This window comes from Candidatus Endolissoclinum faulkneri L5 (genome assembly GCF_000510265.1).
GTDB classification, from domain to species: Bacteria; Pseudomonadota; Alphaproteobacteria; order Thalassobaculales; family Thalassobaculaceae; genus Thalassobaculum; species Thalassobaculum faulkneri_A.
The window spans coordinates 980,414-1,038,084 of sequence record NZ_CP006745.1; the positions used below are offsets into that span (position 1 = coordinate 980,414).

Annotated in this window: 31 protein-coding genes and 1 tRNA gene (1 of these 32 cut by a window edge); 12 read left to right on the top strand and 20 right to left on the bottom strand. The window is 33.8% G+C overall.

The window, feature by feature from the left end:
- The 3 genes from obgE to rplU form a co-directional block, all read right to left on the bottom strand.
- Window positions 1–284 carry the 5' portion of a GTPase ObgE gene (obgE, locus tag P856_RS02885; protein ID WP_025300672.1) on the bottom strand. 772 nt of this gene lie to the left of the window's left edge, so only the first 284 of its 1,056 coding nucleotides appear in the window; its start codon is at window positions 282–284; its stop codon lies off the left edge, out of view.
- A gap of 118 nt (window positions 285–402) precedes the next feature.
- Window positions 403–657, bottom strand: coding sequence for a 50S ribosomal protein L27 (gene rpmA, locus P856_RS02890; RefSeq protein WP_025300673.1), 255 nt, complete (start codon window positions 655–657; stop codon window positions 403–405).
- Between the two features lie 23 nt (window positions 658–680).
- On the bottom strand, window positions 681–998 hold the full coding sequence (rplU, locus tag P856_RS02895; protein ID WP_025300674.1) for a 50S ribosomal protein L21: 318 nt from the start codon (window positions 996–998) through the stop codon (window positions 681–683).
- Window positions 999–1,841: 843 nt separating this feature from the next.
- On the opposite strand from rplU, the gene P856_RS02900 reads away from it, so the two are divergent.
- Both P856_RS02900 and guaA read left to right on the top strand, forming a co-directional pair.
- Window positions 1,842–1,931: transfer RNA gene (locus tag P856_RS02900), tRNA-Ser, on the top strand.
- Window positions 1,932–2,976: 1,045 nt separating this feature from the next.
- Window positions 2,977–4,524 carry a glutamine-hydrolyzing GMP synthase gene (gene guaA, locus P856_RS02905; protein WP_025300675.1) on the top strand — a complete coding sequence of 516 codons (1,548 nt, stop codon included), beginning with the start codon at window positions 2,977–2,979 and terminating at the stop codon, window positions 4,522–4,524.
- A gap of 583 nt (window positions 4,525–5,107) precedes the next feature.
- On the opposite strand, the gene P856_RS02910 is transcribed toward guaA, so the two are convergent.
- Complete coding sequence (locus tag P856_RS02910; RefSeq protein ID WP_025300676.1) at window positions 5,108–5,323, bottom strand: DUF3126 family protein; 216 nt, start codon at window positions 5,321–5,323, stop codon at window positions 5,108–5,110.
- 1,131 nt (window positions 5,324–6,454) lie between these two features.
- On the opposite strand from P856_RS02910, the gene metZ reads away from it, so the two are divergent.
- The 3 genes from metZ (at window position 6,455) to P856_RS02925 (ending at window position 11,287) form a co-directional block, all read left to right on the top strand.
- Entirely contained in the window at window positions 6,455–7,645 is a 1,191-nt protein-coding gene (gene metZ, locus P856_RS02915) for an O-succinylhomoserine sulfhydrylase (RefSeq protein WP_025300677.1), read from the top strand.
- A 2,104-nt stretch (window positions 7,646–9,749) separates the two neighbouring features.
- Window positions 9,750–10,523: an MlaE family ABC transporter permease gene (locus tag P856_RS02920; protein ID WP_025300678.1), complete on the top strand. Its 774-nt coding sequence runs from the start codon at window positions 9,750–9,752 to the stop codon at window positions 10,521–10,523.
- Between the two features lie 11 nt (window positions 10,524–10,534).
- The gene (locus P856_RS02925; protein WP_044214904.1) at window positions 10,535–11,287 is read left to right on the top strand and encodes an ABC transporter ATP-binding protein; all 753 of its coding nucleotides are present in this window, start codon (window positions 10,535–10,537) and stop codon (window positions 11,285–11,287) included.
- An 868-nt stretch (window positions 11,288–12,155) separates the two neighbouring features.
- Here P856_RS02925 and P856_RS04515 read toward each other — a convergent pair.
- Entirely contained in the window at window positions 12,156–12,281 is a 126-nt protein-coding gene (locus P856_RS04515) for a hypothetical protein (RefSeq protein ID WP_264357523.1), read from the bottom strand.
- Between the two features lie 747 nt (window positions 12,282–13,028).
- Here P856_RS04515 and P856_RS02930 point away from each other — a divergent pair.
- Window positions 13,029–13,544 (top strand): CvpA family protein, encoded by a 516-nt coding sequence (locus P856_RS02930; RefSeq protein ID WP_025300679.1) that lies wholly within the window; start codon window positions 13,029–13,031, stop codon window positions 13,542–13,544.
- 265 nt (window positions 13,545–13,809) lie between these two features.
- The gene (gene purF, locus P856_RS02935; protein WP_025300680.1) at window positions 13,810–15,252 is read left to right on the top strand and encodes an amidophosphoribosyltransferase; all 1,443 of its coding nucleotides are present in this window, start codon (window positions 13,810–13,812) and stop codon (window positions 15,250–15,252) included.
- 1,486 nt (window positions 15,253–16,738) lie between these two features.
- On the opposite strand, the gene pstB is transcribed toward purF, so the two are convergent.
- The 7 genes from pstB to P856_RS02970 all read right to left on the bottom strand — a co-directional run bounded on the left by pstB (window position 16,739) and on the right by P856_RS02970 (window position 25,620).
- Entirely contained in the window at window positions 16,739–17,590 is an 852-nt protein-coding gene (pstB, locus tag P856_RS02940) for a phosphate ABC transporter ATP-binding protein PstB (RefSeq protein WP_227028658.1), read from the bottom strand.
- Window positions 17,584–18,915, bottom strand: a complete 1,332-nt coding sequence (gene pstA / locus P856_RS02945) for a phosphate ABC transporter permease PstA (protein WP_025300682.1) — start codon at window positions 18,913–18,915, stop codon at window positions 17,584–17,586. The genes pstB and pstA overlap by 7 nt, the downstream gene beginning before the upstream one ends.
- Complete coding sequence (pstC, locus tag P856_RS02950; protein WP_025300683.1) at window positions 18,908–20,296, bottom strand: phosphate ABC transporter permease subunit PstC; 1,389 nt, start codon at window positions 20,294–20,296, stop codon at window positions 18,908–18,910. Before pstC ends, pstA begins: the two co-directional genes overlap by 8 nt.
- A gap of 995 nt (window positions 20,297–21,291) precedes the next feature.
- Window positions 21,292–22,326 (bottom strand): substrate-binding domain-containing protein, encoded by a 1,035-nt coding sequence (locus tag P856_RS02955; RefSeq protein ID WP_025300684.1) that lies wholly within the window; start codon window positions 22,324–22,326, stop codon window positions 21,292–21,294.
- 751 nt (window positions 22,327–23,077) lie between these two features.
- On the bottom strand, window positions 23,078–23,974 hold the full coding sequence (locus P856_RS02960) for a metal ABC transporter solute-binding protein, Zn/Mn family (protein ID WP_025300685.1): 897 nt from the start codon (window positions 23,972–23,974) through the stop codon (window positions 23,078–23,080).
- Window positions 23,975–24,001: 27 nt separating this feature from the next.
- Window positions 24,002–24,865: a metal ABC transporter permease gene (locus P856_RS02965; RefSeq protein WP_025300686.1), complete on the bottom strand. Its 864-nt coding sequence runs from the start codon at window positions 24,863–24,865 to the stop codon at window positions 24,002–24,004.
- A 23-nt stretch (window positions 24,866–24,888) separates the two neighbouring features.
- Entirely contained in the window at window positions 24,889–25,620 is a 732-nt protein-coding gene (locus P856_RS02970; protein WP_025300687.1) for a metal ABC transporter ATP-binding protein, read from the bottom strand.
- Here P856_RS02970 and P856_RS04485 point away from each other — a divergent pair.
- The 3 genes from P856_RS04485 (at window position 25,612) to P856_RS02980 (ending at window position 31,261) form a co-directional block, all read left to right on the top strand.
- A complete protein-coding gene (locus P856_RS04485; protein ID WP_162471382.1) occupies window positions 25,612–25,773 on the top strand; it encodes a hypothetical protein in 162 nt (53 codons plus the stop codon). The genes P856_RS02970 and P856_RS04485 overlap by 9 nt on opposite strands.
- 1,286 nt (window positions 25,774–27,059) lie before the next feature.
- Window positions 27,060–28,151, top strand: a complete 1,092-nt coding sequence (locus tag P856_RS02975; protein ID WP_025300688.1) for an efflux RND transporter periplasmic adaptor subunit — start codon at window positions 27,060–27,062, stop codon at window positions 28,149–28,151.
- Window positions 28,148–31,261, top strand: a complete 3,114-nt coding sequence (locus tag P856_RS02980; RefSeq protein WP_025300689.1) for an efflux RND transporter permease subunit — start codon at window positions 28,148–28,150, stop codon at window positions 31,259–31,261. The genes P856_RS02975 and P856_RS02980 overlap by 4 nt, the downstream gene beginning before the upstream one ends.
- A gap of 1,476 nt (window positions 31,262–32,737) precedes the next feature.
- On the opposite strand, the gene P856_RS02985 is transcribed toward P856_RS02980, so the two are convergent.
- Window positions 32,738–33,043, bottom strand: coding sequence for a 4a-hydroxytetrahydrobiopterin dehydratase (locus P856_RS02985; RefSeq protein ID WP_025300690.1), 306 nt, complete (start codon window positions 33,041–33,043; stop codon window positions 32,738–32,740).
- 1,088 nt (window positions 33,044–34,131) lie between these two features.
- Between P856_RS02985 and P856_RS02990 the strand changes: the two genes are divergently transcribed.
- On the top strand, window positions 34,132–34,578 hold the full coding sequence (locus P856_RS02990) for a metallopeptidase family protein (RefSeq protein WP_025300691.1): 447 nt from the start codon (window positions 34,132–34,134) through the stop codon (window positions 34,576–34,578).
- A gap of 941 nt (window positions 34,579–35,519) precedes the next feature.
- Here P856_RS02990 and infC read toward each other — a convergent pair.
- Window positions 35,520–36,038 (bottom strand): translation initiation factor IF-3, encoded by a 519-nt coding sequence (gene infC, locus P856_RS02995; RefSeq protein ID WP_044214909.1) that lies wholly within the window; start codon window positions 36,036–36,038, stop codon window positions 35,520–35,522.
- Between the two features lie 37 nt (window positions 36,039–36,075).
- Window positions 36,076–38,013, bottom strand: coding sequence for a threonine--tRNA ligase (thrS, locus tag P856_RS03000; RefSeq protein WP_025300693.1), 1,938 nt, complete (start codon window positions 38,011–38,013; stop codon window positions 36,076–36,078).
- 3,475 nt (window positions 38,014–41,488) lie between these two features.
- Between thrS and dnaJ the strand changes: the two genes are divergently transcribed.
- On the top strand, window positions 41,489–42,613 hold the full coding sequence (gene dnaJ / locus P856_RS03005; protein ID WP_025300694.1) for a molecular chaperone DnaJ: 1,125 nt from the start codon (window positions 41,489–41,491) through the stop codon (window positions 42,611–42,613).
- A gap of 1,032 nt (window positions 42,614–43,645) precedes the next feature.
- Here dnaJ and dnaK read toward each other — a convergent pair.
- From dnaK to P856_RS03030, 5 genes are all read right to left on the bottom strand, one after another.
- Window positions 43,646–45,616: a molecular chaperone DnaK gene (gene dnaK, locus P856_RS03010; protein WP_025300695.1), complete on the bottom strand. Its 1,971-nt coding sequence runs from the start codon at window positions 45,614–45,616 to the stop codon at window positions 43,646–43,648.
- Window positions 45,617–50,364: 4,748 nt separating this feature from the next.
- Window positions 50,365–52,278 carry a 1-deoxy-D-xylulose-5-phosphate synthase gene (dxs, locus tag P856_RS03015; RefSeq protein WP_025300696.1) on the bottom strand — a complete coding sequence of 638 codons (1,914 nt, stop codon included), beginning with the start codon at window positions 52,276–52,278 and terminating at the stop codon, window positions 50,365–50,367.
- A 17-nt stretch (window positions 52,279–52,295) separates the two neighbouring features.
- A complete protein-coding gene (locus P856_RS03020; RefSeq protein WP_025300697.1) occupies window positions 52,296–53,186 on the bottom strand; it encodes a polyprenyl synthetase family protein in 891 nt (296 codons plus the stop codon).
- A 21-nt stretch (window positions 53,187–53,207) separates the two neighbouring features.
- Entirely contained in the window at window positions 53,208–53,453 is a 246-nt protein-coding gene (gene xseB, locus P856_RS03025; RefSeq protein ID WP_025300698.1) for an exodeoxyribonuclease VII small subunit, read from the bottom strand.
- 977 nt (window positions 53,454–54,430) lie between these two features.
- Window positions 54,431–55,462, bottom strand: a complete 1,032-nt coding sequence (locus tag P856_RS03030; protein ID WP_052323029.1) for an MBL fold metallo-hydrolase — start codon at window positions 55,460–55,462, stop codon at window positions 54,431–54,433.
- Window positions 55,463–57,671 lie beyond the last annotated feature (2,209 nt).

The following is a 57,671-nucleotide window of genomic DNA, read 5'->3' on the forward strand; positions in this document are numbered from 1 at the left end:
TGAGTGCCGAGCGGAATAGACAATGTAACATCTTTACCAGATTCACCCGTCATATCTTTACCCATACCGTGATGACCGTTCATGGCTTTAAAATGCTGCTGATAGCGAAAACTAATTAATGTATTCAAAGCAGCCACGCATTCCAGTATTACATCACCGCCTCGGCCCCCATTACCGCCGTTTGGTCCTCCAAACTCCAGATTAGGCTCACGTCTAAAGCTTAAACACCCATTCCCTCCATTACCGCTACGGATAAAAACCTTAGCTTGATCAAGGAATTTCATACAAACTCCTTTGTATAATCTATAAAGGCAAACGGAAAACTATAAGCGGGGGTGGCAATAACAGCGACGCATTCCATGAAGATAGAAATATAGAGCTTTTGTGAGTTATTTTTGCTAACTAATTTAGTATTACAACATCAATATAGGAACGACTACGCGTATGACGAAACTCAACCTTGCCCTTAGCTTTCGCAAAAATCGTGTGATCTTTTCCTATGCCCACATTATTACCTGGGTGAAACTTAGTACCTCTCTGACGAACCAAAATATTACCAGGAATAACTAACTCACCGCCAAACTTTTTAACCCCCAAGCGACGACCTTCAGAGTCGCGACCATTACGAGAACTACCACCTGCCTTTTTATGAGCCATCGCTGCCACACCTTCCGATTTGACTAAGCAGCATCATTGATAGCTATCACACGCAAAACAGTAATATTTTGTCGATGCCCGCTTATACGTCGATGGTTTTTCCGACGCTTTTTCTTAAAAATTATAATTTTTGGACCCTTACGCTGATCTAAAACTTCAAAAGCAACTGAAGCGCCAAACACTAATGGGGAACCAATGGTTAGCTTAGTGTCGCTGCTAATCAACATAATCTCATCAATCTCAAACTTTGTTCCAATAACAGCGTCAATACGTTCAACTTTAATAACATCTCCAGAGGCAACTCTATACTGCTTGCCGCCCGTTTTAACGACAGCTAACATTAGCTAAGATCCTAACACAAAATTTAATATCCGCCTGTTTTATAAAATTATTGACTTAGGGTACATTGCACCAAGATATCAACATAAGAACAAGTTCAGGTATAATCTGAATAAATTTTTTAGATACACAATATATCTTAAATTACATAATATCATTAGTCAGTCTTTTAGTAATCAAAACGAAAGATTGCGACCTTAAACAAACAAATATTTCATAGCTGTACCTCAAACTTCAGAATGAAGTATATATTTCGATGAATCTTCATTGCAACTCAATTGTTACTGAATAAGATTACATTTATTGTATTAAAATGATAAAAGTACATTTTATTATATAAAACTGAGAGTAAAAAGCTTGTAAAGTGGAGTACACCTAGCAAGCTCATTGAAAGGAATTGAGCTGTTTTCACGTGCGCTATTAAATATAAACAACAAACAATCTTATATCAATGTAGTTATTTTATATCAATGAATGTAGTTATTTTAAATAATATCTTTTATATCTCTTTTAAATAAAATCTTTTAAAATAAATTTTTCTCCTATCAGGACGCTCTATGGCAATAAATTAATTAACTCTAAAAAATAATTAGTTTTTTATAACTTTATTAAACATCTATTATATAGATACATTAATCGTATAATTTTAAGATACATTATGTATAATTATAGATACATTATTTATATTAATTCATATTATATTCATTAATTTTTTTATAGTGTTCTTAGTTACTTAAAACAATAATGCATTATTGTTTTAATAAGTTACTTGAATTCAAAATACACTGGATCGCAGCACGGCCTTTATTAATTTATCAACCATACTTATAACATTAGTGATTTGCGGAGAGGTGCCGGAGTGGTTGAACGGGGCGGTCTCGAAAACCGTTGTGGGTGTGAACTCACCGAGGGTTCAAATCCCTCTCTCTCCGCCAAAAATGTTCTTTCTAAGCAGTGATATTAAAACACAAGCGGCAGAGATAAAATACTATAAATGATTTAAATTTAGGATTGATGGTTCAATTCTCTGAGTGTATTATTTTATAACTTTTGTTGCTCATTTTAGTTGAAAATTAATCAAATATTAAGCTAATATGTGAGTTGGCATCTACTCATTGAATAGCAACGTTATACTAAATAAAAGGCGTTTTAAGTTAATTAACTAATTTCCTCAATCAAGTCAAAAAAATGCTTAGTTTAAGGAATCGTTGACATATCTTTGCAATAAATTTAGCAAAGTCATTAAATCTTTAATTTACATTTAGCTTCACTTTAACTACAAATGTAATGATCTGATTTTATAATATTATAATAACATTATAACTTAAACTTTATTGTTATAAAGTAACATGATCTATTTTCTAGATTAGTATTTTATTTAGTTGTCAGATTGACAAAACAGATTTAATGATCAGCCTGGAAGGACAATAAATCATGCATAAACAAAAACTGCATTACTTTGGAATATAAGCTTCAACCATTAACATTAAGTAAAAACCGTGCTATTAAAACATTAGTTTTTAAAGTATTATTCAAAATTAAAATCTAATAACGCTAGAGATTGAATTACTTTTTAAAAATATATAACAAGAATATAAGCGCAATAAAATACAATATTTTATGTTAATTAGCTTTTGCTAGCAGTTGCCTAGCTTTTTAATATTTAGTATATCAGATCATTGATCCTTATCCGAAAAAATAACCAATATAGCATTTTAGCAAAGTTTAGTGTATTGAGGAGTGATTTAGTTGAATCAGTCATTACTAGAGCATCAAACGAAATAAATGCTACTTTCTTGCTTAATCTCTCTGTCTTAAACTTCAGATTGTATTATAGTGATTGCTCTTAAGTGATTGCTCTTAATTTTGATTATTCTAATATAAAATGCCGCAGAATTTTTATTAGATACTAACCACTTGCTAACTTTAAATCCTACGTTATAATCTAATTTGGTAGATATATTGCGCTGAGTACATTTAATGATTACTCGAATTATTATTATGGATTTTGGAAGCCAAGTAACCGAACTGATTGCCCGCCGGATACGAAAGTCTGGTGTTTATTGTGAAATTTTTCCATTTAATATTAACCTTAAGGTAATTAAGAATTTTGGTGCTTCTGGTGTTATTTTATCAGGAGGGCCTTATTCAGTTTACGACAAGAATGCACCCAGAGTACCAAACTCTGTATTTGACATGAAAGTTCCAATCCTTGGCATCTGCTATGGCGCCCAGCTACTATGCCACCAGCTTGGTGGCATAGTAGCGCAAAGTAAAGAGCAGGAATTTGGTCGAGCCGAAATTACTATCAAGAATAGTTGTCTACTATTCGATAAATTATTGCCACTCGGTACGATTCAAACAGTTTGGATGAGTCATAAAGATCGTATCACCTCAGTTCCTCCCGGTTTTAAAGCTGTTGCAACCACCCCTTCATCACCGTTTGCCTCTTTTGCTAACGATCAAAGAAGAATATATGGATTACTTTTTCATCCAGAAGTAGCGCATACGCCTTGTGGAAGTCAGCTTTTGCATAACTTTACCTATAAGGTTGTTGGGGGAAGAGCTAACTGGAATATGACTAACTATAAAGATCAGGTAATCGCAAAAATCCGTAAGCAAGTCGGAAATGATAAGGTAATATGTGGATTATCAGGCGGTGTTGATAGCTTGGTAGCAGCCTTGTTAATTCATAAGGCGATTGACAATCAATTAACCTGCATTTTTGTCGACAACGGTTTGATGCGTTCTGGAGAGGCAGAAGAATTCAATCGTTTATTTCGCAAACAATACAATATCCCCCTAATTACCCTTAACGCAAGCGATGAATTTCTGAATGAGCTAGAAGGAATTGATAACCCAGAAGTTAAGCGAAAAATTATTGGTAAATTATTTATTAAAATCTTTGATTCGGAAGCTAAAAAAATTGGAGGAGCGAAATTTCTAGCCCAGGGCACTTTGTACACAGACGTGATCGAGAGCGTGTCTAACATTAACGGACCTTTAGTCTCTATCAAGTCTCACCACAATGTGGGTGGTTTACCCAATGTAATGAAGATGGAACTTGTAGAACCATTGAGAAAGCTTTTTAAAGATGAAGTCCGAGCGTTAGGTCGTGAATTAGGCATACCAGATAATTTAATCAATCGTCATCCATTTCCTGGGCCAGGCCTCGCTATTCGCTTGATTGGTACTATTACCAAAGAAAAGCTCAGTATATTAATTAGTGCTGACTCGATTTATCTTGACGAGATCCGTAAAGCTGGACTGTACGATGAAATCTGGCAAGCTTTTGTAGTATTATTACCGATGCGTACAGTTGGTGTGATGGGAGATTCTCGTACTTATGATTATGCTTGTGTGCTCCGTGCGGTGACTGCGAGCGATGGTATGACAGCAGATTACTATCAATTTTCACATGACTTTCTCGGCCGCACTGCTACTCGTATAGTTAACGAGGTACGTGGTATTAATCGAGTAACCTACGACATTACAAGTAAACCACCTAGCACAATTGAATGGGAATAATTTTTTAAAAATCCAATAATATTGGATATTATAATAGATTAATTGTAATAATACTTAAAGTTAAGATGAGCATAAGTAATATTTATGAAATTTTTTGTAAATTACAAAAATAATTTGTTGTTGATTTTATATATCAATCTTTGATTTGATGTATAATTTTTTTTATTTAATCGTAATTAAATAATCATCGTATTATTAGATATTAAACAACAAAATTTGCAACTTGCTCAATAAAAGGTCAAAAGTTATAAACACTTTTAATAATTTGTACAATGAATTAACAAGATGTGTTAAGTTTTTCGTGAGATTTTATTTTTAATCTAATATTATTTTTAATCTAATATTGTTTAAAATGCAAGCATGGGCAGAAGGATAATGACTATCTTAGTTGCACTCTAATTAAAACATTTACAATTCCTAATATTTATAACGACTGTGATATAGTTATATATTATTTAATAAAAACGGAATAAGAATAGCACAATACTGAAGCATCATAGCGCCAGGGTAAAATCAACTTTCCTAGCTCTGCAGCTTACTCAAAAAAGACCAAGTAGTATAACAATTTTAAAAAAATATTGTATTAATCTAAGTTAATATCGATATCAAGCATTGTCATATTAAACTGATAACAAATATCACCATCCTCATCGTCTCGAAAGATAACGCCAAGAAACTCTTCATCAAGCATTACTTCAGCAGAATCATTTTTGTTAGTTCGCGGAATAATAATAATTTTTTTGTTAGAAAATCGATTACGCAAGTATGCCTGTACTTGAGCAATTTCTTTGGGCGTCATCTCGATCTCCTTCCTTCATAGACATTCCCGCGCGCTGCCATTACTTAATCCATTAGAATAGAATCTTTTATAGCCAATCATTGATTGTTCTACAATATAATTAAAAATTGATTAATTAGCATTGATAGTTTTACTATCTCACAATTATGTTAATTGTAAAAAACTATTTCAGATAAATAAATTTCCCCACGGTTGGGGACAGTAATATGATATTAATCCAATTATTACGAATCATGAAAATACTGCCAATGATTTTACTCAAAAATGGATAAAATAAATCATATTTGCTAAGCTCTACCCTTTGTAATAAAGCAAATTATTATAACTTCAAGTAAATCAATATAAAATAACTGATTAACATTAAACGAGCATCAATAAGTAATATATTTAACAAATAGCATATGATTTAAAGTCAAATATTAATCAGATATATTGATATCTACTAACTTGATCACATAGATTTACTAATCAGCTTATAATAAGCCAAGATAATCTTGGCTACTTTAAATAGAATTTAACAGATAAAAAATTTGATCCGAAAAGCTATAATACTAACCTAATCTTTATTCTTAAACATAACGATAAAACAATAAATAGTACCAAAAACAAAAAAAGTTTTATTGTTTAACTAATTAGTAAAACTTAATTTCATATTAATACTTTCTTCTTTTAGAGCAAATTAACATTTGATATTAACTTCAATTGTCCAAAAAACTATATTTTTCACAGTAAAGATATGCTTAATCATCCTTAAGGATTATACCCCAAAATTAAAATTTTTTATGCGCTCGCTAATGAATCTTAATATATTATGCTGTACTAATAGCTTGTTTATATTGGCAAAAACTTTGCGCCAATTTATTATCTTATGATATGATACACACATCATGCCAAAATATTAAATATTTATACGAATGTAATTAGCTATCTAAAGTAATACAGTATAAGTCTATGCGATTTGCTATCTATTGCATAAAATATTTTAATCATAACCATAAAAGATCTTTATCTACTTTCTCATTCGCTCTTGGATTAATATTTAAAACTTAAATACGTGATAGTATTTTCTTGCTAATTACTTAATTTAGAAGTAGTATAAAAGATGCTGTCTTTCCCCAGGAGCGGTTTAGAGTGACTTCCAAAATTTACGGCTGGCGCCGTGCAACTAACCTTGTCCGCGCTGGCCTGGCTCGTACTTTAAACAATGAAACTACTGAAACACTCTACCTCAACTCAGGATTTGTCTTTAATTCCGCAGCCGAAGCCGAAGCAGCATTCAAGGGTGAAAATGACGTTTATATATATTCGCGCTACGGTAATCCTACTGTTAACGTCTTTGAACAACGCTTGGCTGCAATAGAAGGGGCAGAAATGTGTAGAGCTACTGCAACTGGAATGGCAGCTGTTTTCTCTGCATTATCCTGCCAACTAAAAAGCGGTGACCGCATTGTAGCAGCACGCGAGCTATTTGGATCCTGCCATCATATTCTTTCAGAGATCTTGCCAAGATGGGGTATAGAAACTGCATTCGTGAACGGTTCTAACTTAGATTCTTGGAGAATTGCACTATCGAAACCAGCTAACGCTGTCTTCTTAGAAAGCCCCTCAAACCCGATGCTTGACCTAGTAGATATAGCAGCTGTAGCTGAATTAGCTCATAGTGCCGGTGCTAAAGTTATTGTTGATAATGTCTTAGCCACACCACTTTTTCAAAACCCACTAGCGCTTGGCGCAGATATAGTTGTCTATTCCTCCACTAAGCACATCGATGGTCATGGTCGATGTCTTGGTGGAGCAGTCTTAAGCTCAGCTGCCTGGATGAATGAGCATTTTATTCCTTTTTATCGGAATACTGGACCTTCTATTAGTTCATTCAACGCTTGGATTATGGCAAAATCCCTAGAAACTATGGAATTACGCGTTGAACGTATGACGTCAACAGCTAGTAAAATTGCTAGTTGGCTAAGTGGTCATGAAAAAGTTTTACAGGTTCGCTATCCTGGTCTAGCTAACCATCCTCAGCATTACTTAGCAAGAAGGCAAATGATTGACTATAGCAACATAGTTACTATAGAAGTAGCTGGAGGTAAGAGGGGTGCATTTAATGTACTTGACTCCTTTAGTTTAATTGATTTATCTAATAATCTTGGCGATGCGAAATCACTTGCTTGTCATCCAGCGACCACAACCCATGCAAGAATTCCAGCAGATGAACGAATTGATTGTGGTATAACTGACGGGATACTAAGAATATCTGTAGGTCTTGAACACATTGACGACTTAATGGAAGATCTACTGCAAGCGCTAGCAAAAGCCTGCTGATTATTTTTCACTCACATCTTATAGCATTATTAATAATTTTATTAAATAATTTGAAGTTTGATACTATTCATATTAACAATTTACAAGCTAGCTTTATCAAAAGCTAAATACTACTTAAGGTAATTGCAATGCTATTTAATAAGACAATTATGCTATAATTAACATATAATCAAATGAATATCTAGATTACCCTAATCGCTTAACCTCTTAATTTTATGTTACGGTACATTACCGCAATAGTGCATCAACAGTAATAATAAGTTAACCTTTATTAGGTTCCTATACCCATCTTAAATTAAAGAACCATGTTTACTGCGACCTTGTCCGCATGGTAAACTAAAGAAGCTATTCTAGTATTAGATAATTTTTTTACGAAATAAAAAATTAAATTGTATAAAAGTTATGAGAAAATAATCAGGTCAACGAATGTATGTTTTTTCTTGTAAATCAAAAACTTATACCGTCGATTTGAACACATCCATCGATTAGGAGATCGACTACTTAAACGTCTATTGATTAGGGCAATCAGGCGATAATAACCTCAATATCAACGGCAGAATAAAAATAATCTATAAAAAAGCAAATTTTTGCGTATTTGCAAGACAAATATAGTGAATAAGTTAAAGAAAATTTATGGCTATAAATCCTTTTGGCATCAAATGTACTATTACTAAAGATATTTCTTTTCGTGTATTTCTATAATTGCCTATAAGGCTAACAAAAGTTACAAAGCGATCATTAAACTATCAGCATTTACTATTAATTTCACGCTAACAGGATAATATTTTATATATCTAATATAACAAAATATAGATATAGATATAGATATAGATGAATTGCAGAAAGAATGTTTTTATTTTTTTTAAAATTTTTTAATTACAATCAAATTAAGTTAATACAACTTAATAAAACTGACCATTAAACAGTATAGTATATTACAATAGTAATAAATGTTATGATACACTAAGCGATGGTTTATTAATAGTATGCTGGCATCTTACTGTTACTAAAAATTGCTACTGCAATAAACTATTATTATAATTAAATCGAAAAAGGCACCTTAAAATTGCAATTCATCCCTAAAATGGACACATATTAAATATAAAGCTTTAGAATCTGAAAGACCTAAATTTATCACTGATTAGTTAAAACCACTCAATCTGTGGACATTAGTAAAAATAACCTAAAGAACAATAATTTCCCACTTGTAATTTACAGCTGCTGTTGTATAGATCACATGCTCTTCAAAGCTTGATAGCCTGTGATATCTTATCCGCTGATATTTTTTAATTCTACACTAATTGCTCTTAACAGCTAATGATCATAAGTGAAAATATATTAACAAATCATACTTCGAATGAGTATCAAATTCATGTGTACCATCTAAGACTAAAAGCTAAATCGGTATTTTAAATTTAAAAGTTAAGGCACGCTAAAACGTTTTTCATCGCAGCATCCCCACAACTTTTCCAGTATATAATACAGCATTGCGTTTAATAAGGCCATTATTACTGCTATAGTAACATACTTTAAAAAAAAGAAAATTATAGTAAAAGATAACTTGTATGTTACACGAGCGACTAAATTATACTACTTCTAATTAAAAAATTAAATTGAATTGACCCTAGTTTTAGCCAAAGAAGGATATCGACAATATGGAATAGTCGGTAGTAGATTATAAGTATAATCTTTAAAACGTAACCGATGCTTATCTTTATCCTCAAGAATCATTTTTGATGTTTTGTAGTATTCTGATATACAAAATTAATCAAGTAATTAAGTGCACGTGTGCATTTTAGGCAAAGCAACCAATAATTTAAATTAAAACATTAAATTATATTGCAGCATCTTAGTTTTAAGATAATGATAATAAGTAATAGTCATATTGTTTCTTAGGATTATCCGGTAGAGCTTGCATTACAAATTATATTCAATGCGGATAGCATAGTATAAAATATAATGTATCCCTTTGAAAGAATCTTAAAAACATTATGGGATACAATCCCATGCACTATAATCTTTGCTTTCAATATTATAATATGCGATAGTGCAATGAGCTTTTAATATTAATTTCATTTTACGAATGATTCAAAACGGCTCAAGGATGAATCCCCTCGCAGCAATTGGTCGAAGTACTATCACTTTTCTTATTAATATTGGTAGAGTCGTGCTATTTGCTTTATCGACAATCTGCCATTGCTTACAACCACCGTTCTATTTTCGGTTAATATTGCGACAATTTATCGAAATTGGATATAATTCTTTACCGATAGTCGGAATGACTACTTTATGCTCAGGCATGGTAGTAGCATTACAAAGCTATACAGGATTCGCTAAATTTTTTGCCGAAGAAGCGGTAGCAACAGTTGTTGTGATATCTATGCTTCGTGAACTTTCTCCAATACTCACAGGATTGATGGTTGCCGGAAGAGTCGGAGCTACAATGGCTGCAGAAATAGGCGCAATGCAAGTAGCCGAACAAATAGATGCGCTAACAACATTGTCAACAAACCCTTATAAATATCTAATTGTCCCTCGGGTCATTGCATCCATCATCATCCTACCATTTTTGGTGTTGATAGGTGACATAACAGGTGTTTTTGGCGGATTTATAATCGGTATTTACAAATTAAATTTTAACCCTGCTAGCTACATTTTTTTTATTGTACAGTATCTGGAAAAAATCGACGTAATTACCGGCATGATAAAAGCATCAATATTTGGATTTTTGATTACAATAATGGGTTGTTACCAAGGATTCAATGCTCGTAAAGGAGCAAGAGGAGTTGGCGTCGCTACTACTAATGCTGTAGTAACCGCTTCAATAATGATCTTGCTAACAAATTACATTATTACTGAGATTTTTTTTATTAATTAAGGGCGAAGCAGATGACTAATATAATTAAGCTGCGCATACGCAACTTAAAGAAAAGCTTTGGCTCCAAGGTAGTGCTAGACGGTGTTAATCTAGATATATACGAAGGTAAAAGCTTAGTAGTAATTGGTGCTTCCGGCACTGGCAAATCAGTATTATTAAAATGCATTATTGGTTTACTCAAGCCTGATTCCGGTGTTGTTGAAATTGACGGTAAAAATGTAATTAGCTTACCGAGTTATGAGCGCGAAGCTTGTATGCGCAAATTTGGTGTACTATTTCAGGGCGGTGCTTTGTTCGATAGTCTTTCAGTTTGGGAAAACGTTGCGTTTGGATTAATAGCAGATAGAGATATAAATCGATCTACTGCCCGCAGTATCGCTTTAAAAAAGCTTGCTCAGGTTGGTCTTAATGAAGATGTAGCTAATTTATCAATTTCGGATCTTTCCGGCGGTATGCAAAAGCGTGTATCGTTAGCTCGCTCCATAGCAAACGATCCGAAATTTATCTTCTTTGATGAACCAACTACTGGACTAGACCCAATTATGACTAACATCATCAATAAACTAATCGTTAAATGCACACGCGATCTAGGGATAACAGGCTTATTGATAACCCATGACATAGGAAGTGCACGTAAAATTGCCGACAGGATAGCTATGCTCTATCATGGTAAGATCATTTGGGAAGGAGCTGTTAATAAGATAGACACTTCAGGAAACAAATATGTCAATCAATTTATCAATGGAGAAGCTGAATTAAGGTAGCAATCTAAAGCTAAGAAGTGCACTAGAATTTATAGAATAAATTAAACTATTCTAGTCGTTTATTTGAAATGCTCATTCATTTAGAATGAATTAACTGCCAATTACAATTTCTATCTCTAAAAATCTAATTTTGATTAAAAATTGTTACCAAGACTGCTCTAAAAAGCATGAAACTGTAAATAAAGTTATTGCTAGTAGTATTATTTAACGAAGCAATCGCGATTAATAACTTCTCCAGGTTAGTTATATCAATTGTCAATCTAAGGAATATTAATGATAATTAGCTGAAGGGTTATAAAATACGCAGACGTATAGCCTAAGGTTAATGTTAAGCAGAAGGTTATTCTTTGAGACATATTTATCTAATTATACAAACCTATCATTAACACACTCGATTCTCATTAGTCTAATATATAAGTTCCTATAAAATCATTTAGCTATTTAGCAAACTTACAAACTTATTTGACTCAATAAACAAAGATACTACATGATTGGCAGTAGCTGATTAACCAACCAAGCAAAATGTAATTATCAATACCGTTGCGCAGGAGCAGACATAGAAATAAAACTCTATAATATTATTTCGGATGCTTTGCAGAACAGAATGGTACATGAAATGTAGCTTTCATCCAACATCGACAACTCAATAATTAGCTAAAAGCTGAGAAAATACAACGCTTTCCTAGACAAGAAAAGCAAATTAAGCAAAATAATTATTTACTGAAGTTATTCATGATCCTGTTCAATAACAATCCATCGTAAACACTCGCAGCCATTACTGCCACAATCGGATCATTCTCTTTTGTTAATTGCATTAAGCTAGTAAGTTTAGCAGTACTTTGACATGTTTGCGAAACATGCGCTGTTACTAAAGTAAAGTACAATGAACAATATTCCACACACAACCTACCAACATATCGTCAATGCCAAGCCAGCCGAAGGAATAGATTACAACCAAAACTTGCACTACAATAAGTTCAACAATTGTATTCACTATTACATTTTTATTATTTCAAACAAACATGATTAATAACTAGCAGATGAATTTTAGTCCCTTTAAGTACTTTTATTAAATAAAATAAAACAATCAATATAGCTGAGACTATAATTAGCATCTTATGAAATAAAAGTTGACCAACAGTTTAGGCATAACACTAGTTAAGCAATATATCAGCAAGTAATTAATTTCCTTAGCAAAAAAAATGTTTAACTATAGCAACTTTATATTGAATAAGTTTTATTCATACCAATCGCTACAGAAACAAATAAAGATACATCTCATCAAGATTAAAATAGTATTTTTGAGCATTATTTCACTAGTTAGTATCTGTCTGTTTTGTATAGCAAAAACTGTAGTCTTCATGCACGGCGTTCTAAACAAAATACTGATCACTCAACATCTACAAGAGCTTTCACCAATGTAGCATAAGATCGAGAACATGTAAATAATTTTAATTTTGCTATAAAAACATAATCAATAAACTTGATTTAGCAAATAACTGTATTTATAGTTTCAAAAATAATTAAGATTAAAATATTAAGATTAAAATTCGGAAATTACTTGGATAAAATCTAAGTAAAATATCATTTATTATAATCTTTAGCAAATCAATTAAACCAATATTATTTTTAAAAATATGCTAATGTGACTATTAGGCTTTGATTTACACAATTTACTCTAGTAAAAAGTAATTATTTTTTAATTAATTTCAACACACCGGCATCAGTCATAAGAGATATTATGATCAATATTATTGATATAGCAATAATTACCATTATAATTTTTTCTACCTTGCCAGCCCTCATTAGAGGTTTTATTTATGAAATATCCTATGTATTTGCCTGGATTAGCGCTTTATTAGTATTAATTTATGCTTACAACCTTATCACTGTATATCTAGCAAACTTTATAGCAATAGACGCTTCACTCGAAATATTGATCGCCGGCAGTATTTTTTTTCTGTTATTCTTAATAGTGTTTATAAATCTTGGAAAGTCAGCTAATACAATGATGCCTATGATAAAATTCAATTTGGTAAATCGAATACTAGGCTTCATTTTTGGAATAGTTCGTGGATTAGTGATTATCTATCTTATCTACTCTCTAGTTTCATGGATCGAGCCTAACTCTGAAAATTATCCAACATTTTTGAAAGAAGCGCAATTACTGCCGATAATTGTAGCAGGATCAGATAGACTAAACGCCCTAGTTCCTCAATCTCTAAAAACCAAGTTAGTCGAAAAGCAAAACATTTAAAAAAGCATTAGAAAATAAAAACGCTATCTAGATAAAAACAATTATTTGAATTATTACCAAAATATAGAAACTATGAATTATGCTATATTGGGGAAATGTAATATTCACTTTACTAGACAGTAAAGTGAATAAATTAACCGCATGAGCTTTAGAATTATCTAAATATCTTGATAGGCAATTTATTTAAGAAATTGCTGTCCGTCGAATGTAACTGTGGTTTTGCTTTAGTCATTATATGCTGACAAAGCAAAGAATGGATGTTAACATGACAATCATAAATTCATCATCTAACGATGATCATTTTCACGAAGAATGTGCGATTTACGGAATTTTTGGTACATCTGAAGCGGCTGCACACACCGCTTTAGGGTTACACGCTCTACAACATCGTGGTCAAGAAGCTGCCGGAATCGTAGCTACTGACGGTCAATCCTTCAACATACATAGAGGTCTTGGTCATGTTAGTGAAAATTTTGGCGAAAAAAGACAGTCTTTCCTAGCTCAGTTAGTTGGGCATTTAGCGATTGGCCATACTCGCTACTCTACTACTGGCGAAACAGCTTTACGCAATGTTCAGCCGCTATTTGCTGATCTAGAATTCGGTGGCTTCGCGCTTTGTCATAATGGTAATCTAACTAATGCGTTACAAATACGAGAAAACTTGGTTAGCAATGGCTCAATTTTCCATTCTACAATTGATACTGAAGTTATTATCCACTTAATAGCGCGATCTCGAAATGCATCACTAGTTGATCGACTAATCGAAGCTATACGTCAAATTGATGGTGGCTATTCTCTGATTTGCATGAGTAAAGATATACTTATTGGAGTGCGTGATCCATTCGGGGTGCGTCCACTCGTACTTGGTAATGTTGATGGAGCGTATATTCTGTGCTCAGAAACTTGTGGATTAGACATTATCGGGGCTGATTTCATACGTGATATCCATAGAGGAGAGTTAATAATTATCGATAACAAAGGAATTCAATCCTTGTTTCCATTCCCTACTCGTCCTAGTAGATTTTGTCTCTTTGAGTATATTTACTTTGCTCGCCCTGATAGTTTTGTGGAAGGTAATAGTGTCTATACAGCTCGCAAAAACATAGGCAAGTACCTCGCTTATGAAAGCGGTGTGGATGCTGATGTAGTTGTTCCAGTACCAGATTCTGGTGTACCTGCAGCTATTGGATATTCCGAAGCCTCAAATCTCCCCTTTGATTTAGGTATTATACGTAACCACTATGTTGGTCGTACATTTATTCAACCGAATGACAAGGTACGCCACCTTGGCGTAAAACTAAAACATAACGCTAACCGCAAGCAGCTTGAAGGCAAGCGGGTTATTTTAGTGGATGATTCTATTGTACGCGGCACTACTTCAAGCAAGATTGTTGCAATGGTTCGAGGAGCAGGAGCTACCGAGTTACATTTACGTATCGCCAGCCCACCAACTACCCATTCGTGTTTTTACGGTGTCAACACGCCAAAACGAGAAGAACTATTAGCCGCACAGCTTGATGTCCAAGATATGGCTAGTAAGATTGGTGTCGACAGTCTTGCCTTTATATCAATTGATGGTTTATACAACGCTATGGGAAAAACTTCACGAAAAAGTGATAATCCGCAATTCTGTGATGCCTGTTTTACCGGCGAATATCCAATCTCACTAACCGATTACGACAGTGGAAGAATAAGACATAACGTTTGATAATAAACATAGTTAGTTATATTTTTATTTTGCAAAACGCGACTAATGAAAAATTCAATTTCCTTTAAGGAATTTGCTGTACATAAATGCTGATTGCTAAAACCACATTGCCTAAGTTTTTGTAATTGCGTTGACCACTTCAGTTATCTATTCTAACAAATAAGTATGAGTTGCAACATTATAAAATTGAGAATGTCATTTAACTAATAACATTAGACAATAAATTATATTGTGTGCTTTACTATCTATGGATTAATATTCAGTTAATTTTATGAGAATTTTACTATTGAAATAAGGTTATTAACTAAATAATTAGTATACTCTAATCGGCCAATGATTGACTAATGTTTGCACCAAATTTCATGGTAAAAATATTTTATTATAGATACTTTGCCGTAAAATTTGATAGGTTAAAGAAAGTATCTATTTTATTATTTTAGTTAATCAATTTAATAAAAATATTTCACTAATACGAGTAGAAGTTAGGCATAATCCGAACTGTTAGCAAATTTTATTTATATTTAACCCATTTAATTACATAAATAAAAATATTATCTTGCAATAATTTTAGTATAAAACATCCTTACTGCAGTAAGCTAACAATAAAGATGATAAAATACTCGCCATTTTTCTTTTTTAAGATATTCAACATATAAACTAACATTTATATTGTAAAAATACTCTATATTAAATAATCCAACGTTCATAATTAGTATGAGTATAACAGCTGTCAAAATAAATAAATCATATTGTCGTGGATTATTGTATCAACAATCCGAGCAAAAATTACAAAACGATATATTAATGATATCGACTAATAAAGCATATTTAATTGATAAATTGCAAATAGCATAAATTTTTAATGATTATACCATCAGTAAGTTAGCAAGTATGATACTGCTAAGTACTGATGGTACTGTTCGAGTAGGATGGTAAGTAACCATTCTCCTATCGCGATGGCAGCTAGATAAAGAAGATGTAATGTTCTATTATCGCTTAATTTTATTATACTTTCATACTAACAATAGAAAGATGCAGGCAAAAGAATAAAAATTCTGTAATTCTATACTGTCTAATGTATTTTTCAGATATATTTTCTCAATACTCTAGCATAACAACACAATTTTACGTTTTCCTAAAACCAACTATAAACATCGATCAAGAAGGATAAAAATTGCTTACTGAGTGTCAGTTACCCCAGGTTACTTATTCACTATCTATATGTTTTTACCTTATTTACTTACAATATTATTTATTAAATAATATTGTAAGTAAATGTTGCAGGTAGACAATACAGATTATTAATCACATAATCATGAAAAAATATATCCTAGCCATACAATCAACCAAATTGCGCAAAAAAAAGCTTTGCAGATTGTAGTAATAAATTAAATAAAAGTACAATAGCATTTAACTTAGAATGTAGACATAGTAATTATACTATGCTAGTAACTAGCCCTATGCCTTATACATTAGTATTATATTCCTAACCAAAACGCCCAGTGATATATCCCTGGGTGCAGCTATTAATAGGATTAGTGAAAATTGTCTTAGTATCTCCAACCTCGAGTAACTCTCCAAGGTGGAAAAAAGCGGTACGCTGCGATACACGAGCTGCTTGTTGCATTGAATGAGTAACGATAATAATAGTGAAATTCTCACGCAACTCCTCGATTAACTCCTCAATGCGAGCAGTAGCAATAGGATCAAGTGCTGAACATGGCTCATCCATCAAAATTACTTCTGGATTTACTGCTATGGCTCTAGCAATGCAGAGGCGTTGCTGCTGTCCACCTGACAAGTTGGTACCAGGCTGCTCAAGACGATCACTGACTTCTTTCCATAATCCAGCACGATCCAAGCAGTTCTGCACAATCTCATCTAGCTCGGCTTTACCATAAGCGATACCATGTATACGAGGACCATAGGCGATGTTATCATATATCGATTTTGGAAAAGGATTTGGTTTCTGAAAAACCATACCAACTCGCGCTCTAAGCTGTACTACGTCAAGAGATGAGTTGTAAATATCATAATCATCTAGCGTAATTTTGCCAGTAACTTTACAAATATCGATTACATCATTCATCCGATTTAGACAGCGCAAAAAAGTAGACTTACCGCATCCAGAGGGACCAATTAGTGCGGTTACCTCATTCTTATAGACACTTAAATTAACATGCTTCAAAGCATGTTTATTTCCATAATAAACGTTGACATCTCGTGATTCAATTTTAGTGAAACGCTTAGCTGACTGTTTTGAGCTCGATAATTTTAGCGCTAAATTATTATTGGCTGCTTGCATAGCTATGTTAATCATTTTATATCTCTCTACCATCGAAACTCAAATCGTTTGCGCAACAATATAGCGGCTGCGTTCATTAAAACTAAAAAACCAAGCAAAACCATAATACCTGCTGATGTCCGTTCAACAAAAGCTCGCTCTGGACTATCGGACCAGATATAAACCTGAACCGACATAACAGTAGCTGGATCGGTGAAAGTTCGCGGAATATCTACGATAAAAGCGACCATGCCAATCATTAACAATGGAGCGGTTTCTCCCAAAGCTTGTGCCATACCGATAATTGTACCACTAAGTATCCCAGGCATCGCCATAGGCAGCACGTGATGAGTAACAACCTGCAGAGGCGAAGCACCAAGGCTAAGAGCGGCTTCACGAATTGAGGGTGATACAGCCTTCAAAGCAGATCTGGCTGCAATAATTATAGTAGGCAATGTCATCAATGCTAAAACTAAACCACCAACTAACGGGGCCGATCGTGGTAAACCAAAAAAGTTTAGAAAAACAGCTAGACCTAACACACCAAATACAACAGAAGGAACGGCCGCTAAGTTGTTAATATTAATCTCAATAAAATCAATAAATCTATTATTTGGGGCAAATTCCTCCAAATAAATAGCAGACATTACTCCAAGTGGAAAAGAAATTAATAAGGTAACAGTCAAAGTTAAAATTGAACCAATTAATGAACTATAAATACCGGCTTCTTCAGGATTTCTACTGTCACCAGTAGTAAAAAAGTCAGCATTAAATACCGAATGAATATGACCTTCTGATTGTAATTGATCATGCCAGTTGATTTCAAGATCCTTTATTCTGCGATCACTTTCCGGTAAATCGCGATTAATAAAACCCTTAGATAAGCTATCCCAATCATCAGAAAGTTTTAACAAAACCTTCTTGGTTGTTCCAATTAGAGAAGGATTGCTCAATACCATGTCACGCAAAACCAAGTCAGCTTTTGGTGCAATCATCCCGTAAAGCATACGAATTTTACGACGATTTCCAACAGCTGCGGGAAACTTTTCTTTTAGAGCATTATGAATCAATGCTAAATAATTTGCTTGTTTTAACTTTACCTCTTCAAGTGTACTCCCATCGGGATTTAACACTTCAGCACTAAATGTTATATTTAGCTCAACTTTGTGTAACCAAAAGGCTGAATAGCCTTTAGATACAATACTGCTCAACAAAATGAGCAAAATTATCCCAGCGACTCCCACGCTAGCAATGCCTAAAATACGAAAACGTCGTTCGCTAGCATAACGTTTAGCAAGATGTGAACCGCTGAAATCTGGTAAACGAATAGTTTGACTAGATGCAGATTTATTTAAAGAAGTAGAAAGTGTATTATTCATAATGCTCTCTGTACTTGCGTACCACTCTGAGGGCAAGGAGATTAAGGGCAAACGTGATCAAGAATAGTATCATACCTAAAGCAAATGCTGACAAGGTTTTAGCACTGTCAAATTCTTGATCGCCAGCTAACAAAGTAACAATTTGTACCGTGACAGTAGTTACTGCCTCAAACGGATTAAATGTTAAATTAGAAGTTAGGCCAGCAGCCATAACCACAATCATCGTTTCACCAATTGCTCTACTAACAGCAAGAAGAAGAGCGCCCACGATACCAGGCAAGGCAGCAGGCATAACAACCAAACGAATTGTCTCCGATTTAGTAGCACCAAGACCGTAGGATCCATCACGTAGAGAATGAGGAACAGCTTTAATCACATCATCTGATAAGGATGAAACGAATGGGATGATCATAATTCCCATTACTACTCCAGCAGCTAATGCACTTTCAGATGAAGTGTTAAGCCCAACACTTTCTTGTACTGCTATCCGAAAGGCTGGCGCAACGGTCGTAGCTGCAAAAAAACCATAAACCACCGTCGGTATACCAGCCAGCACCTCCAGCATAGGTTTGGCAAATGCCCGAAATCTCGGTTTTGCATATTCAGCCATGTAAATTGCCGACATCAGACCAATTGGTACCGCCACTAACATGGCTATAAAAGTAATCAGCAAGGTGCCAGCAAATAGTGGCACTGCACCAAAAGCACCAGAAGCGCCAACTTGCTCGGCGTGAATAGCAATTTGTGGACTCCAATTCAAACCAAACAAGAATTCATGGAGTGGAATCTTAGTGAAGAAAATAACGCTTTCAAACATCAACGAAACAACAATGCCCAACGTGGTCAAAATGGCAATTAATGAGCTTATTATTAATATAAAATTAATTATCTTTTCCACGATGTTGCGCGCTCTCATAACTGGGCTAATACGATTACGAGCGAATATTAAACCGCTGACGCCTACACAAAAAACTGTGCTCGCCATCAGCATAAAACTTATTTGACGCAAACTGTTAACTTGTTTGGCTGCAGCGATAATGTTTGGATCATTTCTTCTTGAAAAAATACTTCCATTGGCAGTATTGTGTATATTATTGAGTAACAGGCTATATTCGGAGGTAGAAAGGTTTTGAGTTATACTTACCGGCAAGTCGCTCATAACAACTTCATCAATGACATGAGGTTGCACGATGAGCCAAATAACAAGCATAACTAATGAAGGAACTCCGATCCATATAGCAGTATAATAGCCATAATAACTTGGTATGGAATGCAAATCCTTCACAATACCGCCCACAGTCATAATTGCTCGGGCGCGTCCTATGGTATATCCGATGGTAGCGAAGCCAATCAGTCCAATCACCACAATAGAAGTATGCATTGATCCTGGCCCCCCAAGAGCTATCCCGCTCTGGCACTATAGTCAGTGTTGGATAAAGGGTCTAAAGAAAAGATATTTTAATAATATTATAGCGGGATCAAAGAACTGGATACAAAGATTCTTGATAAACAATAAACAGTAATAAACGATTAAACAAAAATTTGTAACTGTAAACAGCATGTAATCAAGTCAAGTAATTCCATACTACAAATGTAATAAAAATTAAATTTTTAAGATAAAAATTTTTATGAGTATAATGTCATTTTGACAAGACCTAGTATTGACATATATCCATTTAAAAAAGTTTGGCATTGGCGTAACCCACTGCTGAAGGATAGGAATTCTTTAACTATTTAGTATCTACTTACATGAATCCAAATCCGGCCAAATACTAAGTTAGCAATCATTACTTAGCTGTTGCGTAGTAATAAATGCCTAAGGATACCAACAAAATCTACGCATCGATTAAATTGCTAAGCAAATCAATGATTAACTCTTGAATTCATTGGAATTAATCTTTACTCAACAGCATAATAATCCAGCTAATTTTTGAGATTAATCACACTTAGATGAATAGGTTTCAGGCAGCACAACTAAGATATTTCAAACAAAGAAACATGATATGCCTACGCTTAAGAAGGTCTCCGAAAAGTTTACTTAAGTCTCTAATTCCTATACCATTAGGACACCTTGAGAAATAGGCAACAACCAAATTTCATAATCTCCTCTAATAAGATACAAATATTTAATTTATCAAAAGCCTCCTGACTAACACTTTACAGCAATATATTGCTGTAAAGTGTTAGTCAGGAGGCAGATTAAGCAAAAATTCATTATAATCAGTATCATTATAACAAAGTCAACCGGTTAAAATTAACTGTAAGTTTCTTCAAAAGAACTTATCATAAACATCTAATCTCAATTCATAACATAAACACTTCAGTGCAAGATAATATACAAATCCTAAATCAAAATACCTGCTAGTACGATTTACTTTATGATTCTTTCGAATCTATGCTTGATTCAATTGTTTTAAACCTATGAGCTAATTCTGATAGCGGAATTAGACCATTAATAGTTAGATATCCTTCCTTGCCAACGGCTTCATCACTAATAAACTCAGATACATATTCTTTTATACCAGGTATAAAATCGATATGGGCATTTTTTATGTACAAAAATAGAGAGCGTACAATGGGGTAAGAACCGTTAGCGATCGAATCAAATGTTGGAGCAATACCTTCGATAAAAGAACCATGTATCTTATCAGTATTTTGATCAAGAAAAGAAAAGCTAAAGATTCCTATTGCAGACGGGTTTGATTCTAGCTTACGAACAATTAGATTATCATTCTCACCGACTTCGATAAACTTACCATCTTCACGCATAGAGGCAAAGACCTGCTTAAACTTACTCTGATCATCATTAGACAATTTATCCAAAAATTCGAACTTTTTAGCGCCTATTTTCATTACCTGTTCAACGAAGGCATCGCGAGTGCCGGAAGTTGGCGCAGGACCAAGCACCTCAATTTTGATATCAGGCAAATTTGTGTTGATCTGCGACCATTTAGTATATGGATTAATGACTAATTTATCATTAAGTGGTATTTTCTTCGCTAAAGCTAAGAAAATATCCTTATAACTGAGATTAAATATCTCAGCTTGTTTAGAATTAGCTAATACAATACCATCAAAGCCAATCTTGATTTCGTTAATTTTCCTTACGCCATTTTTGCCACACAAAGTAATCTCTGTATTCTTGATCTGACGAGATGAGTTAGTTATATCTGGATATTTAACACCAATACCTTGACAAAAAAGTTTTATGCCAGCACCTGAGCCGGTTGATTCAATCACTGGAGTTTTAAAGTCCGTCTTTTTAGCAAAATTCTCAGCAACTAGCGTAGCAAATGGAAACACCGTCGAAGAACCAACTATGCGAATTTGATCACGAGCCTGAACAGGAGTCGTGATCGTAGTAAGAAATAATCCAATAATCACTGATAACTTGCTCAATGATAGAATCATTATATAATCCAACTTAAAATTTGCAAAACACAATGGCATAAATTGCTTGCCAAATAGCATACAATTAGCAGTTTACTCAAGAAGTAATCGTAATGTATTATTCAGAATCTTTTCACGAGTGGCGTTTTATAATCTAAATCATGCTAGCTGTCAAACAGCAGATTTTTAAAGATATACTTAAAACAAATTCTTCATAATGGCAGCTCAGAAATCAGTATGCATTATGTAAAACATTTTTATAATTTTAGCTTATCCCCCAAGCATTTATTATAACATTAATCGAGCAAAATTAAGCTAATGGAGCTTGTGGAAAATAGACTACTTTGTCGACTTATAGAATTTAGTTTATTTACTGAGAAATGTATTAATCATAAAATTAATATTCGTATTCGAGATAAAATGAATTAATTTTTAAAAGCCTAGAATGTTTTTCTAATAGCAATAACAAGTTATTTTTAATAGCAATCTTGAACATGGTGCGCAGTATTAATATAAAATACTACTAACTTAGTATAAAATACTACTAACTTAGTAGTTGCTACAAAGAAGGAGGATAAATTAGCGACACTACGAAAATATCTATAAGACCCTTACTAACGTAATCCTGCACTCTCATTTAAAGCTTATCCAATTTACCATATCATTAGGCGTAAGATTTACAACTAATCGACTGATTAAAGTATTTCAACAAGTACTGTAAATCGCGCTATACTATCAGTCATTATCCCAACTACAACAAACTATTAAGATTTCATTTAGAAATAGCCTGTAGGATCCTGTCAGTATTGTACGACATCATCTCTACATAAGTTGAAGCATTACCATTACTTTCTGACAGTGCTTCAGAATACAGCTCACCGCCAAATTTCGCTCCGGTAGCATTAGCTACCTGTATTAGCAAGCGAGAATTGCTAGAACGCTCAAAAAAATATACTTTAACATGATTGCTCTTAACTCGTTCAATCAATTCAGCGATATCGGCGGCAGAAGCTTCATTATCGTTCGAAGGACTTAGTGGCGCAAGAAAAGTTACGCCATATTCACTACCATAATAACCAAAAGCTTTGTGACTAGTTAAAATCACGCGCTGTTCTTTCGGTATCTGAAGCATCCTAGCTTTGATGCTAAAATGAAGTTGCTTAAGCTGCTGACGATATGCTGTAGCGTTAGCCTTAATAGCTATTGCATCCTGCGGATCAGCTTTAATCAAAGCTGATTCAATATTATCAACCCAAACCAATACATTAGCTACACTATTCCATACATGTGGATCATTTATAATCCTACCTTTTTTCTCAAAAGACTGAATATTTATTCCACGAGATACAATAACTGGCTTCCTATTAATACCTGTTGCTGCAACTAAACGCTTAAACCAAACCTCAAAATCATCCAAATTCATAAAAGTAACAACAGAGTTTTCAACATACTTAGCGTCTTCAGGAGATGGTTCAAAATTATGCGGATCACCGTTAGCCGGCACTAAACTCTTCACACAAACATGATTACCTCCGACATTACGGACTACATCGGCAATAATCGTAAAGCTAGCAACAACGTCAATAACTTTTGCTGACGCTGAGGAAGAAAAATATAAAATGAGTGAGATAAATATGACAGGAAATATGAATACTTTTTTATATACCATTTACTTTTTGTAACTAAGATAACATCTCTAGAGAGATCGATTATAAATACTAGTGCGGGCGCCGTACGGTGCAAAAATTAGAGAAAGAATGTAAATCAAGCTTGCAGATATAATAATAGATGGGCCAGAAGCAAACCCTAAATGATAGGAGGCAAGCAATCCAAAAAAACCAGAAGTAACTGCGCTTACAGCAGCGATTAATGTCATCGCAGGTAGAGTACGCGCCCAAAGCTTAGCAATTACCGCGGGTAGTATCATCATGCCAACAGCCATTAAGCTGCCTAGGGCCTGGAAACCGGCTACTAAGTTAATCACAACGAGAAACAAAAACAATAGATGATAGATAGACCCACGCTCACCTACGGAACGCAAAAAGCTTGGATCATAGCACTGCACAACCAAAGGTCGATAAATTAACGCCAAAGTAATCAAAGTAAAAGAAGCTATTCCGCCAACCAAAAAAATATCCTGCGTATTAACGGCAAGAATCGTGCCGAATAGTACATGTAACAATTCAATATTAGATCCATTTAAAGAAAGGATTAGTACACCCAGAGCTAAAGACATTAAATAAAAACTAGCAAAACTGGCATCCTCCTTTAGGATAGTTGTTTGACTAACAATGCCAGCAAAAAAAGCTACGATGAGACTTGCTATAAGACTTCCCAACCACATTGCAAACATGGAAATACTACCTACAACCAAAAAAGCTATAGCAGCACCTGGTAACACTGCGTGACTTATAGCATCGCCAATCATACTCATACGACGCAGCATCAACAAAACACCCAAAGGGCCGAAGCCCAAACCCAATGCTACAGAAGAAACTAACGCACGCCGCATAAACCCATAATGAACAAATGGCTCGATTAGTATAGCTGACATAGTCATCTTTTAAATCTCCAGCAAACTTACTAGTAAAGCTCGGGTTCTTTGAACCAGCTATCAGCAATAGATTGTGCGGTAAGCAAATTGGCAGATGATAAGGTATTGTCCGTTGGTCCCCATGCAATTGGCTTACGCGCAAGCAGCAAAGTATTGGGGAAATGCGCACGAATCTGCTCAAAATTGTGTAGAATTATTATAATCGTACGCCTTTCATCACGCCAACGCGTAATAATATGTAATAGATCTCCAGTAGTTCGAGTATCAATTAAATTAAATGGTTCATCGAGAAGGATTACTTTAGGATCCTGGAGCAACAACCTAGCGAAAAGAACTCTCTGAAATTGTCCGGCAGACAAAGTGCAAATTGATCGTCTATCAAAACCGTTCAAGCCAACTGCTGATAGCGCATCAGCCGCCTCGTATTCCATCTTCGAAGTTACTCCGCCAAACGGGCCGATTCTTTGCCATGCTCCTAAGATAACAGTGTCGATAACACTGACCGGAAAACTACGATCAATTGTAAGTGATTGCGGTAAATATCCCAAAGCGCTAATGGATATTCCACCTCGGTCAATTTTTCCAGTATTCGGCAAAAGTTCACCCATAATAGTTTTGATCAGTGTTGATTTGCCAGCTCCATTAGGGCCAGTAATTGCAGTCATGGTGCCAAATTTAAATATCCCAGACAGATCATCGATAACGCGCTGTCTATTATAATAAACAGATACATTCTGAAAACAAATACCAGAATGAGTCACGGCAAAGAAACTGCCCAGAGTATGGCTATCCACAAAGCAACGATGACAATAAACACATTTAACAATCTAATATATGCTGAGCTTGAAATCAAAGAATTAAAAAATGAACAAATCTGCGGCATTATTTCACCTAAAATAAGGCTAAAGCCTTAATGATAGTAAAATCCTCCAACAAGTAATAACTTAGGAAGCAAGATTACTATACATTAGGAAGTTAAGATCATCACTAGATGTTATAACATAACAATATAATATGTCAAATGACATGCAGTTAATTCCTGCTTCATAATCAATCAAAGTTAACGCAAAAATTATTGTATATAATCAGACGTATAGTAATTGAACTAAACTTATTTGAAAAAACGCTAGTTAATTAGATTGTTGTTTTACTAGAAGAATTTTAAACGCTGGAGTAAATAGAATAGAATCAATTAATTAGCTTATTTAATAATCATTTTTAGTAAAACTAGAAAGTTTTCATGCTTCTGTAAGAATTTAGTTTATTATAGTCTGATTATAGCCTAAGTTATCTACGCTACAAGTTTTCTTTAATGAAAAACGGTCTATGCTTGCGTCAATCCATTAAAAATTAATATTAATTATCTAAGATAAAACAAGCCCATTCTTGACGTATTTAAAATATTAGCATTGGCCGAAGTATTTATTTTTGTAAAAAATCACTCCTTCTGCTAAATTGTATAGTATTCCGATTGTTATACAAAATTTAATTACCTCTTAAATATTAGCCAATTTTTAAAGCAATAGTAGCAAAAAAGCTTTTAAGTGTTATAAGTAATGTTGCTAATTAGCTGTTAAATAATATTGCATAACAGATTATTGATCTCAACTACTTAGATTTTTACGTATTAATCCTAGACACTTTCGAAGTTGTGAAGTGAAACAATGATAATTAATTATCAGCAATAATAATTATCTAAGCTAATTTATAAATGCTAGTGTTGTGTTTGTCTTCTTGAAGGTTGTCTGTGACAATAAAGAGTTAATTTGTAAAATAAAAATAATAAATTAACAAATTACCAGCATATTAATTTTAATTGAATTTTTAATTAGCTAATTTTCAGCTTAACTCAATACAAATTATTTTTTACATCACAAATGTAATCAATAAAATACATCAAAGTAAGACAAAAATAAACCTTTAAGAGTTAATTTTTTTATAAATAAAAATTACTCTTTAATAAGACAGGCTTTTGCTTTAATGAAAATTAAAGCAAATTTATTTGCAAGATTACAAAAATAATTTTAGTCGTACATTTTACAACGAAAATTAGTAATATTTTTTAAAGATATAAACACAGAATATCAAATATATTTTATACCAGTATTTGCGAATACATAAATAAAACTACGCCATAAACAAAGACTTGCCTCAAGTGCTACTTTGATTAATACAAAGCTAATGGATTAGGATAAATAGCATGCATATCAATAAGTCCATTGCTATGGCAATCATTTTAGTAGTTATCGCGATTGCCTGGATCATTTCTGGTCAAATATTCAATATAAGAACAACGATAACTCACCACGATGATAAGATCTCTGATTCGTTCACAAATACTTTAATGCGCGTTGGTATCAGTAAAACATCTGCCAGTGCATTTATTCCTTCCATAATAATATCTGGACATACTGAAGCTGCGCGAATCATTACTCTGAAGGCTGAAACTGCTGGTCGAGTCGTAGCCACTCCAATATCAAAAGGATCAAAAGTCTTAAAAGGAGCAGAAATAGTACATATCGATGTATCTGATCGTAATGCATTAATGGATAAAGCTAATTCTCGCATTAGCCATCGTCAAATAGAATACAACGTAACTTCTAACTTAGTAGCTAAAGGATTTAAAGCAAAAACAGCCCTGGTCGCTATTAAAGCTGAGCTAGATGCAGCAAAATCTGAACGCCGAACGATTGAAATTGATCTTGAACGTACACGAGTACGTGCCCCAATTCGCGGCGTACTTAACGACCTTATGGTTGGAGTAGGAGACTATTTGACTGTGGGAGATGCTGTCGCAAAAATAATAGATCTTAATCCGCTACTTGTAGTAGCGCAGATCTCCGAACGTCAAGCGGCACTGATTGAAATCGGTATGTCAGCCCGTGTTCATCTGTCTACCGGAGCAAAGCTTACTGGCATAGTAAGCTATATCTCAAACGTTGCGGATGAGAAAACTAGAACTTTCCGTATTGAAATCAATGTTGATAATCCTGCCAGTAAATTTGGCCATGGCTTCACAGCAGAAATAAATATTGATTTACCATCAAAAAACAGTCATCGAATAAGTCCATCGATATTCCGACGAGAAAAATTAGGACAATTGGGGGTGATGATCGTCGACAAAAATAATCAAGCTCACTTCATTCCAATCACAATTATAGGAACTGATGATAAGGGAACTTGGGTTAGTGGTCTGCCCAACAATACAAGAGTTATCGTCGTCGGGCAAGATATGGTCAAAGAAGGCGAGATCGTAGAACCAGTAGAAACCAGCAATGGAACGATTTCATGAAAGCCTTAATTTCCTATGCTTTATTGCACAACAGAACCATATTATCTCTTCTTTTGCTAATCTTAATTGCTGGCAGCGCTTCTTATATAGCAATTCCGAAAGAGTCTGATCCTGACATCAATATACCAATAATTTATGTATCCATCACACTCGAAGGCATAGCGCCGGAAGATTCAGAGCGTCTTTTATTACAACCTATGGAAGAAGAGCTTCGTGCTATCGCTAGCATAGAAGAAATGCGGTCAACTGCTTATGAAGGTGGTGCTAATATTACATTAAAATTCAATGCAGGTTTTGATCCTGTCCAGGCTATAAATGATGTCAGAGAGAAAGTTGATATTGCTAAGCTAGATTTGCCTAAAAATGCAGATGAACCGAGAGTGCATGAAGTCAACTTCTCACTCTTTCCAGTCTTAATTGTTACTTTATCTGGTAATGTTGATGAGCATATACTCCTGCAAACATCACGCAAACTGCAAAAGCTGGTGGAAGAGATTCCTTCAGTTCTTGCAGTCCATCTTGTCGGTTATCGTGAAGAAGCAATTGAAGTTTTGATTAATCCACTAGAACTAGAAAGCTACAATTTGCAAGCAAATGACCTGCTGGAAATCTTTCAGCGTTCAAACAACTTAATTACTAGCGCAGCTCTAGACAATGGTACCGGCCGCTTCCCTATTAAAATGCCAGGCCTATACCAGAATATAACAGATATTCTTAATCAGCCGATTAAAGCTAACGGAGATGCAATTGTTCGAATTCGCGATATCGGTACAGTTCATCGTAGCTTTAGGGATCGCCAAACCTATGCGCGTTTTAACGGACAACCAACAATTGCTCTCGAAATCTCCAAACGCTCAGGGCAAAACATCATTGATGCTACAGAGAATATTCGTGCTGTAGTAAATAATGCAGAAAAAGATTTCCCGGCAGGGATCAGATTAAATTTTAGCCAAGACAAATCTAACAACATTCAAAATATGCTGAACGACCTGCAAAATAATGTTATAACTGCCACTTTGCTAGTAATAACCGTTATTATAGGAGCCTTGGGTATTCGTAGCGCCTGGCTAATTGGCATGGCGATTCCTGGTTCATTATTGTTAAGTATCTTAGTGCTGTCTTCTCTGGGTATTACTATCAATATCGTTGTCTTGTTCAGCCTAATTCTAGCAGTTGGTATGATGGTTGACGGTGCGATTGTAGTTACTGAATTTGCCGAACGCAAAATAATATCGGGTGTTAGTAGACCAAAGGCTTATCTTCTGGCTAGTCAGCGGATGGCCTGGCCAATAATAACTTCTACTGCAACAACTATAGCTGCTTTTTTCCCATTGCTATTTTGGCCTGGTCTAGTCGGAGAATTCATGAAATTTTTGCCAATCACACTATTAACAACATTGCTAGCTTCACTGCTAATGGCGTTAATATTTATACCAGCTTTAGGTGCACAAATTGGAGGAACGATTACCCTAAACAGTTCTTATAGTCTACAGATTGCTGCTTCTGAAACTGGCGATCTAAATAATATCAAAGGCTTAACTGCTTGTTATTTAAAATTACTCAAAACTGCCTTACGCATACCTAAAATAGTTTTACTAATATCAATTGCAACTTTGATTGCAATTCAATATTATTATATCAGCTACGGTAAAGGAATAGAGTTCTTTCCTAATGTTGAGCCTGACAATGCTCAAATATATGTACATGCCAGAGGTAACCTTTCAATAGAAGAAAAACTTAGTCTTGTCCTGCCCGTCGAGCAGATAATTATGAAGTTAGGAGGGCTTAAATCAATTTATACCTGTATAGGAGCAACTAAACAAAGTGAAGAAGGGGAGTTGTCTAACGACATAATTGGCAGCATCCAAGTAGAATTTATTGATTGGCAACAAAGACTACCAGCTAAACAGATTTTAGCTAAGATTGCCAGACAGACTTCTAGTCTGCCTGGCATTGTTGTCGAGACGCGCACAGAGGGTAATGTGCTAACAACAGGTAGTCCGGTGCAAATACAGCTTTATTCTAGAAATCGCGAAGCATTGGAAGAAGCAGCAAACGATATGCTAGCAAAGCTTCATACAATACCCGGTCTGCTAGCTCTGGAAGATACTCGTGATTTTCCAGGTATCGAATGGGAAATTAGCATTAATCGAGAAAAAGCCGCAATATATGCAGCTGATATGATGCTAACTGGTCAGTACGTACAGCTGATTACCAAAGGATTAAAAATTAGCGACTATCGTCCAAAAGATAGTGATAAAGAGATCGATGTTATCTTGCGTTATCCAGATTACTACAGGACTTTTGAGCAGCTCGATCAAACTCGCATGAAAACTTTAAATGGTCTAGTCCCAATCTCAAACTTTGTAGAACGTAGGGCTAAAGCAAAAATCGGTAAAGTACGTCGTATCGATACTTACCGAGCAATTACAATTAAGGCGGATGTACTAGATGGTGTACTGCCAAACGACAAAGTGATGGAAATACGTGATTGGCTTGTTAGCAAGCCGCTACCACAGAGTGTAAAAGTAGTCTTCAAAGGCGAAGAGAAGAAACAAAAAGAAGCACATAATTTTTTGATAAAATCATTTGGAATTTCCATATTTGTCATGGCTATCATTTTGGTTACTCAATTTAATAGTTTTTATTCTGTCCTAGTAACTCTATCGGCAGTAGTTATGTCAACTATTGGGGTAATGTTTGGATTAATAATTACCAAATCCCCATTCAGTATTGTCATGAATGGTATTGGGATTATAGCGTTATCTGGAATAGTAGTGAATAACAATATTGTGTTAATCGATACTTTTGACAAAATTAAGTCAAATTGCTCAGATACCAGAGAGGCGATCCTACGCACCGGAGCTCAAAGACTACGCCCAGTATTACTTACTACTCTTACCACAATTTTAGGGCTGCTGCCGATGGTTATGCGTACTAATATAGACTTTATGTCACGCCACATAAATATCGGTGCACCATCCACTCAGATATGGGTATCATTAGCTAATGCTATTGTCTACGGACTGGCTTTTTCTACAGTGCTGACTCTATTAGTTACTCCATGTGCTTTGATCTTCAAAACTAGCATAGATAAAAATATGCCATAAAATACAGATTTGCCTATCTAAGCTAGATTAAGTATTACATTAATTATGGTACACTCGATAAGTTGATTAAAATCATAATCGTATTCTGACTATAAGCTTCTATAGCTTGTTACAAGTATAATGCAATAAAGTATTAAATACAATCAGCAAAAGTCTTTAGTTGTGATGCGATATTTTCAGAGTAATTGTACCTAAGTCAGTTAAAGTATAGCTATATTGCAATTAATTACGGCTTAACGTTTATAGTTTGTATTATAAAATAAGAATATAATCATAATTTATTTTATTAAAACAACTTTTAGAACACTAATTGTATCTATCTTAACACTGAAGATAAAGAATCAGGCAGTATATTCATTTTTAGTGTATGAACTATAATTCATTTTCAACATTAACCTGTTATCTAAAGAATAATAGATTCAATCTATTTGAAATATTAGAATAAAATAGCTAGTAGTTAAACTAGTAGTTAGTTTAATTAAAGCATTTAATCAAGCTAACTGTCATTCTAATAACAATTTAGATTCATTTTATTTATCAAATAATCTTCCAGCTAAACCCCAAGGCTATGAGCAAATGTAATTTCGCGATTATAGTTGTAAAAAACAGCGTCAATTAACTTTATGACATACATTGCTAACTTTAAATCGCCTACAATATAATCAAAAGCAGATTCAACTATTAATTGAATCTGCTTTTGATTATATTGTAGGCGATTTAAACAGCTAGATTCTAGCTAAAAATAATCTATATCTATAAGATTATGTAATTATCATAATTAAAACAAGTAATTAAGATCCATAATAAAAGAAAATAATAGTGCTACTAATTATAGAGTAAAAACATAACACTACAAATTCGGTGCATAGAAAAACAAAAAATCAATAAAATTAACCAACTTTTTTATAAAAAATGATAATTTAAAAAAATTTTTAATGAATTATTCTTAACCTAAGAATAAAATGTAGATTGGCATTTTGCTAATTTATAATAAAATAATAAGTTAAAATTTATTAGACAAGTATTCCATTTAACGGAAATGCCCAGTATTTATTTTTACCAGAAAAGAAATAAGATTTGCCTCTTCACCAAGAGTTCATATAATTTTTTAGTGTCTTAAAAGAGTAAGCGATATAATCTAAGCAGATTAATTTTTTAAAAATATATTTTTTACTTAAAAAGTAACTATAATAGTGTATTATAAATTAAGTTGTTTTACTAAAAATTAGTAATTATTTATTCAGATAATATATCAAGGTACATGACCTAATATTCCTGCAATAACAAAACAATCATATACTACAAATTATTTTTAGTGATAACCCGTATTGACTTACATTATATTTCTATTAACACGATTATTAATTCCGAACTACTTAATTCCAAGTAAAATTAGGGATATTCATCTTTACAAGATAGTGCTAGAAAAGTAGCTACTCACTTCATTATGTAGATTGCTAAATTATTGAGATTAAATTAAGCTAATTTGATGTGAAATGCTATTAAATCCATGTAATTAGCCAATTCGATATCCAGATCTGTTACTCCGCCAATAGTATGCGTACTAAGTTCAACCACAACCTTATTATAAGAATTTGACCAATTTGGATGATGATTCATACTACAGACTTTAATAGTTACCTTAGTCATAAACCTCCATGCATCATCAAAGCTATTAAATTTAAAGGTCTTGATGATCGCACTAGCATCATTCTCTTTAATCCACCCATCCATGGATGCAAGGTAGTTATTAATCTCTTTAACACTGAGTTTCTCTAGCATTATAGGATTATTCCCTTTTTAAATTTTACTATTTTAAACGTAAAGGCTAAAATTCTTTTTAAATTTGTTAAAGTAATAAGATAAAATAATATCACTCGCTACGGTAATGTCTTTATTATTTTGATTGAAATAATGGCTAGTTGAATAAACAAAATGCTTGATTTTATTTATTCATAATAGAGTGTTAGAAATTTAACCAATGAATATGATGTTTTATATCATAGCCTGACTTATAAAAGTTCATTAATCGATAATGTTTTACAAACAAGTAATGCGCTATTTGTTACTAAAAATCAAAGATAAATTAACAATTTATTAAAAAACTAATAGTTATAGTCAAACGATTTAATTGGCAATGTTATTATAAAAATAATTTTAAATATAGCCTTTATGTTACTATAAAGGTAACAATTTCTTTCAGAAAGCCAATATTCTTGTTAATATCAATAGTTTAATTAATAGTTAACAATTAATAAATAAAGGCTTTTTAGCTTTTTATATAATAGTAACGCTGATACTAGAGTATAACAGTAAAAGTAAATACTAGAAAAACAGCAAAGTTTTGCGGCTTACACTTTTGCTATTGTACTTAAAAATTATTTAAGTTATTTGCCTAGATTACTAATTATGATTTCAAGCGATATCTTGATGCTTAAGAAAGCAAGATATTAAGCAATATGGTTGCAAGCATCTAAAATGCTTGCTAACTTTTAAATAATTAAAATGCTTCGGTAATAACAGCAATATTAATGTGTAATAATTATACTATTTATTTTTGATATTATTATCAATTAGCATAAATTTATTATTGATTTTTATTAACTAAATCCATCAAAGAATGTTTAGTGCTAACGATAAGATTCTTTCTAAGAATGCTAAAACTTTATTACTGACAAACAATATTGACTATGATACGTTAGGAATTGATAATTGTTTTGTTTTTGTAGTTAGTTGATTATTCATAGCAACTAAATGACAGTTTTCTGCTATTTAAAATTAACTACGCAACATGTCGTGCGTGGTTTTTTATGTTGTCCCTTTAGGCAGCAAACTTTCTCCTTAAAGAGAAAGGGGTTATAGCTGCGCTTATGTGCGCGCAGAAAGCTCGTCCAGAAATCCTTGCCCCAACCATCGAACAGATGGCTGCTTTGGCGGAGGATGCTTTATCAAATATCCCTCAAAAACTCCTTAAACCACTCTCTGGTCTTGCTATTTTAGTAGAAGATTTCCCCGATGAGGAGATGTGTGAAACAATGAACCTTGAAACACCGTTTGATTTGCTCAGCTTCTATCAAGGATTATCACTTGACTATCATTCTACAAAAGATGGATTATCAAAATTTGATAGGTTATTTTTGTTTCGTCGATCAATCCTCAATTATTGGATCGATAGCGGCGATGATCTTTACACGGTAGTGCGTCACGTCTTAATCTATGAGATTGGTCATCATTACGGATACAGCGATAGTGAAATGGAAGAAATAGAACGTCTTGCGAACGAGGAAGAAGCCAATGCTCCAGCAGGACGAGCCTAAAACCTAAATTATTCTCAGGAAATTTATTCTAAAAGTATCTCTAAAATTATTTTTACAGCGCGAATAAATGGATTACTAGTAATCAGAACAGCAAGTAAAATTGTTACTATTAAAGCTAGTACAGTATAAAAAGATAATTTTTACATGTAAATACACTATAAAAATTATCTAGCAAAGAACACTTTAAGGTTTACGCTTATATCAAAAAACCTCGCTAACTTATGTAATCATAATGTTTAATATTGGCATACCTAACAAAGATTAATATATAATTTAAGTTGGATTGATTTACTTACTGAAGTAAAAGATTCAAATATGCTTATTATTGCTAACTTAAGTCATTTAATCTTTTTAACGATAATTATTAATATCAATTAATCTAGTAAATAAAAATCATAAAATAATTACATATATTTTAGCTGGCCGAATATTATCATTCGATATAAATTATAATGAACTACTATAACCAAGCATAATTAAATATTTTATTTAAAATTAATTATGCTTGGTATATAAAGTCATATGCAGAAACTTACCTATTTAAAGACCTAGACTAGTTAACAATTAAAGTAAATTACATAATTATCTAATGCATTAATAAGCTAACATAATAAAGTATTTTTACAAAATACAACATTATACATATGCTAAAGATACCAAACAATTACACCCAATTTTCATCAAGATCAAATATTGCTGGTATATTAGCTATATCAGTGTTTTAGATTATTGAAATATATAATACCAACCATCAAATTATAAAAACGCGCTTTCGAACCTACTAACTTCAATTATCTATTGATTACAAATATAATCACACTGAATATATCAATGACTAGTTCATAGAAGTATTATTGTCGTCGCTAATCAAACGAAACGCATGTAAGATACTTTGAATAACTAAAGCTAATTGCAGCATTTATTGACATCTTCGCTTGCCATTACCGCGGAGTTATCACCATTATCATTTGTTTGCCTTCAAGCTTGGGGTATGACTCTACCTTAGTAATATCAGCCATATCTTCCTGTACGCGCTTCAATACATTTAAACCAATTTCTTGGTGTGCCATTTCACGACCACGAAATCGCATAGTTAATTTAACTTTATCTCCGCCGGTTAAGAAACGAATTACGCTACGCATCTTCGTTTGATAATCATGCTCATTAATGTTGGGGCGCATCTTGATCTCTTTGATCTCAATGACCTTTTGTTTTTTCTTTGCTTCATTGCTTTTCTTCTGTGCTTCGTACTTAAATTTTCCATAACCCAAAATCTTGCAAACAGGTGGATCAGCGTTAGGCGACACCTCTACTAAGTCAAGGCCAAATTTTTCCGCTTGCTCAATAGCCTCATCGACACTCATCAAGCCTAAAATATCACCATCAGGACCAACGCAGCGCACTTTAGGCACACGAATGTCACGGTTGACCCGAGGGCCGTTTTTTTTGGACTGGGTCAGATTAAATGTTGATCTAGCTATAGTTTACCTCCTGTTTTTACTCAGTAAAGCGACTGGCAGAACAATCTGGAGCCAACGCTTCAATACTTAGTTTATGAACAGCTTTATCAAGAGTAAGAATTTCTTGCGCCCTTTCACCTATGCGACGAATTACCACTTGCTTGCTTTTGGCTTCTCGAGTACCGATAATAAGCAAGGCAGGAATCTTTGTCTCAGAATGCTCGCGAACTTTGTAATTAATCTTTTCGTTCCGCAAATCTAGAGCTACACGGCACCCGACAGCCTTGCAACTGGCGGCTACCTCAAGTGCATAATCTTGAACCGTATTAGTAATCGTTGCCACTACGAGCTGAACTGGCGATAGCCACATCGGAAAACGGCCAGCAAATTGCTCGATTAATATACCAATCCAGCGCTCCATAGAACCCAGAATAGCTCTGTGCAATATAACAGGCCGCTTTCGATCACCACTTTCAGCTACATAGGTAGCGTCCAAACGTTCCGGCAATACAAAATCAACCTGCAAGGTACCACACTGCCAATCACGGCCAATGGCGTCACGTAAAATAAATTCAATCTTTGGGCCATAAAAAGCACCTTCGCCAGGATTCAGAATAGTTTCCAAACCAGCAGCGATACATGCATCGCGCAAGGCACTCTCAGCTCGATCCCACACCTCTTCTGTACCCGCGCGAATAGCTGGCCGATCAGAAAAGTTGATTCGAATATCGTGAAAGCTAAAATCGGCATAAATAGATTTTAGCAAATCACAAAACTTTATGCTCTCCTCGGTAATTTGAGATTCTGTACAAAAGATATGAGCATCATCCTGAGTAAAAGAACGTACTCGCATAACTCCGTGCAAAGCTCCCGATGGTTCGTTACGATGACATGAGCCAAACTCAGCCAAACGAAGAGGCAGATCGCGATAAGACTTTATACCTTGTTTGTAAACTTGTACATGCCCAGGACAATTCATCGGTTTCAGCGCTAATAGCTTATCATTTTTAGCACTAGTGGTGAACATATTCTCGTTAAACTTATGCCAATGACCAGAAGCTTCCCATAATGCCTGGTCAATTAACTGCGGCGTCCTAACTTCCTGATATCCCGCCATATCCAAACGACGACGTAAATACATTTCAATTTCACGATACAATATCCAGCCCTTAGGATGCCAAAATACAGAACCGACTGCATCCTCTTGGATGTGAAACAAATCAAGCTCACGGCCTATTCGGCGGTGATCGCGTTTTTCAGTCTCTTTCAGCGTTTTAATATGCAACTGCAAAGCCTTCTCATCAGCAAAAACTGTACCATAAATCCGTTGAAGTTGCTCGCATTTACTGTCTCCGCACCAATAAGCACCCGCCAAATTCATAAGCTTAAAAGCATGACCAACATCCTTTGTCGATTGACCATGAGGGCCAAGGCAAAGATCAAGAAAATTACCCTGTCGATAAAAAATAATTGTTTCTTCAACAGAGATTTTTTTCGTCAATTCAACCTTGAATAATTCTTTTTTTTGCTTGTAATATTCTAATGCTTGATCTCGCGTCCATTCTTCGCGCACAATATTTTCATCACTATCAACAATCTCATGCATGCGCTGCTCAATCTTATTGAGATCATCAAGCGTGAACGACTGGCAACGGTAAAAATCATAATAAAAGCCACTATCAATCGATAGCCCTGTGGTTGCTTGAGCATCAGGATATAAATCCAGAACAGCCTCAGCTAAAATATGCGCGCAGTCGTGACGAATATAGGCAAGTGCTCTTTCTTCTTTACGATCAATCAAAACAAGCTTAGCATCCTCGACAATAACAGAGTTAATATCGACTATCTTACCGTTAATCTCAGCGAGAAAAGCATCTTTTGAAAGACTAGAGGCAACATCAGCAGCAACAGTAAGTGGAGTAACCGGTAAATCATAATAAAGGACTGAACCGTCAGAAAGGCTAATAGCTGGCATTAAAAGTTCTCTATCAAGGGAAGCAGCACAATATTAACAAAATAGCACCATATCTCCAATAGACAGAACATTTATTTAAGTAGTAAAACAAAGCTAAAAGATTCAAAAAATATGACAAAACATATTAGATAATGCTCTACTGTGAGGATATGCAGCCTGAGCGCTTCAAACTAATATAATGAAGTTTAAGCTAGTAAAATAAACAGACAATAGCCTAGACTTCAGTAAATATTTTTAAGTGCTTAAGACCTTTTTGGTATCTTCATTGCGTCAAAATACAACAAGTTTTTCTCGATCAGTTTTAACAAACTTTCCTAAATCGTATCAAAAAGTTAGCTACGAATAACAGCGAATAACTAGATTAATCACGACAATCTATCCAATCTAGAATCAACCATACTATGATCGTAAAACAATCATTACCGAATGCTATTTTCTTATTTTTTTTTAATTAATAAATTAACTTAACAAAATTATTATAACATCAAGTTTGACCATACATTAAAAAATAATTAGCAAATCTAATACTAAATAGCAGTAGAAAATATCCACATCTATTCTAATAGATGGAAAATGCATATAGGGTTATCTACACTTAATGACAACAATTGCAATAATATTAAATTTTTAGTATAATGAGCTATTGAAGATTCGAGGGAAAATTATTCTATATCTAACAGATGTTCGATTATTCTAGCATTAATAACTTCTCAATAGCATAGGCTAGTAAGCCTATGCTATTGCCATAACTATGTTAAACGTTTACTTTAGCATTTTTGATATCACGGCTAATTCCTCCAATCTGGCTTGACTAGCAAACACAAGCAGAAGGCACCATCGGATTAACAATATATTATATAGATGAAGCTTTTTAATATAAAAACTAAAAAATAACATCTAGCGCTATGCTCCTATGTTAGTTTTTATATTTTACAATCAAGGACTTAATCATCTCGATAGATAATTAATAGCAGCAAAACTACGTTAACTTTATATCCATAAACCTTTATGACAACAAAATAAAATGACTGACTTAGTAAATTATTCGTTCATACTAAACAATACCAAAATTATTCAGCCACAACCGATTCAAAGCTAACTATAGATAAAAGCTGGCAACAATAAAGCATTGCCTTATGAAATTAGATTTTCTAAAGTACTGATTTGTTAATCTTCTACTTAATAAATTTTACATCTTGCCAATAGCGTATAACTTCAATTGCACTATTGAGCATGTTAGTGAAAAGCAGTAGACTAGTACATAATAGTCACTTATCCTTAAACAACTATATTAATAAATCTTAACAAAAAATCAGGTTAAGTACTATAATAACATAAATTTATAGAATTAAAGAAACAAAATGCGCCACAGTTTTCTACAATAACCTATAAACTAAGTGTATATATAACTTTCTTAATTAAAGAAAACTTCATCGAGCAGTTAATTAAAGGTTAATAGATTGCTTCCATAGCTATTCCAGAAAAACTTAAAGAATTATTAAAATCGCTCAAGAGCTATTATAGCCGTTAATCTCATTCCGAATATTGGGTAATGTTAAATATATTTTCCTTACATAGATAGCTATACTAAACTTCACTAGCACAAAATCTTAAATGCAAGAAAGCATCACTTTCGATTAACAATTGTTTATTTATTAACAAGTGTTAATCGAACCGTTTTCTGTATATTATAGAAGAGGGTAGATACACTGTAACCACCTTCAAAATTATCTTCTATTTATAAATAAAGTAGTAAAAATAAGGTTGATCGATTTTGGTATTACTTACCTATTATGTCTGATGTTACAACTAGTTTAACTTTAAAAACTTCATAGCAAAAATATATTAAGCGTGCTCTAGAAGGCATTACTTATAAATCAGGCTAGGATATTGAAGTTATTGTTTAAGTTAGCAAAACCTAAAAAATAATAAATAAATATACAAGCGCTGGAAACGATCAAATATTTTCTCTATTATCACGTAGAAAATGCAAAGCAGATAACGTTTAATGATCTTGCGTAATACAGGATATTGTTCCGACAAAAAAAGACATTCTTCTGTGTTTTTATAAAACAAACATAATTAATAAATCGACATGAGATTAACATAACACCTAAACAAAATCTTATTTATTGTTGTTGTAATAGATAACTTTAAAAATTTCATTTCAAACATCAATTCTATGCTAAATACGAAGTAAGATATTTGAAATGCAATCAGGCAATGAATACACCCACCCTAGATAGCAGACTTTTGAATAGCGAATGATTAACTACAAAATAATAATTTTAGCACAAAAAGTAAAAAACCAAGCTATGAACCAATTGATATGCTCATGCTAGTTTAAAAAATTATTAAGACAATAAACAACGAAGGTATTATCTCATAATAAACTCATTAGGATCCTATTCAAAGATTAATCGATGAGATAGGTAATAATTAAGGCATCCAGATCAGCTCTAATAAAGCTTAATAAACTATCTGATACATCGTATAAGATTTTACTCTTTTAAGTGAGGATAATAAATAATTCTGCAATAACGCTGCTGTCTAAATTATATTGGCTATTTTATAATAAAAACATGAGAACATCTTCAAGTCGGTAAGGTCATTTTAGGATAATAATTTATCTATAAATACGAGTATAGAAAAGGAAATAGCACATAATAAGATTATTCAAACAAAAGTACTAAAACTATTAATTTATTTTAAGTAAATTAAGATTATGACGCCATGAGCGCTCCTTTAAACCAAAGCACAATAGCAATTAATTGCAAAATGCTTAGTCAGTACGATTTAGTCGTTAGCCAAATCAGCACATTCTTACGATAGAGCAAATTCTTAAGAAAGTTTTAAGGAAGTATCTATTTGTTTCTATACCTACAGCGAAGTAAGAAAAATTAAGCTCTAATCTTTCGGCAAGGTGCTATATATATACTAATCTTTCGGCAAGATGCTATATATTATACGAATCTGGCACATTATCCGAAATGTTAGCTATACGCTGATATAAACGGTAAGCAATTCATGTGGATCACACTAGATAATCAAAGCAAAACTTTATCCAATCCTAACTGAATACTAAGCTAATCTTAGCTAATGGAATTGCTTAAAAGGAATTAGTTATCTATTTTAATTTTTACTACCGTAAGATATAATTAATGACAGCAGAAAACATTCTAAGTATTATCTCTCCGCTCGAAATACTTCAAAAAAAATTATAATGAACTAGTTATGAAGTCCAAATCAAAGCTCCTTTTAAAAAAGGAAGCTCAAGAATACAGTAAATGATAATTTACAACAGATTATCGCTTAGGATAGCCTTAATTCGCATTTATTATATTTTAATGCAAAAAAAATAACGTGACGATACAATAATCAGCTATACTTCGGCTATTCTCTTTATCTAACTAACGTTTTTTTTAAGAATATTAGCAAGTGTTATCATGCAAAATTTTAGGAGCAGTGATTAGTGATGGCAAAGCGCGATTATTATGAAATATTAGGAGTAAGCCGAAACGCTGATAAAAATACCCTTAAAAAGGCGTATCGCAATCTTGCAATGCGCTACCATCCAGATCGTAATCAAGGAAATACAGATGCAGAACATAAATTTAAAGAACTTAATGAAGCTTACGATATTCTAAAAGACGACGAAAAAAAAGCAGCATATGATCGTTTAGGACATGCGGCATTCGAAGGTGGAGGTTCAAGTCCTGGCCAAGGAAGCGGCGGTTTTGCTGATATTTTTGAAGAGATGTTTGGAGATTTCATGGGTGGAGGAACAGGACGCCGGAGTACTAGCCCTGGACGTGGTTCTGATTTACGCTACAACATGAAGATTAGTCTAGAGGATGCATTTAATGGCAAACAGACCGAAATCCGTGTGCCAAATTTCGTTACTTGCAGTACATGTGATGGAGTAGGCGCAGAAAAAGGATCAAAGCCAGTTAATTGTCTAATCTGTGGCGGACGAGGTAAGACTAGCAATCAACAGGGTTTCTTTACCATTGAGCGAACCTGTTCTAGCTGTGGTGGTGCTGGACAAGTTATTGATAATCCTTGTAAAACATGTAACGGTTCTGGTCGTCAACGTAAAGAGAAAACCCTTTCGGTAAATATTCCAGCCGGCGTGGAGGACGGAACTCGCATCCGCTTGCAAAGCGAAGGCGAAGCTGGTATACGTGGCGCTGCACCAGGAGATCTTTATTTGTTTTTGAATATACAATCACATCCAATTTTTCAGCGGGAAGGTTCTGATATTTACTGCAGAGTACCATTAGAAATGGTTACCGCTTCTTTAGGCGGAGCAATCCATGTGCCAACAATTGATAGTAAGAGAGCCAAAGTTGCTGTACCATCTGGTACCCAAACTGGGCGACAGTTTCGCTTACGCGGCAAAGGCATGTCAGTGTTGCGTTCAGTATCGCGTGGTGATATGTATGTAGAGGTGGAGGTAGAAACTCCAGTCAATCTTACTGATCGACAACGCGAATTATTAGAGGAATTTAAAAAAGACAGTGGAGTAGAAAAGACTAGTCCACAAAGCCATGGTTTTTTCAATAAAGTAAGGGAACTTTGGGAAGATCTACGCTACTAGGCTTTTAATTCAAATTATCAAAATATTCTGGATTTTATTAATCATTTATTTATATACTCGGATATTGCTCTGCAAAAATAGGATTCTTATTATGAATATAATATATTCAATGGGATAAATAATTAGAGTGCTTTATTAGCGTGGATAAATTAATCTTTACGCTAATAAATTTACCAAACTAGTATTAATTTATTATCGGAAATAATAATAGAGTTTATAAAAAATGAAAGAATAAATTTGCTTACAAACGGAAGTAACCCAACTTACCCGGTTAACAAAGGTAAAATCAGATAATCCAAAAATAGCCCTTCCTAGTTAATCTCCCAAAGAGCTAACAAATTATGTTATAAAATGATAGTATAAGTAGGCTTAAATATTTAATAGGACAATGTTACTAGATAGCTAACAAAACACTAAAACTAATAAGCAGATTTCCTATTAAGTTATCTTCTATTATATACTTTATTTGATAGAAATCATAGCTTTATTTTAAAGCTTTAGTAGATGATTATAATAAGTATTAACGAAATATTAAATAAAAAACAATCCGCTATAAAAATTACACCTTTAAATTTCCTGATTAAGCTATGCTCCAATAAATTCCATTACATGTAGATTACATAAACTTATCGAATATTACTTACCGATATTAGATAAATAGAACTTCTTCTATTTATCTAATTAGATAAAATAATTTCATCAGAAAGATTTGATAATATAACCACTCAAAAATAACGGCTGTAACAATTCAAAGTACTTAATTTATTAAGGTTTAACTTTCACTCCTAAAAATAATAAACAAAACATAATAAAACCACCTCTAACAAGAGAATTCACTCCTTTAGATAGATATCTATTAAGTAACTTCAAATAAACTCTTCATTTAATCTCCTTATATTAAAGGGAATCATACTACCTAATTTACCATAAAAGGTACCACAATCCCCTTAAACAAAACCGCTCATGAAAAACCAATTAAAAAAAGTAAAAACACAAAAATCCTATTTTTCTGGCTGTATCTGACTATAAGGATCATGAAGATTTATTGCGTTCCTGATCATTGACTTCTTCAAAATCTGCATCGACAACATTGTTGCTTCCTTCAGAAGAGGATTTAGAGCGAGTAGCAGAACTACCTGCATCAGCAGAACCGTCAGCGCTTATATTATCTGCAACATTAGACACAGTCTGCTCTTGCTGCTGAGCCTTGTACATCGCCTCACCTAACTTCATGGAAGACTGCTGTAAGGCTAGTTTCTTGGAGTTAATATGATCAATATCATCTCCTTCTATCGCAGTCTTTAGCGCTGCTATATCAGACTGAATAGATGCTTTATCCGAAGAATCAAATTTATCGCCAAAATCAGCTATAGTTTTCTCTGTAGAACTGATAATATTATCAGCTTGATTTCTTGCATCGATTAATTCGCGGCGTTTCTTGTCTTTTGTAGCATTCACCTCTGCGTCTTTGATCATATTCTCAATATCAGTATCAGATAGGCCACCAGAAGCCTGAATACGAATTTGTTGCTCTTTACCAGTAGCATTATCCTTTGCAGATACGTTAACAATACCATTAGCATCTATATCAAAAGTTACTTCGATCTGTGGTACTCCACGCGGTGCCGAAGAAATACCAAGCAAATCAAATTGACCAAGCATTTTGTTATCAGATGCCATTTCACGTTCACCCTGAAAAACTCTGATAGTCACTGCTGTTTGATTATCCTCGGCAGTTGAAAATGTCTGGCTTTTTTTGGTTGGAATCGTTGTATTGCGGTCTATCAATCGAGTAAAAACTCCACCTAAAGTCTCAATTCCTAACGAAAGTGGAGTTACATCAAGCAACAATACGTCTTTTACTTCACCTTTTAGTACACCAGCTTGTATCGCAGCCCCTGATGCAACCACTTCATCAGGATTTACACCACGATTTGGATCTTTCTCAAAGAAGCTTTTTACCATATCAATAATTTTAGGCATACGGGTCATGCCACCAACCATGATTACTTCGTCTACATCACGAGCCGATAAGCTAGCATCCTTTAAAGCAGATTCACATGGCGAGATTGTACGTTGAACCAGGTCTTCTACAATTGCCTCTAGTTTAGCGCGAGTAATTTTTATATTAAGATGCTTTGGACCTGATTGGTCTGCAGTAATAAACGGTAAGTTAACTTCAGTTTGTTGGGAAGAGGATAGCTCAATCTTTGCTTTTTCAGCAGCTTCCTTCAAACGTTGAAGCGCTAGACGATCATTACGCAAATCTATGCCGTTAGCTTTATTAAATTCATCAGCTAAATAGTCGATTAAGCGCTGATCAAAATCTTCACCACCTAAAAAAGTATCGCCATTAGTTGACTTAACCTCAAAAACCCCGTCTCCGATTTCTAAAACGGAAACGTCAAAAGTACCACCTCCTAAGTCATAAACGACTATAGTTCCGGATGCTTTTTTATCTAAACCATAAGCAAGAGATGCGGCAGTTGGCTCATTGATAATGCGTAATACTTCAAGGCCGGCAATCTTACCTGCATCCTTAGTTGCCTGGCGTTGAGCATCATTAAAGTACGCCGGCACAGTAATGACTGCTTGACTAACACTCTCACCCAAATAAGCCTCAGCATCATCCTTCATTTTACCAAGAATCATTGCAGAAATTTGCGCTGGACTATACTTACTTTCAGCAATCTCCACCCAAGCATCACCGTTATCGCCCACGACAACATTATAGGGAACAAGCTCATTAAATTTTTTGGACGCAACATCATCAGCGCGACGACCAAGTAAACGCTTAATGGCGAATAGAGTTTTTTCTGGATTAGTAACTGCTTGACGCTTTGCAGACTGACCAATAAGCCGTTCACCACTTTCAGTAAAAGCTACCATAGAAGGTGTAGTACGAGCACCCTCGGCGTTTTCAATAATCTTAGCATTTACTCCATCCATGACAGCTACGCACGAATTTGTCGTGCCTAGATCGATACCAATAAACTTGCTCATACCTTCCTCTTTTGATAAGCGGCAGGTGCCATTAGCCTCGAAAGCGCCTCTGGCTCCCCCATCAGGTTAATAATATAACATATTTAGGTCATGATTAGAACATATTATAGTTTTTAGCACTCACTGATGCAATAGTTGCCCAACAGCGATTAAACCAATCCTAGTTGGTGTTTTTATTCATCCCGCGCTTTAACGGTTACGATCGATTCATACTAACCTAATTTGTGATTTAATGTAGATTATATAGTCTGTGATTTAATGTAGATTATATAGTCTAGATTATATAGTCAATTTTCAGTATAACAAGTAGATGTTATCTACTTCTCTCAATACAAATTTTCATCTAACAACGAAATATGTTGATTTTAAAGTAGAAAATGCAATACTGTATAAATGATTTCAAGATAAATTACCCGATAGCATCTGCTGTCAGCATGCTAAACAATCTCAGTTTTGCTCACCGAAACGGTTTTTACGGCTTAAATTTTAAGAAATGGAGAATCAATATTAAGGAGTTTTCCCATGGTGCAATCCATTAAAAGCTAATCTATAATTAGAAAATCTTTAGTTAGGCCTCCAAGAAAAAGTAAAAATCATTACTGTTTTTGAGGCACAAATGGAGTATTTCGACAAGAATAATGCTCTAGGATTATTTAATCTCATTGCTGAATAATTAAAATAATTATTGTTATGTTATTGATAAAAATAATTTTTAATTTTTTTGAAAAAAAGTGAGTCAATGACAGGGTTCAACAGGTTTAATATTTTACGAAACAAGATATTTTACTGATATTCTTAGCATTGTTTGGTGTCCTTCTAATGTTTGAATTGTTCAATTATTTAATAATAATCGTGCGTAAATTTCTGGTAGTACAATATGAGAGTATAATTAGATTAACGAAGTAAGCCTTAAAAAACTTAACTAGCTTGCTTTGAATATGTCATGCTAACGGTTGCGCATGCTAGCGCACTACTAAATTTCATTCTATAACGAATAATAAACTAGTAATAATGGCCGGAATCGTTCGTATCATTCTGCGGATCAATCTTTTACTTATCTCGTTGAGCAAAAAAAATCACAACTCAATTAAAACAACGAAACTTACACATGCAAATCAAGTAACTTGAAGCTAATTTAGAATTAATACTACGCCTAGATGCAAAAGATTTTGCATCTAGGCGTAGTATTTTAGCGAAACTTTCCCAATTACTTTAAAATCTTGTTTTGTTAATCAAAAGCAGAGAATAATCATTTATTGCTAAATTCATTAAGCTAGTGACTAAATTAACTATAACTATAAAAACTTAAACAAATCATAAATTATTTACCTCAACTAGTAGTTGTTCAAAAAAACATTTATTAATTTTTAAAAGCAAGATTTCAATAACAAAACACTTTTATCTAAAAAAACCATATTAAAGGCAATAATCCCTAGAACAAAGCTAAATATCTTTACTAATCTTGGATTATGCTTCGACATTACTGATCGAATAGTAAGTGTTCGACCAACAAAAGAATAAAAACTAACGACTAAAGCTAGTAATACATACTTTTAACGACGAACTACTCGATTCATTTATAAAATGACTACTTAGTCATTTTGCTTAACTATTCTAATGACAATTTCTTCTAATATTCGAAGGAAAGAAAATTTGAATTTTTCACATAGCTAACATAGAAAATTAAATAAATAAAAACATTTTTATATAATACCTAATAAGCACATAGTAGATCAAACAAACATACTATGATTGCTGAGGTCTAATATTAGTTTATAATTAAAAGTAACTTACCGAACAATGATAATTATTGACTAGATTATAAATATACTTAGCATTATATGTATAAGGAAATAATCATACTTATTGATTTAAGGCAAAGATTGCATTCATTAATTAAGAAATTATTTATTCTAATAAGCTAGTCTTTAGTCATCGAATAAGGAGTAACATTTATCTACGATCCTATGACAACCTAGACTATATCACGGAACTAATTACAGAGCTAACAATTCTGCAAAAACATGCTGATAAAGCTAAAAGCATATTAGCCCATCGCGACGATAAAGATGCTTTTAGCTGTCCTCATTACGATCCATCCTAAAATTAGTTAGTATAGTAAGAATCTCGAATTAACTTCTAGTGCTCTAACAGCAGCTATAAGTTTTTTTTTTGAAACTCACTAAATTAATACGATAAACAAAGCTACCGTATTAATCATGGGATGGCAATTGTATAAAACAAGCAAAACTCATTACCTTATTTTTATTTCAACTAATGTCTGAATACAAACACTCTAAATATTTTATCGTGTTTGACCCTAACATTAATAAATCGGTCTATAAAAAACTACTTTGCCCACAAAGTAACAAGTAGTTCATCTAATTTCCTTACATAAGCTACAATTTAATTAACTAAGATCGATTGAATAAACTGGACGCAAATAATCTTCCAATAATCAATCAAATTAGTTCAGTCATTAGCGCCCTAGTTAACAAATTAATCAAATCAGAATACCCGCCTAATAATACAAATTTTCGCAATGAATTCAGGCAAAGCAGATGACTTGGCCTCTAATAATATTTTAAATTAATAGCGAACTCTTCGTCAAAGCATCAGCCAATTAACGCCAAATAACCCACACTAACCTAATATCTTAGTGCTAGGCATAGCCTAGTGCGATCAAATAGAGGGGAAATACATAATAAGAATTACTCATAAATCTTAAAAAATCCGTTCTAGTTTCAGAAGTATGTACAACCTAAGATAAGAAAACGATCTATTCAAGATTTATTAGGTATAACAATTTAGTAAATCAATAAATCGTACCCGAGTCAATCAAAGTGTATTCTATGGTGTACCCCAGAAAGCCGACATTATACGCTATAGAATGTAAGTTAGTTCAAGTCTATATCGAAATTACAATATTAATCTTACATTAAGCTGCCAGCCGAACAATAATGCATGGAAGCCATGCTCTTTACAAATTAAATCAAGTTAATCAACGATAACTGCTGTTCGTTATTGTTCAGAAGGGGAAAATCAAGAAAGTATCTGATACGCTAGCGGCATGTAAAATCTGAAGAACAACGCTGAAATTTATAAGAGTCAAATCTTAATTTCTTAGATATCCGCCGAAGTGGATATGGAATACAACTGATACTACGCATCCTAGCCAGTTAACCATCAAATAATAAATCAACGCATGTCTTCAGAAAGAATTAGGATAGATAATTTGTATCAAAATTTGCTTTTATTCCGCATAAATCAACAGTTAATTCTGAAAGCCAGTGGAAAACATTAAATCAGGCAATATAAAAATATATTGTCTTTTGGGCCAAGTGGTCAAATAATTCATTTAACAAGCGCGATTAAAGCATCGACTCCGTTAACTATACCTGGTGTAATAATGCGAATTACTGTATCTCCAAATATTATCTTGCTAACATGTTTTCGTTTTAATTGCATAATCCGTTTGTTTAAACATTAGACTATTTGCAATCCTGACTAATAATTCTTGAAAATAGTTTTCAGCTCTTTGATAAATAACGTCAAATATCGGTTATCGCACTCTACTGATCTTTAGGATTATCGTGTAAAAATAACATTCACTTGGAGAATAGGCAGTACTCAGATACCTAAAAGAAGAGTTTGTAAAAATCATCGATGCGGTATAAAACAGCAAAGGATCTGAATATAGGTGCGCTTAAATTTTAAATACTGCTTTAATATTTAATGTGGTGGTCTAAGCAATGGTCTAAAATTTTGCTTCAAAATTATCCATTACTAGAGAAGTAAGCTCAGCAAATAGCGATCGATTTTTCACTATTTATAATTCCGAAAATAGTATATACCAAGACATATACTTGAACAATAAAGGCGTTAAGCATAATAAAAAAAATCTTATTTAATAGTAAGTTCGTGAACTTATTATTAAAAATACCATTCCAAATGTTTTTTTATATCTAATTTTTACAATTGAAATCAGCCAAGTGGTCAAAATACTAAAAATCAAGCTGATATTATAGATCAGAAAATTATTTAGTGCTAAGTTTAGAACCGCCTGTAAACATTAATAAGTGATACTTTGACATAACAATTGTTGAAGTTTAGCAATTAGCATATGATCCCGAGTAGGATTCAAGAGTCCTAATTCCAAAAATAATCAAAATATCTTGTGTGAATTTTTTAAATCACAGCAATGCAAAGTGTCTTTTTGGTCAGACTAATTTTCTTATCATTTTATTACCCGATGACTACACTACCGCAATCAACACGGATTATAAATCTGATTATTTATCTAAAAGCAGACAGTAAGTATTAGGTAAAAATAGTATCTCATAACTAATAGCTTTTTTACATCTAAACGAGAGATCCTAATTTCATATCAGAAAGATTGAAATCACAAATGATTTTAATCCTATGGGCCTTGTTTACATTAAACTGCAAAAATTAACTTTTATAGATTATTGGTATAATTAGTCACTGTGCTATTGGTTTCGATGTAAGTCAATCGAAATAATAACAACTTTAGCATTATTATTATTTATATACCGCAAACCATCTCTAATCTATTTGCTGAACAGGAATCAATGCTATTCAAGTCTTTTTAGTAAAAATTAAATGATGAGAATGTAAAACGCATATAGCAATTATTATGCAAATAGCGATATTGTATAAGCTTAAACTTAAGTGTGTGTAATTTTAGCTGAGATATACAAAACATCTACTCTTTCTAAACAAGACATCTAAAGATCGCCTGAAGTTACAGGTACCTTCAGTGCATAAAGTGCTGTGTTCAAAATCGATTCCGCATCTAATCCAGCGTCTTTGTATTGAGCAATCTGATTGTCGTGATCAATCGGCCTATCAGGTAACACCATCAAGCGTACAGCTAATCCGATATCTAACAGTCCAGCTTGAGCTAAATGATGCAGCACTTGAGTAGCAAAACCACCGATAGCATTCTCTTCCACAGTGATAAGTACTGCGTGTTCTTTAGCTAGACGACTGATAAGTTCGACGTCAATCGGCTTAGCGAATCGTGCGTCGGCCACTGTAGTGGATATTCCTCGAGCCTGTAAAGCATCCGCTGCAGACACCGCCTCTTGTAATCTAGTACCAAGAGATAATATAGCGACGGTTGTGCCCTCACGTACAACTCTTCCCTTACCAATCTGCAGTATCGACCCAACCTTGGGTAATTCTACGCCAACACTTTCTCCACGTGGGTAACGCACAGCTGAGGGGCCATCATCAATTGCAACAGCGGTGGCAATCATGTGTTTTAACTCTGCTTCGTCAGATGGCGCCATAATAATAAAATTTGGCAAACACCCAAGATAAGTCAGATCAAAGGTCCCAGCATGAGGAGCACCATCCTCACCAACTAATCCAGCCCGATCGATAATAAAACGCACTGGTAAATCATGCAACATCACATCATGAACCACCTGATCGTAACCACGTTGCAAAAAGGTTGAATAAATTGCTGCGAATGGCTTCATTCCCTCACATGCCATACCAGCAGCGAATGTCACTGCATGCTGCTCAGCGATACCGACATCAAAACTACGTTTTGGGAAGCGTTCAGCAAACTTGTTAAGTCCCGTACCAGATGGCATGGCAGCAGTAATTGCAACAATACGGTCATCTACCTCTGCAGCTTGAATTAAGCTTTCAGCAAAAACGTTAGTGTAACTTGGGGCATTTAATTGCGGCTTAATCTGCTTGCCAGTAATCGGATTAAATTTAGCAACTGCATGGTATTTTTCAGCATTATTCTCAGTAAACGGGTGTCCCCGACCCTTTTCGGTAACTATGTGTAAAAGTACAGGCCCATGTTTGCTAACCTTTAGTGTCTTTAAAATTAGAACAAGATGGTCCATATTATGCCCATCGATCGGGCCAATATAGAAAAAACCCATTTTCTCAAATAGAGTACTTTCCGCAAATACGCCTCTGGCAAACTTTTTCACCTGGCGATTAACCAGTTCCAGATAGCTCGGAAATTGCTGAGTAAGTTGTTTTTTAAGCTCATGAAAAGAGGGAAAAGAATGTGAAGATATGATCTTCGATAGGTAAGCACTTATGGCGCCGACAGGCTGGGAAATTGACATCTCATTGTCGTTTAAAATGACTAAAATGCTACTGGCAGATACGCCAGCATTATTCATAGCCTCATAAGCCATACCAGCACTCATTGACCCATCGCCAATTACTGAAACCACATCAAAATCCTTGCCCAGCAGATCGCGTGCCGCGGCCATGCCTAGGCCGGAGGAAATAGAAGTTGAACTATGCCCTGCGCCAAAGGAATCGTATTCGCTCTCTGAACGCTTTGTGAACCCTGATAATCCTCCTTTCTGACGAAGTGTACGGATACGGTCGCGGCGACCAGTTAATATCTTGTGGGGATAAGCTTGATGGCCAACATCCAAAATCACTTTGTCATGTGGTGTATCAAATACATGATGCAAAGCTACGGTTAACTCAACTATACCAAGACCAGCACCTAAATGCCCACCAGTAACCGACACCGCTGAAATTGTCTCAGCACGCAGTTCATCAGCCACTTGACGTAATTGGCTAACGCTTAACTCTTTCAAATCATTTGGGGTAGAGATTAAATCCAGGAGCGGAGTATCTGGCCGATAGCTCATAATTTGTTACCATCCAGTCAGTTAGTGCAATTTGTAAAATAGCGAGCAGCCTCACGTAGCGGATTAGCTAATTCATCGAATACCTCGAGCGCACTGATTGCGTTATCAACTAATAAACTAACATGCGCTCGCGTCCTCTCCACACCTAAAACCGAAACGAAAGTTGCTTTACCATCCACAGCATCTTGTCCAATCGCGTTACAAAGCTTTTTCTGATCAGCTTCCACGTCCAATAAATCATCAGTAATCTGAAAAGCTAAACCGAATTCCTGCGCAAAATCATGCAATGCCATATAAGATCTATAAGAACCTTTGCCCATAATAGATCCAGCAACTGAAGAAAATGTAAACATTTTACTAGTTTTTAAATACTGCAAGCGGGTAATTTTGCTAATGTTTAACTCATCTATCCGCTCAGAAAGCAGATCGATCATTTGCCCACCGCACATACCATTTACACCAACTGCTTGAGACAATTTTCGCACCAGCTCTATCCTTACAGCGGGATCAACATGAGTTTCTGGCGCAGAAAGAACCTCAAAAGCTAGAGCCTGGAGTGCATCACCAGCCAAAATAGCAGTTGCTTCATCGAATTGCCTGTGACAACTTGGCTTACCACGTCGAGTATCGGCATTGTCCATCGCCGGTAAGTCATCATGAATTAAAGAATAGGTATGCATAAATTCTACAGCAGCTGCAACCCGAGCTGCGCAATTCTTATCGACGCTAAATAGTGCTGAAGAATGGGTTACAAGAAACGGCCGCAGCCTTTTGCCACCTGTAGTGTAGGAGTAACGCATCGCTTCAAAAAGCCGCATTTCAGTGTCTTTCGTTCGCGATAGCAGCATATCCATAGTTTCATCAACGACAGCAATACACTCAGCTAGCAGAGTAGGCAGATCAGACATCCAGTTTCTCCTAATGGCATTTCAATCTGCATTACCAGAAGGCTGAATGCCTTCATTAAGACTAACTTGCTTAGCCTTAAGCAAGACCTTCTTTAATTCATTTTTGCAATACCTTTTTAGAGCAATACCACGATCATAAGCGGCAATAGTATCATGGAGCGACGACTCACCTTGCTGCAAATTATCGACTATTACTTCGAGTTCGCACAAAGCGTTTTCGAAGGTTATAGTATCGATAGGCTCCGATGGCTGGAATAAATTATACATCAATCATCCCTGTTCACTGAAAATGCAGGAAAATTTATATAATCTAATTTACCAATTCATAAAACCGCATTTCTCTTCTTAGAGAGGAGAGCAGTTTTTATGAAAAAAAGGTAATCAAGCAAGTACTTGTCTTCCTCTATAACAAAAGTAAAAATAAATTAGCAATTATCTGAATTAAATAAATAAATTGTTTGGAATTACTTATAGTGCTTAGTATCAAACATCACTAAAACATGAAATTTTCTTACTGTCTGGCATAAATTTAACGCTGTCTTTTGAAATGATTTATCGGTAAATTCTTCAAGAATTACCTGGCAGCAAAATCTGAGCTCCATAAGGAGTATAGTAAGCATTTCTAATAGCCTCTCGTGGCTTAATGTAAAACGACCTTAACTTAGCTTTCAGCTACTATAACAAGAGCATAATTTATTAATTAAAAAAACCTGAATAATAAACTCATTATCTAATTATCGTGCTACTGGAATTAACAAAGAAAATTTTTATTAAGCTAAAATGAAATGACAGTTACATATTTTTGAAGTTTACGAAGTGCTAATTCTTAAAATCTAAACAAGCCTAGATTACCTCTAGGGTCTAAATTTAAAAATAACGGTAACTGTCCACCTAATAAACTAAAAATTAATATGGTCAGCTTTAAAGAAGTAATCTTTAGTCTTTAGCAAATAGAATATCAAAGGATATACAAAATCAAACCTCTACTAATAAAGTAAATTAAAGTTTTTTTTATAAAGATTTATACTATACCTTATTTAAGTCTAATCTTTAATTTTATTAAGGATTATTTGCTATATTGTATAGCAATGTTAAACTAAATAGCAACAGTGAAAATTCACTATAAGTCAACAAATAAAACGTAATTTTTATAAACATTAAGTCAAAGCATACCAAAAGAAAACTACAAACTACTCAAAACTTTTTTTTGGAGAAACCTAAATAGACAAAGATATTTGCTTATTTTACTTAAGTTTATAGCGCCAATGACCGCTTAAATCTAAGTTACGTTCTATTTTTCCAGTCTCTATCAAATAATTTAAATGCGCAAGCGTTTCGCCAATAGCAAAGCTAAGTTGACTTGTTTCAAACTGACGTTTAAACATCTTATAAGTAATATCTATCGCTGTAGAAGGCACGGAACAAACCTCTAGGGCTAATTTAAGTTGTTCCCTGTGATGAGAAAGCAGCGCAGAACAACGTTTTTGCAGGCCATTATAAGGAAGCTCGTGCCCTGGTAAAACTAAAATGCTTAATGACATGTAGTTCAAGCTTTCCAAAAATTGAATGTAGTCACCTAGTGGGTTAACTTCTGGTTCATTCCACCAAACAGATACGTTTGGTGAAATCTGCGGTAGTAAAAAATCACCGCCAATTAAAACGTTACTTTCATCACAATACAGGCAAACGTGCTCAGGAGAATGTCCTTCGGAGAGAATGGGAACCCAAGTTTTACCACTAATTAAGAAGGAGGTTTTCGCACTTATTCGGCTATAGGTCGGAGGTATTGGCGAAACGAGTTGATGAAACTGACGAGCGAAACCATTTACTTCAAAAGTAGATAAGTCAGAAATACCGGCTAAACTATAAAAATTTTGAGCATCTTCTTGAAAAGATTCTTGTCGCTCTACTAGGGTAATTCTGGCTGACAACCACTCAGTACGACTCATGCACAACTGTGCGCCAGTACGTTTGCACAACCAACCAGCATTACCAACATGGTCTGGGTGAAAATGAGTAACGAAAATACGTGATATCTGCTTATCACATAGCTCGTTAGCTAAAATTAACTCCCATAAATCTTGAGTCAGCTTTGATGCAACTCCAGTATCTACTAGAACCCAACCATCCATTCCGTCATCAAGCAAAAATAAGTTAACATGATCGAGAGCGAACGGAAGCGGCATCCTAATCCAACGGATCCCAGGATAGACTTCCATGGTAGTACCTGGATTAGGCAAGGTATTGCCATAGATGTAATCAACGTTAGTTTTCATAGACAAGATCGTAACCACTTTCTAAAGGCGCAATATAATTGCTTAAAGCATACAATGATTATAGCAATATAACGACTTAAATACTAAAGCAAAAATTATTTATCTAGGCTATTTTAGAAAATACTTCTAAAAAGATTGTAATACTATGATCAAATACTAAAGACTAAAGTAAGGCTATCGAAAATCGCACCTTACTATTTATTGACTCAAACACTTTTATGCCTAAAGCACAGTGTTGACAAGTACAAACTGTTTTTTTTAATTTGACGATCTTCCTCGAGAAACAGGATCTACTGATAATGAATGGCCTCATGGATAAAAATTTCAATGTATAAAAGCAATCACAAGTTTGTTGTATATTAAATAATCTGGAAATTGTATACAAAAAAAATCGCAATAATTTTCACTTATAATTGATATAGTTATATAATTGTTAAGATTGTTATTATTTAGTATACTTTACTGTAAAAAAAACCTTGCTAAAGCGCTATAATTTTGACCAAAGTCCTAGAAATCAAACAAACTAGTCTATTACCTTCAACTTTGCTGAATGAAATCCCATATAACATGTATTACTGATAAAATAACAAGAGCTGTGTAGCGTAGTTTTTAAAAAAATTTAAATATTATAATCATTTGTTTTAAATGAACACTAAACCAAACAATAAACAGGCAATCGGTTGTTTTTTATCGTTCGTTAAAATTTTAACAGTAAGCTTTTCTCATAAAAATAAATTTATAGTCACTTAATACAGTTTAATGTCTATCATCTTTCGACTACTAAATATGTGGATTATTCTTGAACTCTTGATAACATCCTAAATAAACAAGTAAATCAATATTCGAATAATCGATTTGATAGGCAACAAGATGCTTATTTTTAAGTAACTTGTTGCCTATCTAAAGTCAAAAGTCTCAGTTGTTATTAAGCTGATGATAAAACAGCACATCAAAATCCATACACCTTTTGTTGAGGTGTATTAAGTGATTATTGCAGCGTACAATCTTAAAAAATTGTTTAAAAATTATATTAAGAACCATAACTTTACGCACGCGAGAAAATACAATTACCTAAATAATTACTGGACATAAAACCATTCAAAAATAACTTCCTAAAATACGTAAATTGCTAATCATCTATGAAAATTAATCAAATTAATATAAATGCTATATTTTCATATTGTTGATTAGTCAGTTTTTCCCAAAATAGTACCAACGAGAATTTGAGCAATTCAACGCAATATTTAATTTTTAATATACTCTTCAATAATACATTTAGAGCAAATTCATAATGCGTAAAATTACAGCACATATATAAAAGCATAATCGGTAATTGATAATTCATTTGATATTATCTCCTTGAATTATCTCTACCGTAAATTATCCAGCGTCAATTAATGTGATTGCCATTATGTACTATAACCGATTAAGCCGATAGAATTCATTTATTTCACAACTTTAGGGATATATTACTTAAATCATAATTATTACTAAATCATAATTTAAAAAATTAATGGAAGATGTGAAAGTTTGCTCAATATCATTTTAATACAACAACGCTAGAATTAAAGCAGAAATCTATATTGCATTGATTAATAAAAGCAATGATATTAGCCCGATAGCTGATTGAGTGTAGTTAATTACGCAAAACCTGAGAGCCTTAGAATATAATATTAACTTGTTAAACTTTTACGGCATTAAGTTTAATGAAATAAAATTTTCTTAATAATGAGACTTCTTGCAAGATCAAAGATCTTAATAAAGCCTGAGCACATCTCAATATTAAATAATTACTCTTAAGATACATAAATACAATTACTCTAAGATACATACATACTAAGTTTTAATTATTATATACATTAATAGTATTATATTATATACATTAATAGAATAGTATTATATTATATACATTAATAGTATTATAATTTTATTATAGAAATAGAGTATTGTAATTATAGAAATAGCAATAAACTAATCATTAATTAGTTTATTGCAAAAGAAAATTATTATTTTAACTATATTGATGTAAAAATAATCATATCAGCTTAGCTATATTTTTAATACAACATTAATATCTGACTAATTACCCAATGATCTTGAGCATAATCTGTGGTTAATCCCTGGTATAATCTCACGCTAAATAATAAATACATATTTTAATTTATTAATAAGTTTGTTACAAACCCTGATCTGCGATCATATTAACAAC

What these genes read in the sequence shown, in the direction of transcription:
- P856_RS03030 (WP_052323029.1), bottom strand. Translation starts at nt 55,462, where the DNA reads ATGAAAACTAACGTTGATTACATCTATGGCAATACCTTGCCTAATCCA.
- dxs (WP_025300696.1), bottom strand. Translation starts at nt 52,278, where the DNA reads ATGAGCTATCGGCCAGATACTCCGCTCCTGGATTTAATCTCTACCCCA.
- thrS (WP_025300693.1), bottom strand. Translation starts at nt 38,013, where the DNA reads ATGCCAGCTATTAGCCTTTCTGACGGTTCAGTCCTTTATTATGATTTA.
- P856_RS02930 (WP_025300679.1), top strand. Translation starts at nt 13,029, where the DNA reads ATGATCAATATTATTGATATAGCAATAATTACCATTATAATTTTTTCT.
- P856_RS02960 (WP_025300685.1), bottom strand. Translation starts at nt 23,974, where the DNA reads ATGGTATATAAAAAAGTATTCATATTTCCTGTCATATTTATCTCACTC.
- P856_RS02910 (WP_025300676.1), bottom strand. Translation starts at nt 5,323, where the DNA reads ATGACGCCCAAAGAAATTGCTCAAGTACAGGCATACTTGCGTAATCGA.
- P856_RS02925 (WP_044214904.1), top strand. Translation starts at nt 10,535, where the DNA reads ATGACTAATATAATTAAGCTGCGCATACGCAACTTAAAGAAAAGCTTT.
- P856_RS02975 (WP_025300688.1), top strand. Translation starts at nt 27,060, where the DNA reads ATGCATATCAATAAGTCCATTGCTATGGCAATCATTTTAGTAGTTATC.
- pstB (WP_227028658.1), bottom strand. Translation starts at nt 17,590, where the DNA reads ATGGTAGAGAGATATAAAATGATTAACATAGCTATGCAAGCAGCCAAT.
- P856_RS02980 (WP_025300689.1), top strand. Translation starts at nt 28,148, where the DNA reads ATGAAAGCCTTAATTTCCTATGCTTTATTGCACAACAGAACCATATTA.
- P856_RS02920 (WP_025300678.1), top strand. Translation starts at nt 9,750, where the DNA reads ATGAATCCCCTCGCAGCAATTGGTCGAAGTACTATCACTTTTCTTATT.
- P856_RS03020 (WP_025300697.1), bottom strand. Translation starts at nt 53,186, where the DNA reads ATGTCTGATCTGCCTACTCTGCTAGCTGAGTGTATTGCTGTCGTTGAT.
- P856_RS02985 (WP_025300690.1), bottom strand. Translation starts at nt 33,043, where the DNA reads ATGCTAGAGAAACTCAGTGTTAAAGAGATTAATAACTACCTTGCATCC.
- dnaK (WP_025300695.1), bottom strand. Translation starts at nt 45,616, where the DNA reads ATGAGCAAGTTTATTGGTATCGATCTAGGCACGACAAATTCGTGCGTA.
- P856_RS02965 (WP_025300686.1), bottom strand. Translation starts at nt 24,865, where the DNA reads ATGACTATGTCAGCTATACTAATCGAGCCATTTGTTCATTATGGGTTT.
- P856_RS04485 (WP_162471382.1), top strand. Translation starts at nt 25,612, where the DNA reads ATGAGTCACGGCAAAGAAACTGCCCAGAGTATGGCTATCCACAAAGCA.
- P856_RS02990 (WP_025300691.1), top strand. Translation starts at nt 34,132, where the DNA reads ATGTGCGCGCAGAAAGCTCGTCCAGAAATCCTTGCCCCAACCATCGAA.
- rpmA (WP_025300673.1), bottom strand. Translation starts at nt 657, where the DNA reads ATGGCTCATAAAAAGGCAGGTGGTAGTTCTCGTAATGGTCGCGACTCT.
- xseB (WP_025300698.1), bottom strand. Translation starts at nt 53,453, where the DNA reads ATGTATAATTTATTCCAGCCATCGGAGCCTATCGATACTATAACCTTC.
- guaA (WP_025300675.1), top strand. Translation starts at nt 2,977, where the DNA reads ATGATTACTCGAATTATTATTATGGATTTTGGAAGCCAAGTAACCGAA.
- dnaJ (WP_025300694.1), top strand. Translation starts at nt 41,489, where the DNA reads ATGGCAAAGCGCGATTATTATGAAATATTAGGAGTAAGCCGAAACGCT.
- pstC (WP_025300683.1), bottom strand. Translation starts at nt 20,296, where the DNA reads ATGCATACTTCTATTGTGGTGATTGGACTGATTGGCTTCGCTACCATC.
- P856_RS02955 (WP_025300684.1), bottom strand. Translation starts at nt 22,326, where the DNA reads ATGATTCTATCATTGAGCAAGTTATCAGTGATTATTGGATTATTTCTT.
- rplU (WP_025300674.1), bottom strand. Translation starts at nt 998, where the DNA reads ATGTTAGCTGTCGTTAAAACGGGCGGCAAGCAGTATAGAGTTGCCTCT.
- purF (WP_025300680.1), top strand. Translation starts at nt 13,810, where the DNA reads ATGACAATCATAAATTCATCATCTAACGATGATCATTTTCACGAAGAA.
- pstA (WP_025300682.1), bottom strand. Translation starts at nt 18,915, where the DNA reads ATGAATAATACACTTTCTACTTCTTTAAATAAATCTGCATCTAGTCAA.